Annotated in this window: 55 protein-coding genes (2 of these 55 running past the window's edge); 30 read left to right on the top strand and 25 right to left on the bottom strand. The window is 67.1% G+C overall.

Translation table 11 applies throughout. The features are described 5' to 3' along the window. Positions 1-976, top strand: partial view of an LPS export ABC transporter permease LptF gene (lptF, locus tag TBU01S_RS02145; protein ID WP_068634994.1) — the 3' portion only. 110 nt of this gene lie to the left of the window's left edge; 976 of the gene's 1,086 nt are visible here — the last part of the coding sequence; the start codon falls outside the window, past its left edge; its stop codon occupies positions 974-976. Next, positions 973-2,046 (top strand): LPS export ABC transporter permease LptG, encoded by a 1,074-nt coding sequence (lptG, locus tag TBU01S_RS02140; RefSeq protein WP_068634993.1) that lies wholly within the window; start codon positions 973-975, stop codon positions 2,044-2,046. Before lptF ends, lptG begins: the two co-directional genes overlap by 4 nt. A gap of 105 nt (positions 2,047-2,151) precedes the next feature. Here the strand turns inward: lptG and rplS are convergent, their stop codons facing one another. The 4 genes from rplS to rpsP form a co-directional block, all read right to left on the bottom strand. Further along, positions 2,152-2,574: a 50S ribosomal protein L19 gene (gene rplS, locus TBU01S_RS02135; RefSeq protein ID WP_068634992.1), complete on the bottom strand. Its 423-nt coding sequence runs from the start codon at positions 2,572-2,574 to the stop codon at positions 2,152-2,154. 96 nt (positions 2,575-2,670) lie between these two features. After that, entirely contained in the window at positions 2,671-3,465 is a 795-nt protein-coding gene (gene trmD, locus TBU01S_RS02130) for a tRNA (guanosine(37)-N1)-methyltransferase TrmD (protein ID WP_281178396.1), read from the bottom strand. Positions 3,466-3,512: 47 nt separating this feature from the next. Continuing rightward, complete coding sequence (rimM, locus tag TBU01S_RS02125; RefSeq protein ID WP_068634990.1) at positions 3,513-4,028, bottom strand: ribosome maturation factor RimM; 516 nt, start codon at positions 4,026-4,028, stop codon at positions 3,513-3,515. Between the two features lie 43 nt (positions 4,029-4,071). Beyond that, positions 4,072-4,323, bottom strand: a complete 252-nt coding sequence (gene rpsP / locus TBU01S_RS02120; protein WP_068634989.1) for a 30S ribosomal protein S16 — start codon at positions 4,321-4,323, stop codon at positions 4,072-4,074. Between the two features lie 222 nt (positions 4,324-4,545). Between rpsP and TBU01S_RS02115 the strand changes: the two genes are divergently transcribed. The 3 genes from TBU01S_RS02115 (at position 4,546) to TBU01S_RS02105 (ending at position 7,136) form a co-directional block, all read left to right on the top strand. Further along, the gene (locus TBU01S_RS02115; protein ID WP_068634988.1) at positions 4,546-6,033 is read left to right on the top strand and encodes a cyclic-di-GMP receptor FimW-related protein; all 1,488 of its coding nucleotides are present in this window, start codon (positions 4,546-4,548) and stop codon (positions 6,031-6,033) included. Between the two features lie 150 nt (positions 6,034-6,183). After that, positions 6,184-6,783, top strand: coding sequence for an NAD(P)H:quinone oxidoreductase (gene wrbA / locus TBU01S_RS02110; protein WP_068634987.1), 600 nt, complete (start codon positions 6,184-6,186; stop codon positions 6,781-6,783). Then, positions 6,780-7,136 carry a DUF2069 domain-containing protein gene (locus TBU01S_RS02105; RefSeq protein ID WP_068634986.1) on the top strand — a complete coding sequence of 119 codons (357 nt, stop codon included), beginning with the start codon at positions 6,780-6,782 and terminating at the stop codon, positions 7,134-7,136. Before wrbA ends, TBU01S_RS02105 begins: the two co-directional genes overlap by 4 nt. Before the next feature lie 141 nt (positions 7,137-7,277). Here TBU01S_RS02105 and TBU01S_RS02100 read toward each other — a convergent pair whose 3' ends face one another. From TBU01S_RS02100 to TBU01S_RS02085, 4 genes are all read right to left on the bottom strand, one after another. Next, a complete protein-coding gene (locus tag TBU01S_RS02100) occupies positions 7,278-8,813 on the bottom strand; it encodes a 2-isopropylmalate synthase (protein ID WP_068634985.1) in 1,536 nt (511 codons plus the stop codon). 2 nt (positions 8,814-8,815) lie between these two features. After that, on the bottom strand, positions 8,816-9,658 hold the full coding sequence (gene pssA, locus TBU01S_RS02095) for a CDP-diacylglycerol--serine O-phosphatidyltransferase (protein ID WP_068634984.1): 843 nt from the start codon (positions 9,656-9,658) through the stop codon (positions 8,816-8,818). 82 nt (positions 9,659-9,740) lie between these two features. Then, on the bottom strand, positions 9,741-10,187 hold the full coding sequence (locus TBU01S_RS02090) for an HIT family protein (protein ID WP_068634983.1): 447 nt from the start codon (positions 10,185-10,187) through the stop codon (positions 9,741-9,743). Between the two features lie 128 nt (positions 10,188-10,315). Continuing rightward, positions 10,316-10,918 carry a cysteine hydrolase family protein gene (locus tag TBU01S_RS02085; RefSeq protein WP_068634982.1) on the bottom strand — a complete coding sequence of 201 codons (603 nt, stop codon included), beginning with the start codon at positions 10,916-10,918 and terminating at the stop codon, positions 10,316-10,318. Between the two features lie 210 nt (positions 10,919-11,128). Here TBU01S_RS02085 and TBU01S_RS02080 point away from each other — a divergent pair, with 210 nt between their 5' ends. Next, entirely contained in the window at positions 11,129-11,998 is an 870-nt protein-coding gene (locus tag TBU01S_RS02080) for a LysR family transcriptional regulator (RefSeq protein WP_068634981.1), read from the top strand. A gap of 107 nt (positions 11,999-12,105) precedes the next feature. Next, positions 12,106-13,203, top strand: coding sequence for a bifunctional DNA-binding transcriptional regulator/O6-methylguanine-DNA methyltransferase Ada (gene ada / locus TBU01S_RS02075; protein ID WP_068634980.1), 1,098 nt, complete (start codon positions 12,106-12,108; stop codon positions 13,201-13,203). 65 nt (positions 13,204-13,268) lie between these two features. Here ada and ilvC read toward each other — a convergent pair whose 3' ends face one another. Genes ilvC through TBU01S_RS02060 form a run of 3 tightly spaced genes read right to left on the bottom strand, consistent with a single transcriptional unit; the run spans position 13,269 to position 16,557 of the window. Continuing rightward, complete coding sequence (gene ilvC / locus TBU01S_RS02070) at positions 13,269-14,285, bottom strand: ketol-acid reductoisomerase (RefSeq protein WP_068634979.1); 1,017 nt, start codon at positions 14,283-14,285, stop codon at positions 13,269-13,271. Between the two features lie 31 nt (positions 14,286-14,316). After that, positions 14,317-14,808, bottom strand: coding sequence for an acetolactate synthase small subunit (ilvN, locus tag TBU01S_RS02065; protein WP_068634978.1), 492 nt, complete (start codon positions 14,806-14,808; stop codon positions 14,317-14,319). An 18-nt stretch (positions 14,809-14,826) separates the two neighbouring features. Further along, positions 14,827-16,557, bottom strand: coding sequence for an acetolactate synthase 3 catalytic subunit (locus TBU01S_RS02060; protein ID WP_083953411.1), 1,731 nt, complete (start codon positions 16,555-16,557; stop codon positions 14,827-14,829). A gap of 119 nt (positions 16,558-16,676) precedes the next feature. Here TBU01S_RS02060 and TBU01S_RS02055 point away from each other — a divergent pair, with 119 nt between their 5' ends. From TBU01S_RS02055 to pepN, 5 genes are all read left to right on the top strand, one after another. Beyond that, positions 16,677-17,183, top strand: coding sequence for an RDD family protein (locus tag TBU01S_RS02055; protein ID WP_083953410.1), 507 nt, complete (start codon positions 16,677-16,679; stop codon positions 17,181-17,183). Positions 17,184-17,316: 133 nt separating this feature from the next. Next, positions 17,317-20,043 carry a cation-transporting P-type ATPase gene (locus tag TBU01S_RS02050; RefSeq protein WP_068634976.1) on the top strand — a complete coding sequence of 909 codons (2,727 nt, stop codon included), beginning with the start codon at positions 17,317-17,319 and terminating at the stop codon, positions 20,041-20,043. Positions 20,044-20,419: 376 nt separating this feature from the next. Further along, positions 20,420-21,307: a 4a-hydroxytetrahydrobiopterin dehydratase gene (locus TBU01S_RS02045; RefSeq protein ID WP_068634975.1), complete on the top strand. Its 888-nt coding sequence runs from the start codon at positions 20,420-20,422 to the stop codon at positions 21,305-21,307. A 29-nt stretch (positions 21,308-21,336) separates the two neighbouring features. Beyond that, entirely contained in the window at positions 21,337-21,630 is a 294-nt protein-coding gene (locus TBU01S_RS02040) for a BrnA antitoxin family protein (RefSeq protein WP_217999536.1), read from the top strand. An 86-nt stretch (positions 21,631-21,716) separates the two neighbouring features. Continuing rightward, complete coding sequence (gene pepN / locus TBU01S_RS02035) at positions 21,717-24,395, top strand: aminopeptidase N (RefSeq protein ID WP_068634974.1); 2,679 nt, start codon at positions 21,717-21,719, stop codon at positions 24,393-24,395. A 76-nt stretch (positions 24,396-24,471) separates the two neighbouring features. On the opposite strand, the gene TBU01S_RS02030 is transcribed toward pepN, so the two are convergent. The 10 genes from TBU01S_RS02030 to TBU01S_RS01985 form a co-directional block, all read right to left on the bottom strand. Then, a complete protein-coding gene (locus TBU01S_RS02030) occupies positions 24,472-24,918 on the bottom strand; it encodes a CBS domain-containing protein (protein ID WP_068634973.1) in 447 nt (148 codons plus the stop codon). 135 nt (positions 24,919-25,053) lie between these two features. Further along, a complete protein-coding gene (gene panC / locus TBU01S_RS02025; protein ID WP_068634972.1) occupies positions 25,054-25,881 on the bottom strand; it encodes a pantoate--beta-alanine ligase in 828 nt (275 codons plus the stop codon). A 53-nt stretch (positions 25,882-25,934) separates the two neighbouring features. Further along, positions 25,935-26,750, bottom strand: coding sequence for a 3-methyl-2-oxobutanoate hydroxymethyltransferase (gene panB, locus TBU01S_RS02020; RefSeq protein ID WP_068634971.1), 816 nt, complete (start codon positions 26,748-26,750; stop codon positions 25,935-25,937). A gap of 81 nt (positions 26,751-26,831) precedes the next feature. Next, the gene (locus TBU01S_RS02015; protein ID WP_068634970.1) at positions 26,832-27,470 is read right to left on the bottom strand and encodes a deoxynucleoside kinase; all 639 of its coding nucleotides are present in this window, start codon (positions 27,468-27,470) and stop codon (positions 26,832-26,834) included. Between the two features lie 35 nt (positions 27,471-27,505). Beyond that, positions 27,506-27,889, bottom strand: a complete 384-nt coding sequence (locus TBU01S_RS02010) for a DMT family protein (RefSeq protein ID WP_068634969.1) — start codon at positions 27,887-27,889, stop codon at positions 27,506-27,508. Between the two features lie 61 nt (positions 27,890-27,950). Then, entirely contained in the window at positions 27,951-28,436 is a 486-nt protein-coding gene (gene folK / locus TBU01S_RS02005) for a 2-amino-4-hydroxy-6-hydroxymethyldihydropteridine diphosphokinase (protein WP_068634968.1), read from the bottom strand. A gap of 54 nt (positions 28,437-28,490) precedes the next feature. Next, complete coding sequence (gene pcnB / locus TBU01S_RS02000; RefSeq protein WP_068634967.1) at positions 28,491-29,843, bottom strand: polynucleotide adenylyltransferase PcnB; 1,353 nt, start codon at positions 29,841-29,843, stop codon at positions 28,491-28,493. A 70-nt stretch (positions 29,844-29,913) separates the two neighbouring features. Then, positions 29,914-30,576, bottom strand: coding sequence for a histidinol-phosphatase (locus TBU01S_RS01995; RefSeq protein WP_068634966.1), 663 nt, complete (start codon positions 30,574-30,576; stop codon positions 29,914-29,916). A 173-nt stretch (positions 30,577-30,749) separates the two neighbouring features. After that, on the bottom strand, positions 30,750-31,442 hold the full coding sequence (hda, locus tag TBU01S_RS01990; protein WP_068635009.1) for a DnaA regulatory inactivator Hda: 693 nt from the start codon (positions 31,440-31,442) through the stop codon (positions 30,750-30,752). 29 nt (positions 31,443-31,471) lie between these two features. Next, entirely contained in the window at positions 31,472-32,578 is a 1,107-nt protein-coding gene (locus TBU01S_RS01985; RefSeq protein ID WP_068634965.1) for an AI-2E family transporter, read from the bottom strand. 151 nt (positions 32,579-32,729) lie between these two features. Between TBU01S_RS01985 and purM the strand changes: the two genes are divergently transcribed. From purM to TBU01S_RS01930, 12 genes are all read left to right on the top strand, one after another. Then, entirely contained in the window at positions 32,730-33,788 is a 1,059-nt protein-coding gene (purM, locus tag TBU01S_RS01980; RefSeq protein ID WP_068634964.1) for a phosphoribosylformylglycinamidine cyclo-ligase, read from the top strand. A 90-nt stretch (positions 33,789-33,878) separates the two neighbouring features. After that, positions 33,879-33,983, top strand: coding sequence for a DUF2784 family protein (locus TBU01S_RS23695; RefSeq protein WP_245650820.1), 105 nt, complete (start codon positions 33,879-33,881; stop codon positions 33,981-33,983). Between the two features lie 520 nt (positions 33,984-34,503). After that, entirely contained in the window at positions 34,504-36,438 is a 1,935-nt protein-coding gene (locus TBU01S_RS01975; RefSeq protein ID WP_068634963.1) for a bifunctional diguanylate cyclase/phosphodiesterase, read from the top strand. Between the two features lie 36 nt (positions 36,439-36,474). Next, positions 36,475-36,969 (top strand): hypothetical protein, encoded by a 495-nt coding sequence (locus TBU01S_RS01970; RefSeq protein ID WP_068634962.1) that lies wholly within the window; start codon positions 36,475-36,477, stop codon positions 36,967-36,969. Between the two features lie 84 nt (positions 36,970-37,053). After that, a complete protein-coding gene (locus TBU01S_RS01965) occupies positions 37,054-37,440 on the top strand; it encodes a RidA family protein (RefSeq protein WP_068635008.1) in 387 nt (128 codons plus the stop codon). Positions 37,441-37,697: 257 nt separating this feature from the next. Continuing rightward, the gene (locus TBU01S_RS01960; RefSeq protein WP_068634961.1) at positions 37,698-39,008 is read left to right on the top strand and encodes an NAD(P)/FAD-dependent oxidoreductase; all 1,311 of its coding nucleotides are present in this window, start codon (positions 37,698-37,700) and stop codon (positions 39,006-39,008) included. 212 nt (positions 39,009-39,220) lie between these two features. Next, on the top strand, positions 39,221-39,973 hold the full coding sequence (locus tag TBU01S_RS01955) for a phosphate/phosphite/phosphonate ABC transporter substrate-binding protein (protein ID WP_245650819.1): 753 nt from the start codon (positions 39,221-39,223) through the stop codon (positions 39,971-39,973). A gap of 18 nt (positions 39,974-39,991) precedes the next feature. Further along, on the top strand, positions 39,992-40,996 hold the full coding sequence (locus tag TBU01S_RS01950; RefSeq protein WP_068634959.1) for a DUF2157 domain-containing protein: 1,005 nt from the start codon (positions 39,992-39,994) through the stop codon (positions 40,994-40,996). Next, positions 40,993-42,045, top strand: coding sequence for a DUF4401 domain-containing protein (locus TBU01S_RS01945; protein ID WP_068634958.1), 1,053 nt, complete (start codon positions 40,993-40,995; stop codon positions 42,043-42,045). The genes TBU01S_RS01950 and TBU01S_RS01945 overlap by 4 nt, the downstream gene beginning before the upstream one ends. Further along, complete coding sequence (locus tag TBU01S_RS01940) at positions 42,042-42,560, top strand: GDYXXLXY domain-containing protein (RefSeq protein ID WP_245650818.1); 519 nt, start codon at positions 42,042-42,044, stop codon at positions 42,558-42,560. The genes TBU01S_RS01945 and TBU01S_RS01940 overlap by 4 nt, the downstream gene beginning before the upstream one ends. 165 nt (positions 42,561-42,725) lie before the next feature. Continuing rightward, positions 42,726-43,811 carry an efflux RND transporter periplasmic adaptor subunit gene (locus TBU01S_RS01935; protein WP_068634956.1) on the top strand — a complete coding sequence of 362 codons (1,086 nt, stop codon included), beginning with the start codon at positions 42,726-42,728 and terminating at the stop codon, positions 43,809-43,811. An 18-nt stretch (positions 43,812-43,829) separates the two neighbouring features. Further along, positions 43,830-46,907, top strand: coding sequence for an efflux RND transporter permease subunit (locus tag TBU01S_RS01930; RefSeq protein ID WP_068634955.1), 3,078 nt, complete (start codon positions 43,830-43,832; stop codon positions 46,905-46,907). Positions 46,908-47,029: 122 nt separating this feature from the next. On the opposite strand, the gene TBU01S_RS01925 is transcribed toward TBU01S_RS01930, so the two are convergent. The 3 genes from TBU01S_RS01925 to miaA all read right to left on the bottom strand — a co-directional run bounded on the left by TBU01S_RS01925 (position 47,030) and on the right by miaA (position 48,905). Continuing rightward, positions 47,030-47,251 carry an HP1242/YdcH family protein gene (locus TBU01S_RS01925; protein ID WP_068634954.1) on the bottom strand — a complete coding sequence of 74 codons (222 nt, stop codon included), beginning with the start codon at positions 47,249-47,251 and terminating at the stop codon, positions 47,030-47,032. Between the two features lie 114 nt (positions 47,252-47,365). Continuing rightward, positions 47,366-47,911, bottom strand: coding sequence for a DUF1415 domain-containing protein (locus tag TBU01S_RS01920; RefSeq protein WP_068634953.1), 546 nt, complete (start codon positions 47,909-47,911; stop codon positions 47,366-47,368). A gap of 28 nt (positions 47,912-47,939) precedes the next feature. Next, positions 47,940-48,905: a tRNA (adenosine(37)-N6)-dimethylallyltransferase MiaA gene (gene miaA, locus TBU01S_RS01915; RefSeq protein WP_068634952.1), complete on the bottom strand. Its 966-nt coding sequence runs from the start codon at positions 48,903-48,905 to the stop codon at positions 47,940-47,942. A 197-nt stretch (positions 48,906-49,102) separates the two neighbouring features. Here miaA and TBU01S_RS01910 point away from each other — a divergent pair, with 197 nt between their 5' ends. Then, positions 49,103-49,975 carry a DNA ligase gene (locus TBU01S_RS01910; protein WP_068634951.1) on the top strand — a complete coding sequence of 291 codons (873 nt, stop codon included), beginning with the start codon at positions 49,103-49,105 and terminating at the stop codon, positions 49,973-49,975. Positions 49,976-50,208: 233 nt separating this feature from the next. On the opposite strand, the gene mutL is transcribed toward TBU01S_RS01910, so the two are convergent. Continuing rightward, complete coding sequence (mutL, locus tag TBU01S_RS01905) at positions 50,209-52,089, bottom strand: DNA mismatch repair endonuclease MutL (RefSeq protein ID WP_068634950.1); 1,881 nt, start codon at positions 52,087-52,089, stop codon at positions 50,209-50,211. A 121-nt stretch (positions 52,090-52,210) separates the two neighbouring features. Between mutL and TBU01S_RS01900 the strand changes: the two genes are divergently transcribed. The 5 genes in view from TBU01S_RS01900 to TBU01S_RS01880 are tightly spaced (at most 50 nt apart) and all read left to right on the top strand, a layout consistent with a single transcriptional unit that may run on beyond the window. After that, entirely contained in the window at positions 52,211-52,969 is a 759-nt protein-coding gene (locus tag TBU01S_RS01900) for a hypothetical protein (protein WP_083953407.1), read from the top strand. A gap of 50 nt (positions 52,970-53,019) precedes the next feature. Then, positions 53,020-53,682, top strand: a complete 663-nt coding sequence (purN, locus tag TBU01S_RS01895) for a phosphoribosylglycinamide formyltransferase (RefSeq protein ID WP_068634949.1) — start codon at positions 53,020-53,022, stop codon at positions 53,680-53,682. Then, a complete protein-coding gene (locus TBU01S_RS01890) occupies positions 53,679-54,428 on the top strand; it encodes a DUF3108 domain-containing protein (protein WP_068634948.1) in 750 nt (249 codons plus the stop codon). The genes purN and TBU01S_RS01890 overlap by 4 nt, the downstream gene beginning before the upstream one ends. 1 nt (position 54,429) lies before the next feature. After that, on the top strand, positions 54,430-55,794 hold the full coding sequence (locus TBU01S_RS01885; RefSeq protein ID WP_068634947.1) for an RsmB/NOP family class I SAM-dependent RNA methyltransferase: 1,365 nt from the start codon (positions 54,430-54,432) through the stop codon (positions 55,792-55,794). Further along, positions 55,787-56,243: the 5' portion of a phospholipase D family nuclease gene (locus TBU01S_RS01880; protein ID WP_068634946.1), read on the top strand. It continues 146 nt past the right edge of the window; the window shows 457 of its 603 coding nt (coding positions 1-457); the start codon lies at positions 55,787-55,789; its stop codon lies beyond the right edge, outside the window. Before TBU01S_RS01885 ends, TBU01S_RS01880 begins: the two co-directional genes overlap by 8 nt.

Here is a 56,243-nt window from a genome sequence, read left to right as displayed (position 1 = left end):
GGCCGCCGGCGGCCGCGTGCCGGCCGAAGCGGTGCTGGCGCTGATCGGCTACGGTGCGCTGGCGCAGTTGCCGACGGTGCTGACGCTGACCTTGTTCATCGCCATCCTGGTGTCGCTGTCGCGCAGCTACCGCGACTCGGAAATGGTGGTGTGGTTCGCGGCCGGCGTGCCGCTGACGTCCTGGATACGGCCGGTGCTGACGTTCGCGCTGCCGCTGGTGGTCGTGATCGGCGCCGGTTCGCTGTACCTGACGCCGTGGGCGCAGCAGCAGAGCAGCGAATATCGCGACCGTCTCGACAGCCGCGACGATACCCAGCGTGTCGCGCCCGGCGTGTTCCGCGAGTCCTCCGGCGCCCAGCGCGTGTTCTTCGTCGAGATCGGCGCCGGCGAGGATGGCCGGGTGCGCAACGTCTTCGTCAGCGAGGAGACGCGCGATGGCGGCCTGGTCGTGATCGCGTCGGCCGAAGGCTACATGCGCAGCGACGAGGAAGGGCGCCGTTTCGTGGTGCTGGAGAAAGGGCGGCGCTACGACGGCCGGCCGGGTACGCCGGAATACCGCGTGATGGAGTTCGAACGCTACGAAGTTCAGGTGGAGCAGAAGCCGGCCGTCAGCCAGCCGTCGCGCACCCGCGCGCTGCCCACCGCGCTGCTGCTGGCGCAGGGCGACAAGCGCAGCATGGGCGAACTGCTGGGCCGCTTCGGTGCGCCGCTGTCCGCGTTGCTGCTGGCCTTGCTCGCCATTCCGCTGTCCTTCGTCAATCCGCGCGCGGGGCGGGCCAACGGCTTGCTGATCGCGCTGCTGACCTATCTCGTCTATAGCAATGCCATCTCGGTGTTCCAGGGCTGGGTGGCGCAGGGGCGGATGAGCTTCGGCGTCGGGCTGTTCCTGCCGCACCTGATCGTGCTGGCCATGCTGGCGCTGCTGTTCTACAAGCGGCTGGCGGTGTCGCCGTTCTGGCGGGCGAGGTCGTCATGAGCATCCTGTTCCGCTATCTCGCGCGGGAGATCTACTCGGCCACGGCGCTGGTGCTGGTGGCTTTCCTGGGCCTGTTCGCCTTCTTCGACTTCATCAACGAACTGGAAGACGTCGGCAAGGGCGACTACCAGATCGCCGATGCGGCCGTGTATGTGGCGATGATCCTGCCCGGTCGCGTTTATGAACTGTTCCCGGTCGCGGTGCTGATCGGCACCTTGTATGCCCTGGCGACGCTGGCGCGCCATTCCGAAATCACCGTGATGCGCGCCTCCGGGATGTCGAACGGCGCGCTGGCGCGCATGCTGGCGCTGATCGGCAGCGTGCTGGTGGCGCTGACTTTCCTCATCGGCGAATACGTGGGCCCGCCGGCCGAAGCGGCCGCCCAGGAATGGAAACTGACGGCGACCCAGTCCACCGTGTCGCAGCAGTTGCGCTCCGGCCTGTGGGTCAAGGACGGCCGGCTGGTGATCAACGTCCGCACGATGCTGCCCGACCGCACGATGCAGAACGCGCGGGTGTATGAATTCGACGACGACTACGGCCTGCTGTCGATCAGCGAAGCCAGGCGCGGCGTGCACGACGGCAAGGAGCATTGGCGCCTGCTGGAAGTGTCCCGCACCCGCTTCCTCGATGACCGTACCGAAGTCGAACAGGTGCCGGAAATCACCTGGCGCTCGGATCTCTCGCCCGAAGTGCTGGGCGTGCTGATGGTGGGGCCGGAGCACATGCCGGTGGGCAGGCTGTGGACCTACATCCAGCACCTTCGCGACAACCAGCAGAGTTCCGACCGCTTCGAGATCGCGCTGTGGAAGAAGCTGATCTATCCCTTCGCCGTGCTGGTGATGATGGCGCTGGCGCTGCCTTTCGGCTTCATCCATGACCGCATGGGCGGCGCCAGCGCGCGCATCTTCATGGGGGTGATGCTGGGCGTGGGCTTCCATCTGCTGAACGGCTTGTTCTCCAACCTCGGCATGATCAACGCCTGGCCGCCGATCATGGCGGCGCTGACGCCCAGCCTGATCTTCCTGGCAGCTGCGGCAGGCATCCTGCGCTACGTCGAGCGGCGCTGAAGCGCCGGCCTCCTTTGGAGAGGCGGCTGCAGCGCGAAGCCGGCTGAGGCCGGAAACGAAAAACGGACCCGAAGGTCCGTTTTTCGTGCGTCACCGCGAGAGTGATCAGCCTTGCTGCTTTTGCTCTTGCTGTTGTTGCAGGGCAGCCTTCTTGGCAGCGGCGGCCTTGTAGTCCAGCTTTTCCTTGATGCGTGCGGACTTGCCCGAACGCTGGCGCAGGTAGTACAGCTTGGCGCGGCGGACGTCGCCGCGGCGCTTCACTTCGATACCGGCCACCAGCGGCGAGTAGGTCTGGAACGTGCGCTCCACGCCTTCGCCCGAGGAAATCTTGCGGACGATGAAAGCGGAGTTCAGGCCGCGATTGCGCTTCGCGATCACCACGCCTTCGTATGCCTGCAGACGTTCGCGGTTGCCTTCCTTGACCTTGACCTGGACGATCACGGTGTCGCCGGGGGCGAACTCCGGGATGGCCTTGCCTTGGGTCAGGCGGGCGATTTCTTCCTGTTCGAGCTGCTGAATCAGGTTCATTGCGGATACTCCATCGATGTTGTCGGCCTCTGTCTTTGCATCGGCCTGGCAGCAGAGCAGGTCGCCACCTGGTGCGTGCCGTTTATGTACGGGCTTTCAGACGATGCTGCCGTCTTCCGCCCCGGCTTGCTCCTGCCTGAATTCCTCAAGCAGTTTCAATTCGGTCTTGCTCAGTTGCCGCCCGGCCAGCAGATCCGGCCGCCGCAGTGCGGTGCGGCCCAGGGACTGCTTCAGCCGCCAGCGGCGGATTGCTGCATGGTTGCCCGACAGCAGCACCTCGGGCACTTTGTCTTCTCCCAGCACTTCCGGCCGCGTGTAATGCGGGCAGTCGAGCAGGCCATCGACGAAGGAATCCTCCTGCGCCGAATCGGCGGTGTTCAATGCGCCGGGCAGTTGCCGCACGATCGCGTCGAGCAGCACCATCGCCGGCAGTTCGCCGCCGGACAACACGAAGTCGCCGAGCGACACTTCCATGTCGACCGCGCGTTCGATGACGCGCTGGTCGATGCCTTCGTAGCGGCCGCACAGCAGGATCAAGCCCGGCTGCGCCGCCAGTTCCATCACCGCCGCCTGGTCCAGCCGGCGGCCTTGCGGCGACAGGTAGAGCACCGGGCCAGCAGCCCCGATCTCCGTCTGCTGGGCCACGCGCGCCGCTGCGATCGATTGCAGCAGCGGTTCGGCCAGCATCACCATGCCCGGCCCGCCGCCGTAGGGGCGGTCGTCCACCGTGCGGTGCGGATCGTGGGTGAAGTCGCGCGGGTTGTGGAAACCCAGCGCGTACAGCCCGCGATCCTTCGCCCGGCGGGTGATGCCGCTGCCCGTCAGGGCGACGAACATCTCGGGGAAGAGGGTGATGAGGTCGTAGCGGCGCAGGCCGCCCGCGATCGTCACCTCTGCCTCTTCCTGACTGCTCCCGGCTCCGGCGTGATCGCTCACGCCTACCAGTCCTCGCCCCAGGCGACGCGGATGCGCCGTGCGGCGAGATCGACATCCAGCACGTAGGCCGCGACGAAGGGAATCAGCCGCTCGCCGCCGTCCTGTGCCTCGTCCTTCACCTGCAGCACGTCATGGGCGCCGGTGGACAGCAGGCCATCGACCACGCCCAGCCGCGTGCCGGCTTCGTTGAAGACTTCGAGGCCGACGAGGTCGCCCCAGTAGTACTCGTCTTCGGCCGGTTTCGGCAGCGCTTCGCGCGGTGCACCGATGTACCAGCCGTCGATCGCCTCCGCCGCGTTGCGGTCCGGCACTTCGCCGAAGGCGGCGACCAGTCCCTTGCCGTGCGCCCGGCACGCTTTCAGCGTATAGGGCTTCCAGCGCTCGGCGGGAGCGCCGTCCTCGGCGCAGAGCCACCATTGCGGCATCTTGCGCCATTCGACCGGGTCATCGCCGAAGGGATGGATCTTGACCCAGCCCTGAACGCCGAAAGGGGCGACAATGCGCCCCAGTACGATCATGTGCCTGTCCGCCTCTTCAGGCCGTGGCCGGGATCGTCGCTGCTCAGGCAGCGGCCTTGGCGGCCTGCTTGGCCAGGCGGGCAACGGTCGGCGACAGCTGGGCGCCGTTCTGCTGCCAGTAGGCCAGGCGCTCGGCGTTGATCACCAGGCCCTGCGCGGCGCCGGAGGCAACCGGGTTGTAGTAGCCGACGCGCTCGATGAAACGGCCATCACGGCGATTGCGGGAATCGGCGGCGACGATGTTGAAGAACGGGCGCTTTTTGGCGCCACCACGGGCAAGGCGAATGACGACCATCTGATTTTCCTGATCGGTGGATGCGAAAAACGGCGAATTCTAGTGCAAAACGCTGCCGGGATCAAGCTGCGCGTGTTTTGTCGAACAAGAGGAAGCATGGCGGGCGAGCACTTGCGGAATGATGCCTGTTCCGGCACGTTCCGAGTTGCTCGAAGAGAAAAGTCGTGCATTCTCAAATATGACTAAAATGCAATAAATGAACATCTGCAACGTTTTCTGTCCATGATCCAGGCTCCACTTTCTGCTGTTGGCGACGAAGCGGGCGATTTCCTGCGCTGGCTGGAATCCGAACCCGCCGACGAGGTCGTCGACGACCTGGAAGGCTTGCGTACCCGCCTCGGGGAACTGCCGTGCAGCAGCGGGCTGGCGGATGAGGTACTGCGCTGCTGCCTGGAGGGCGGCGCGGCGCGGGGGCTGGACATCAGCAGCCGCATTCGTGCGCAGTTGCAGGAGGCCAGCCTGCCTTTGCCGCCCGTCCTGCATCGAGCGTCGATCGACATTTCCGCCACCCTGGCGGAAATGGCACGGAGGCTGGAAAGCCTGCAGTCCGCGGCTGCGCCGGATTTGCGTGCCTGGAAAGACGGCCGGCGCCTGGGGCTGGTGCTGTGCTGCGAAGCTTTCGTCGTGGCGGCGATGTCCGCTGCCAATGCGCCGCCTGGCTTGTGGGCGCTCGCCAACCGCGTGGCGGCCGAGCTCGAAGGCGATGCGTCCTATTTCACCATGGCGGCGATCGCCGCCGCGTCTCCCGAGAGCCTGACGGCCCGCCAGTTGGCCTGGATCGCCGATTTCCTCGGCAGCGGCCTGCCCGAGCTGCAGTTGCAGGCTGAGGGCGAGTCGCTCGTCGGTGCCTGGTGGATCGTACTGGGGACGGATACGGCGCCGGTATCGGTGGCGCGTGGGCTGGCGCCCGCGGGAGGCGACGTGCGCCACTTCAGCCTCGTACCGCTTGCGCGCGTGCTCGGCGAGCATGTCGAGCACCTGGAAACGGTGATCGCTGCCGCGGAGAACACCGGCGACACGCTCGAAGTGGAGCTGCTGGATGCAGGGGATGAGGAACTGCCGCCGGGCCTGACGCCGGTCGAACTGCTCGCGTTGCTGCGCACCCTGCGCGAACGCTGGGTGAGCTCCCCGCTGCGGATACAGCCCCGGCGGCCCCAGCACTATGCGATCCAGGTTTGTCTGGGTCTGCGCGGGCTGTGGGAGCTCGGGCGAGGGCGCAGCGAGGGCGGACGGGTGCTGGAATGGCAGGTGCTCAACGAAAGCCCGGGCGGCTACGCGATCATGAGCATCACGGAAACCGGGGCGGGTACCGGCCGGCCGGCGGAAATCGTTGCCGGTATCGTGCTCGGAGTCAGACGCCAGGCGGATGAGGCCTGGGCGGTGTGCGTGGTGCGCTGGGTGCGCAGCGAAGCGTCCGGCCGGATCGAACTGGGGCTGCAGATGCTGGCGCCGTCCTATCACGCGGTGCAGGTGGCTTTCCGCGGGGCCACGCTGCGGGGGGTGGTGCCTGCGCTGGCGCTGCCGGCCATGGAGCCGATGCGCCGTCATCCGGCTTTCCTCGCACCCGCCGGAACCTATGCTTCGCGCCGTTTCGTCTTCGTGCGCGAAGGCGCGCGCGTGTATGTGGCGCAGGGGCGCGCCCTGGGACTGGACATGCAGACTGCCAGCGTCGAACTGTTCCGCTACGAGATCGATCCCTACCCGATCTGATGGCAGGCCGGGCCGCGTGGATCGGGCCGCGCTGGCACGGATCGGCGTGATGCAGGTTGGCGTGCCTCGACTTGGGCGGCAAGGCCTGCGTGGCGCGGCCGGCGCGGCCCCAATGGTATGATCCGCGCCTCCCGATTCTCGCGCGCAGCCATGCAGGAAATACTCGTCCTTTACTACAGCCATCGCGGTTCGGTCCGCGCGCTGGCCGAGCAGATCGCCATCGGCATCCATCAGGTGCCCGGCGCCGTGGCACGGGTACGGACCGTGCCACGGGTGTCGACCGTGTGCGAGGCAGTGGAAGACGAGATACCCGCCGACGGCCCGGCCTACGTCGAGCCGCGCGACCTGGTCGAATGCGCCGGCCTGGCGCTGGGCAGCCCGACCCGCTTCGGCAACATGGCGGCGCCGATGAAGTATTTCCTCGACGGGCTGGCGGGAGAATGGGCCAATGGCGCGCTGATCGGCAAGCCCGCCTGCGTGTTCTCGTCATCCGCCAGCCAGCATGGCGGGCAGGAGAGCACGCTGCTGACGATGATGGTGCCGCTGCTGCACCACGGCATGATGCTGCTCGGCATTCCCTATTCCGAAACACGGCTCAACACCACGCGCAGCGGCGGCTCGCCCTATGGTGCGACCCACGTCGCCGGCATGGACGGCCTGCCGGTGCTGACGGCCGACGAGATCGAACTGGCGCGCGCCCAGGGGCGCCGCCTGGCCGAAGTGACGCTGCGGCTGGCGGGTGAGCGATGAGTCCGCGCCTGCTCAACCTCGTTGCCAGCATCAGCCTGCTGGCGCTGATCGCGCTGTGCGTGCTGTGGGAAGGCTGGCTCGCGCCGCTGCGCCCCGGCGGCTCGTGGATGATGCTGAAGGCGGTGCCGCTGCTGCCGGCGGTGTTCGGCATCCTGCGCGGCAAGCGCTACACCCATCAATGGGTGTCGATGCTGTCGCTGCTGTACTTCACCGAAGGCGTGCTGCGCGCCAGTGATCCGGGTTTGACCGGGGTGCTGGCGGGCGTGGAGATCGCGCTGTCGGTGCTGCTGTTCCTCGGCACGATGTACTATGCGCGCAACACCGCGCCGTCGCGGCTGGTGCCCGGGAAATAAGAGGAGGAGGCCGGGCCGCTGCTGGCCGGGAACACCACCGCCCTCGTAGGAGCGGCTTCAGCCGCGATGGGGCGGATGCCCCCATGCGCTGCTTTCGCGGCTGAAGCCGCTCCTACGGAAGACTGGGCCGGCCATGCGGCTTCAAACCTGCGGATTCAGCCGCGGGGCAGTGCTCTGCAGTTTGTTCAGCGCGTTCAGATAGGCCTTGGCCGAGGCGACGATGATGTCGGTGTCTGCGCCCTGGCCGTCCATCACGCGGCCTTCCTTGGCCAGGCGCACGGTGACTTCGCCCTGGGCATCGGTGCCGGTGGTGATGGCATTGACCGAATACAGCAGCAGCTGACTGCCGCTGTTGGCAACGCCCTCGATGGCCTTGAAGGCGGCATCGACCGGTCCCGAACCCTCGGACTGGGTGCGGTGCTCGGTGTTGCCGATGACCAGCGTCAGCTCGGCCAGCGGCGTTTCTCCCGTCTCGGAATGGAAGCGGCTCGACACCAGGCGGTAATGCTCGGCCTCGGGCGTGATCGCTTCGTCGCGCATCAGCGCGTGCAGGTCTTCGTCGAAGATCTCGTGCTTCTTGTCGGCCAGTTCCTTGAAGCGTGAGAAAGCATGGTTCAGGTGCTCCTCGCCGGTGATCTCGATGCCCAGCTCCTGCAGCCGCGCGCGGAAGGCGTTGCGGCCGGAATGCTTGCCCAGCACCAGCTTGTTGGCGCCCCAGCCGACATCCTCGGCGCGCATGATCTCGTAGGTTTCGCGGTGCTTCAGCACGCCGTCCTGGTGGATGCCGGACTCATGGGCGAAGGCGTTGGCGCCGACGATGGCCTTGTTGGGCTGCACCGGGTAGCCGGTGACCTGCGACACCAGCTTGGACGCCGGCACGATCTGGGTGGTGTCGATGCGGGTCTCGACCGGGAACACGTCGCCGCGGGTGCGCACCGCCATGACGATTTCTTCCAGCGAGGCGTTGCCGGCGCGCTCGCCCAGGCCATTGATGGTGCATTCGACCTGGCGCGCGCCGGCGTGCACGGCGGCGAGCGAGTTCGCCACCGCCATGCCGAGGTCGTTGTGACAGTGCACCGACCAGATCACCTTGTCGGAGTTGGGCACGCGCTCGATCAGCGTGCGGATGGTGCCGGCGTACTGCTCCGGCACGTTGTAGCCGACGGTGTCGGGCACGTTGATGGTCTTCGCGCCGGCCTGGATCACGGCCTCGAAGATGCGTACCAGGAAGTCGATGTCGGAGCGGCCGGCGTCCTCGGCCGAGAACTCGACGTCGTCGGTGAATTGACGCGCCAGCGCGACCGACTTCACAGCCTGCTCGACGACCTGGTCGGGCGTCATGCGCAGCTTCTTCTCCATGTGGATCGGGCTGGTGGCGATGAAGGTATGGATGCGGCCGCGGGCGGCCGGCGCGATGGCCTCGGCGGAGCGGCGGATGTCGTTTTCGTTGGCGCGCGCCAGCGAACAGACGGTGGATTCCTTGACCGCTTCGGCGATCGAGCGCACCGATTCGAAGTCGCCGTTGGAGGCGGCGGCGAAGCCCGCCTCGATGACATCGACCCGCATGCGTTCGAGCAGGCGGGCGATGCGCAGCTTTTCCTCGCGCGTCATCGATGCGCCCGGGCTTTGCTCGCCGTCGCGCAGGGTGGTGTCGAAAATGATCAGTTGGTCTTTCATGTTCAGCTCCTCGGGGAGGCGTCGTCATCGGCCGCGGCGGGAGGTTCCGTGCCGTCGGCCTGGGGGGCAGGTGCGGCCGGGGCCATTGCGCTGGCCCGCTTGTCCTTGCGCCGCTTCCAGCGCAGCACCCACATCACGTAGCCGGAAGCGGCATAGGCCAGGAACAGGCCGAACAGGATGCCCGGCGGATAGCTGGAAATCAGCGCGAAGACCAGTACGAAGGCGATCAGCACGATGAAGGGCACGCTCTTGCGCAGATTGATGCTCTTGCCGCTCCAGAACAGCACGTTGCTGACCATCGACACGCCGGCGAAGATCGTCAGCACGCAGGCGTAGCCGCTCAGCTCGTCGCCGGTGAAGCCGTTGTCGATGCCGACCCACACCAGGCCTGCGGTCAGCGCCGCGGCGGCGGGACTGGGCAGGCCCTGGAAGTAGCGCTTGTCGACGACGCTGATGTTGGTGTTGAAGCGTGCCAGCCGCAGCGCGGCGCCGGCGCAGTAGATGAAGGCCGCGATCCAGCCGAGCTTGCCGAGGTCGCGCAGCGCCCACTCGTACATCACCAGGGCCGGCGCCGCGCCGAAGGACACCATGTCGGCCAGCGAATCGTATTCGGCGCCGAACTCGCTCTGAGTGTGCGTCAGGCGCGCGATACGCCCATCCAGGCCGTCGAGCACCATGGCGACGAAGATTGCCACTGCCGCGATCTCGAAGCGCTGGTCCATCGCCTGCACGATCGCGTAGAAGCCGGCGAACAAGGCGGCGGTGGTGAACAGGTTCGGCAGGATGTAGATGCCGCGGCGGCGCTTGTCGGGCGTGATCAGGGGCATGCGGTCGGGATCGTCCATGTGGACACTAATGGTTCTGCAGGAATTCGATTCTAGCAGTCCGCCGCCCGCGCTGCGCCGAATCGCTGCTGGGCGCTGCCGATCAGCTCCTGGCGAGGGCGTCGCGCAACTGCGCAGCGTAGCCCTGCAGCACGTCGGCCGGCGGATCCTTGCGCGGCCATGACAGCGCGATGCCGTCGTCACTGTGGCGCGGCACCACGTGCATGTGGAAATGGAACACCGTCTGATCGCCTTCGCGGCCGTTGGCCTGCAGCAGGGTCAGGCCGGGCGGGTCGAAGGTGTCGCGTACCGCGTGGGCGACACGCTTCACCGTCCGTGCCACCGCGGCGGCTTCGTCCGGCGTGATGTCGAACAGCGTGGCGGCATGGCGCCTGGTGGCCACCAGGACGTGGCCGGGATTGACCTGGCCGATGTCCATGAAGGCGATGGTGAGTTCGTCCTCGAAGACGCGGGCCGAAGGAATCTCGCCTGCGACCAGGCGGCAGAAGATGCACTGGCCGGGCGGCGAGGTGTCGATGAACATGGGCATGAAGAAAACCTCCTTGGGCGTGAAAACCGGCCGCGTGCGAAAAGCTGCAGCCGGTTGCAGGGAGGCAGTTTAGCCGTGCCGCCGGCGGCGGGGAAACCGGCGCCGGCCGAGGGGGGCTTCAGTCGGCCTCAGTCGACAATGGCCGCTTCGTCCGGTACCACCACCGCGAACAGGTCGCCCAATGCCGCCAGTGCGGCCGCCTGCAGGCTTTCGGCGCTGACCACCGAGCCGTCCGGTGCGGCCAGCGGCCGGGTCGCGGTGGCGGCGGCCGGCACCGTCACGGCGTAGCCGAGGTTGAAGGCGCCGCGGGCGGTGGAGTTGATGCACATGTGGGTCATGAAGCCCGTCACCACCAGGTTCTTGACGCCGGCGGCTTTCAGACGCTCGTCCAGGTCGGTACCGATGAAGGAGTTCGGATAATTCTTGACCACCACCGCCTCGCCGTCTGCGGGCGCGACCTTGTCGGCGATGGCGCCGATTTCGGCACGCACGTCGTAGGGGGTGCCGGGGCCGGCGTCGTGCTGGATGTGCAGCACCGGAATCTTCAGTGCCCGCGCGCGGGCCAGCAGCGTCGCGCACTGATCGAGCGCCGGCTCGACGCCGGTCAGTTGCATGATGCCTTCGCGATAGGTGTTCTGGGCATCGACGATGATCAGCGCCGATTCGGACAGGGGGGCAGGGGTGTCGGGCTGGCCGGTCAACTGGCGCAGGGTGGTGGATGCGGTGCTCATGTGTCGTCTCCTGATGATGTCGGCGTCGCCTGGCGCTGCAGATGCGACGGTGATGGGAGGCTATACTTTGCCGCTGCCTGCGTGAATAGGCATTTCTGCCGGAAATCCATGCAGATTTGCAGGGCGAGAGGGCTTCCGAACAAGGGCGTGCCGAGTCGCCTGATGCGAGCCGATGCGGATCAGGAGGCCGGAAAAGGGGTTGCCGTGGCGATGAACTGGGATGATCTGCGTTTTGCCGTGATGCTGGGCCGGGAGGGCACGCTGGCAGCGGCGGCGCGCCGGCTCGGTGTCGACCAGACCACCGTCGCCCGCCGCCTGAAAGCGCTGGAAACCGCGCTGGGCGCAAGCCTGTTCGAGCGTGGCGACGGCCACTGGCAGCCCACGGCGGTCGGCCTGCGCGTGCTGGAACGGGCCGGCCGCATCGAGGAGGACATGGCCGGCGTGGTGCGCGTCGCCGAGGCTGGCGCGGGCAAGGTGGGCGGCGTGGTGCGCATCACCGCGGTGGCTGCCATCGTCGGCGAATGGCTGGTGCCGCGACTGCGGGATCTGTGCGCCCGCCATCCCGAGCTGTGCGTCGACGTCATCGCCAGCAACGACAACCTCAACGTCGCCCGGCGCGAGGCCGACATCGCGATCCGCCTCGCACGGCCGGCCAGCGGCGACTTCCTGATCCGCAAGCTGGCGGACGTCGGCTTCGCCGTCTATGGCGCTGCACGGGGCGATTTGCCGGTACGGACCGGAGACTGGGTGGCCTACAACGAGGATCTCGCCCACACGCCGGAAATGCGCTATCTGCAATCCATGCTCGGCAGCGGCCGCATCCGCCTGCGCTCGAACAGTCTGAGGGGGCTGGCGCGCGCGGTGGCCGATGGCGTGGGCCACGGCGTGCTGCCGTGCTTCCTCGCCGATGCCGTGCCCGGCCTGGTTCGTCTGACCGGCGCCCGGCCGGTGCTGAGCCGGGAGCTGTGGATGCTGATCCACCCGGATGCGCGCTCGCAGGCGCGGGTCGCGGCGACGGCGGACTGGCTGGTGGAACGTTTCCAGGCCGAGGCGGCGGGTTTTGCGGGGATCCTTGCGTAAATGGTGCGTCTCTGCGGCGGAGGAAAATTCGACCGCAAGATTCGGAGTGCCCGTAGTCGGATGGCAGCCTAAGCTGGCACCATGATCAAGTGTCGCAGGACAAAGCCATGAACGCGAATCTCCAGACTCCATCGCCTTATGCAAGCGAAGCCTCGCGCTGGCAGGCGGTGCAGGCGCGTGACCCGGAGGCCGACGGCCATTTCGTCTACGCCGTGCGCACCACGGGCGTGTATTGCCGGCCGAGCTCCGCGGCCCGGCTGCCGCGGCGCGAGAACGTCGAGTTCTTCGATTCGGCCGAAGCCGCCGAGGCTGCCGGCTACCGCCCCAGCCGCCGCGCGCATGGCGACAGGACGACCGCTGCGGCCGAACGGGCTGCGCTGGTGGCGCAGGCCTGCCGCCGGATCGAGGAAAGCGAACCGCCGCCCGGACTCGATGCGCTGGCCGCCGAGGCCGGCATGAGCCCCTGGCATTTCCACCGCATTTTCAAGGCCGAGACGGGGGTGACGCCCAAAGCCTATGCTTCCGCCCGGCGGGCCGCCCGGTTGCGCGAGGAACTGGGCGAGCCGGCGGCCTCGGTGACGGATGCGATCTATGGCGCCGGCTTCAGTACCAGCAGCCGCTTCTACGAGACTTCGAACCAGCGCCTCGGCATGCGCGCGCGGGACTACCAGGCCGGCGGCACCGGAACCGAGATCCGCTTCGCCGTCGGCCAATGCACGCTGGGTGCCATCCTGGTCGCACAGAGCCGGCGCGGTATCTGCGCCATCCTGCTGGGCGACGATCCCGATGCCCTGGTGCGCGACCTGCAGGACCGCTTTCCCATGGCCGAACTGGTTGGTGGCGATGCCGATTTCGAACGCCTGGTGGCGCAGGTCGTCGGCTTCGTCGAGATGCCTGTCATCGGCCTGAACCTGCCGCTGGACGTGCGCGGCACGGCTTTCCAGGAACGCGTGTGGCAGGCCTTGCGCGCGATTCCGGCCGGCGCCACGGCCACCTATGCCGAGATCGCCGAGCGCATCGGCGCGCCGCGTGCAGCAAGGGCCGTCGGTGCGGCCTGCGGCGCCAACCCCATCGCCGTCGCCATTCCCTGCCATCGTGTCGTGCGCCGCGACGGCGATCTGTCGGGTTATCGCTGGGGCGTGGAGCGCAAGCGGGAATTGCTGCGGCGGGAGGCCGAGCCCGCGGCGGTAGTGGAAGCAGGCTGAAAAGAAAAAGGCCGGAGCCGCATGATGCGGTTCCGGCCTCTGTACGCCGCAAGGGCGCGCGAAGATCAGTTCTTCGACTTGTCGACCAGGGCCTTGGCCTTGATCCAGGGCATCATGTCGCGCAGCTGGGCGCCGACCTTCTCGATCGGGTGCTCGGCGTTCAGGCGGCGGCGAGCGGTCATGCTCGGGTAGTTGCTGCGGCCTTCCTGGATGAACATCTTGGCGTATTCACCGGTCTGGATGCGCTTCAGGGCGTTGCGCATGGCGGCGCGCGACTGCTCGTTGATGACTTCCGGGCCGGTCACGTACTCGCCGTACTCGGCGTTGTTCGAGATCGAGTAGTTCATCGTGGCGATGCCGCCTTCGTACATCAGGTCGACGATCAGCTTCAGCTCGTGCAGGCACTCGAAGTAGGCCATTTCGGGCGCGTAGCCGGCTTCGGTCAGGGTTTCGAAGCCCATCTTGACCAGCTCGACGGCACCGCCGCACAGCACGGCCTGTTCGCCGAACAGGTCGGTTTCGGTCTCTTCCTTGAAGTCGGTCTCGATCACGCCGCCCTTGGTGCCGCCGTTGGCCGCAGCGTAGGACAGGGCGATGTCGCGGGCCTTGCCGGACTTGTCCTGGTACACCGCGATCAGCGAGGGCACGCCGCCGCCGCGCAGGTATTCGGAGCGGACGGTGTGGCCGGGGCCCTTCGGCGCGACCATGATCACGTCGAGGTCTTCACGCGGCACGACCTGGTTGTAGTGCACGTTGAAGCCGTGGGCGAAGGCCAGCGCGGCGCCTTGCTTGATGTTCGGCTCGACGTCGTTCTTGTAGACCTCGGGGATGTTCTCGTCCGGCAGCAGGATCATGACGACGTCGGCGTCGGCGACGGCTTCCGCCACTTCCTTGACCTGCAGGCCGGCACCTTCGGCCTTGGACCACGAGGCGCCGCCCTTGCGCAGGCCGACGGTGACCTTGACGCCCGAGTCGGACAGGTTCTGGGCGTGGGCGTGGCCCTGCGAGCCGTAGCCGACGATGGTGACCTTCTTGCCCTTGATGAGGGAGAGGTCGGCGTCCTTGTCGTAATAAACCTTCATGTTCGTCCTTTCGTTTGCGGTGTGGGGTGGGTCAGAGCTTGAGCACGCGGTCGCCGCGGCCGATGCCGCAAACGCCCGAGCGCACGGTTTCGAGGATCAGGGCGGGCTCGATGGCGCCGAGGAAGGCGTCGAGCTTGCCCTGGTTGCCGGTCAGCTCGACGACGTAGGAGGCGTCGGTGACGTCGATGATGCGGGCGCGGAAGATGTCGACGGTGCGCTTGATCTCCTCGCGATCCTTGCCGGTGGCGCGGATCTTGACCAGCATCAGCTCGCGTTCGATGTGCGCCGCCTCGGAGATGTCGACCACCTTGACCACCTCGACCAGCTTGTTCAGCTGCTTGGTGATCTGCTCGATGATGTCGTCCGAGCCGGTGGTGACGATGGTCATGCGCGACATCGAGGCGTCTTCGGTCGGTGCCACGGTCAGCGACTCGATGTTGTAGCCGCGCGCCGAGAACAGGCCCGAGACGCGCGACAGCGCGCCGGATTCGTTTTCGATCAGAAGGGAAATGACGTGACGCATGGTGTGTTCGGTCCTGGATTAGAGGTCTTCGGCGGACAGGATCATCTCGGTGAGGCCCTTGCCGCCCTGCACCATCGGGTAGACGTTCTCGGTCGGGTCGACCTGGAAGTCGAGGAACACGAGCTCGTTCTTGTGCGTGGTGAAGGCCTCGCGCAACGCACCTTCGACATCCGAGGGCTTGTCGACGCGGATGCCGACGTGGCCGTAGGATTCGGCCAGCTTGGCGAAGTCGGGCAGCGAATCCATGTAGGACTCGGAGTAGCGGCCGCCGTGGAACAGCTGCTGCCACTGGCGCACCATGCCCAGGTAGCGGTTGTTCAGGTTGCAGATCTTGATCGGCAGGCGGAACTGCTTGCAGGTCGAAAGCTCCTGGATGTTCATCTGGATCGAGGCTTCGCCGGTGATGCAGGCGACCTGCATGTCCGGGTGGGCGAGCTGCGCACCCATCGCGTAGGGCATGCCGACGCCCATCGTGCCCAGGCCGCCGGAGTTGAGCCAGCGGCGCGGCTTGGTGAAGGGGTAGTACTGCGCGGCCCACATCTGGTGCTGGCCGACGTCGGAGGTGACGATGGCTTCGCCGCCGGTCACTTCCCACAGCTTCTGCACGACGAACTGCGGCTTGATGATCTCGTCCGAGTTCTTGTAGACCATGCAGTTGCGGCCGCGCCATTCCTCGACCTGCTTCCACCAGGCGGCGAGCGCCTCGGGGTTGGGGCGGGCCTCGCCGCTTTCGAGCTGGCGGATCATCTCCTCCAGCACTTCCTTGACGTCGCCGACGATGGGCACGTCGACCTTGACGCGCTTCGAGATCGACGACGGATCGATGTCGATGTGGATGATCTTGCGCGGCTCTTCGGCGAAGTGCGAGGGCAGGCCGATGACGCGGTCGTCGAAGCGGGCGCCGACGGCCAGCAGCACGTCGGAGTAGTGCATCGCCATGTTGGCTTCGTAGGTGCCGTGCATGCCCGGCATGCCGAGATACTGGCGGTCGCCGGCGGGGTAGCCGCCCAGGCCCATCAGGGTGTTGGTGACGGGGTAGCCGAGCAGGCGGGTGAGCTTGGTGAGCTGTTCGGCCGCGTTCGACAGCACCACGCCGCCGCCGGTGTAGATCATCGGCCGCTTGGCGCCGAGCAGCAGCTGCACGGCCTTCTTGATCTGGCCCGAGTGGCCCTTGACCACCGGGTTGTACGAGCGCATCGAGATTTCCTTCGGATACTCGTACTCGCACTGGTGCATCGACACGTCCTTGGGAATGTCGACCAGCACCGGGCCGGGGCGGCCGGTCTTCGCCAGGTAGAAGGCTTTCTTGATCGTCGACGCGATCTCGCGCACGTCCTTGACCAGGAAGTTGTGCTTGACGCAGGGCCGGGTGATGCCGACGGTGTCGACTTCCTGGAAGGCGTCCTGGCCGATGGCGGCGGTGGGCACCTGGCCGGAGATGATCACCAGCGGAATGGAGTCACAGAAGGCGGTGGCGATACCGGTGACGGCATTGGTCGCGCCCGGACCGGAAGTCACCAGCGCGACGCCGACCTGCTCGGTGCTGCGCGCATAGCCGTCGGCGGCGTGCACCGCGGCCTGCTCGTGGCGCACCAGCACGTGGCGCACGGATTCCTGCTGGAACAGCGCGTCGTAGATATACAGTACTGCACCGCCGGGATAGCCGAAGACGTACTCGACCTTTTCTTCCTGAAGGCACCTGATTACAATTTCGGCTCCGGTAAGCACCATCGCAAACTCACTCGACAAATCGTTTGAAGAAACGCGCAACGTTACCGGCCATGGCGGGTTTGGTCAAGGCGGACAAGGGCTTGTTCCGGCGCCCGTACCGCTTCGCACATCGATCGACCCTCCGGACTTCTTTCTCCATGAAGCGCAATCCCGAACGTCCTGCCGCCGCCGCCAAGGCCTCGACCGCGTCTGCCGGTGCCGTCGAGCGCCCGCGCGTCGAACTGGCGGGTCTGCGCAGGCGGCTGGCGAGCATGCTGTACGAATCGATGCTGCTGCTCGGCGTGCTGGCGCTGACCTTTCTCGTCCCTTACCTGATGCTGGGGGTCGGCTTGCAGATCGCGCCGCCGGGCTGGTTCGCCTGGCTGCACATCTTCGCCGTGCTGGGCGCCTATTTCGTCTGGTACTGGCGCCGCCACGGCCAGACCCTGGCGATGCAGACCTGGCGCCTGAAGCTGGTCGATGCCGCCGATGGCCGCAGCCTGCCGCTGGGCCGCTGTTGGCTGCGCTATGCGCTGTGCTGGCCGTCGGTGCTGCTGTTCGGCGTCGGCCTGCTGTGGGCGCTGATCGACCGCGACCGCCAGTTTCTGCACGACCGCCTGGCGGGCTCGTGCATCGTGCTGCTGCCGCCCGCCGCCAAAGGCTGAGCGGGCCGAAGACGGCATCCAGCATCGCGCCGGCGGAACTTTTGCCACGCTGGCGGAGTAGCATGGCGCATGCGATCCACTTCGTGGCGCTGGATGTCCGCTGGACAAGCGGGTATTCCCGCCCTGGCAAACCATGTCATCTGCACTTCCTTCCGCAGCACCCGTTCCACTCGTGTCCGACTCCCACGCCTGCGCCGCGGACGACTGCCTGGCTGAGCTCGGCGTCGACCGCGATGAAGGGCTGGATGCCGCCGAGGCGGCGGCGCGGCTGGCGCGGTACGGCGCCAACACGCTGCCCGAGCCGCCCCGCAACGGCCCGCTGAAGCGTTTCCTGCTGCAATTCCACAACGTACTCATCTATGTATTGCTGGTGGCCGGCGTCGTCACGCTGCTGCTCGGCCACCACGTCGATTCGGGCGTCATCTTCGGCGTCGTCCTGATCAATGCCTTCATCGGCTTCCTGCAGGAAGGCAAGGCCGAGCGCGCGCTCGACGCCATCCGCGACATGCTCTCGCCCCATGCCCAGATCCTGCGCGATGGCCGGCGGCAGGAGGTGGATGCCGGCGAACTGGTGCCGGGCGACATCGTCTTTCTCGCCTCGGGCGACAAGGTGCCCGCCGACCTGCGCCTGATCGACGCGCGCAGCCTGCGCATCGACGAAGCGGTGCTCACCGGCGAAGCGCAGCCGGTGGAGAAATCGCCCGACGCGGTCGCCGCCGATGCCAGCCTTGGCGATCGCTGCTCGATGGCCTATTCCGGCACGCTCGTCACCTATGGCCAGGGCTGCGGCGTGGTGGTCGCCACCGGTGCCGGCAGCGAGATCGGCCGCATCAGCGCGATGCTCGACGAAGTCGAATCGCTGACCACGCCGCTGCTGCGGCAGATGGCGGGTTTCAGCGCGATGCTGACCTGGGTGATCCTCGCCGTGGCGCTCGGCGCCTTCGCCTTCGGCACGCTGCTGCGCGGCTATGCACCGGGCGAGATGTTCCTGGCCGCGGTGAGCCTGGCGGTGGCGGCGATCCCTGAAGGGCTGCCGGCGATCATGACGATCACGCTCGCCATCGGTGTGCAGCGCATGGCGCGGCGGCGCGCCATCATCCGCCGCCTGCCGGCGGTCGAGGCGCTCGGCTCGGTCACCGTGATCTGCTCCGACAAGACCGGTACGCTGACCCGCAACGAAATGACCGTGCAGCGCGTGATCACCGCCGACGGCAATCTGGACGTCAGCGGTGCCGGCTATGCACCGCAGGGCGGCTTCGAACGTGACGGACGCGAACTGCCGCCTGACGACGCACCCCTGCTGCGCCGGATCGGCCGCGCCGCGTTGCTGTGCAACGACGCCGAACTGAGCCTGGACGGTGATACCTGGCACATGGTCGGCGACCCCACCGAAGGCGCGCTGGCGACGCTGGCGCTCAAGGCCGGCATCGACCCTCGACTGCAGCGCGAAGAACTGCCACGCGACGATCTCATCCCCTTCGAATCCGAGCACCGCTTCATGGCCACGCTGCATCACGACCAGCGCGGCGAAGCCCGGATCATGCTGAAGGGCGCGCCGGAGCGCGTGCTGTCGCTGTGCGCCACCTGCACCGGCCTCGACGGCCAGCCGCTGCCGCTGGACGCCGACGTCTGGCAGCAGCGGATGGACGAGGCCGCCGCCCGCGGCATGCGCCTGCTGGCCGTGGCCGAACGGCAGGCGCCGGGCCGGCTGGACGGCTTGTGCTTAGACGACGTGGAGCAGGGCGGCTTCGTGCTGCTGGCCGTGCTCGGCATCACCGATCCGCCGCGCGACGAAGCCGTGTGTGCGGTACAGGCCTGCCTGGGCGCGGGCATTCGGGTCAAGATGATCACCGGCGACCACGCCGCCACCGCGCGCGCCATCGGCCAGCAACTCGGCCTGGCGCAGGAAGTGCGCGCCGTCACCGGCGCCGAGATCGAGCGCATGGACGACGCCACGCTGCAGCGCGTCGTGCTGGAAACCGAAATCTTTGCCCGCGCCAGCCCCGAACACAAACTGCGCCTGGTCAAGGCGCTGCAGGCCGGCGGCGAAGTGGTGGCGATGACCGGTGACGGCGTCAACGACGCGCCCGCGCTCAAGCGCGCCGACGTCGGCGTCGCGATGGGCCGGAAAGGCACCGAAGCCGCCAAGGAAGCGGCGGAAATGGTGCTGGCCGACGACAACTTCGCCTCGGTCGCGGCCGCCGTCGAAGAAGGGCGCACCGTCTACGACAACCTGAAGAAAGCCGTCGCCTACATCCTGCCCACCAACATCGGCCAGGCCGGTATCGTGTTCTTCGCCGTGCTGTTCGGGCTGACCATGCCGATCACCCCGGCGCAGATCCTGTGGGTCAACATGATCACCGCAGTCACGCTGGCGCTGGCGCTTGCCTTTGAAAAGGCCGAGCCCGACATCATGCAGCGCCGCCCGCGCGACCCGCGCGAACCCCTGCTGACGCGCTTCCTGCTGTGGCGCATCGTCTTCGTCGGCCTGCTGCTGGTGGCGGGCGGCATGGGCCTGTTCCTGTGGGAACTGGAACAGGGTGCCAGCCTGGCCGCCGCGCGCACCGCGGCGGTCAACGCGGTGCTGGCCGGCGAAGTGTTCTATCTCTTCAACATGCGCAGCCTGACCGGTCCGGTACTGAATCGTGCGGGCCTCCTCGGCAATCGCTACGTGCTGTGGGCAATCGGCCTGCTGCTGGCCTGCCAGATCCCATTCACCTACCTGCCGGTGATGCAGGCGCTGTTCGGTACCGAAGGGCTGGCGCCGGATGCATGGCTGCGGATTCTCGGCTTCGGTGTGGCGGTGCTGCTGCTGGTGGAAGCGGAGAAAGCGGTCGTGCGGGCGCGCGGGGCTGCGTAGTTTCCGCCTGTCGAGAATGCCGTAGCTGTCTTGCTGTGGCTGCCCGAGCGCGGGTTGCGCCGGTCCGCATTCGCCTGAGCGGTTCTGCAGGCGACCTCGTCCTCGTCGTGGTCATGCCGAAAGGCTTATGTGCTGGGCATTGTTGATGCGGGTATACCTATATCCGATTCATCTTGCCATTCGATTTTCAATATCTATTGTGAAGCTGAATGTGTTTCCGAGTTTGGCTCGGTGTTTCAGGATGGCATCGCCTTGCGGAGTGGCTTCATCCAGGTTTGTAAGTGCAAGCACTGGTATGCAGCCTCGTGGGGGGCTGTGTAATGATGATTTCCTGGAAAAAACATCAAACCATCAAGGTTTCTCCAGGGGGGATTCAGTGCAGCCATTTACTTTTTTCATAAGCTACCGGCGCCAGGATACCGCTCCAATCGCCCTCTTGCTGAAGAGCGAGATCGAGAAGCGGTTGCAGTTCGTTCGTGTGTCGGTCGATGTCGATGAGATGAAGCCGGGCGACAGATTTCCTGACCGCCTTCGCGCTTTGATCGACGGAGCTCATGCGACGATCGTCCTGATTGGGAAGAACTGGATGCCGAGGCAAGAGGCATCTCAGGAAATTCCGGCCACTCCGGACTGGATCGTCGAAGAATTGCTCTATTCGCGAACGGCAGAGATCAAGTTGCCCGAGCCGGACCGTTTTGGCCTTGCGGGTCGTGCGATCATTCCGCTTTTTGCCGATTGTGCAAGAGATTTTCGGCAGTTTTGCCTACGGCCGGAGCTTGCCTTTCTGGCCGAAATGCATTCCGAACACATCGATTATGCCGGCTGGCCCTCCGCAATAGGCCCGCTCCTGGATAGGCTTGCGGTCAGGCTTTCGCTGAAGAAGCGGCCGGATGCCGATGAGTACCCGAAACCTGATCTTGCGAAAGCGCGCACTCAGCCGCTGCCTGATGCCGAACTCGGCCAGATTCTTCGCTACGACGATTTCGACGGGTGGTACATCGACAATTTTGGCAATGCAGAGGTCAGGTATTTGGTCAAGACGTTCAAGTTTCCTCACTTCAACCAGGCCGCCGAATTCATGGCGCTGGTTTCCGAGCACTGCAAGGTCCTGGATCATCATCCCGAATGGCGCAACGTTTTCAATCACGTCATGGTATCCCTCACGACTTGGGATGCTCAACGGCGCGTGACGATCTACGATTTGAATCTGGCGCTCTATATGAACATGGCCGCAAAGACCATAGTAAAGAAGCGTCCCCTGTGATCGGCGTATCTTGAGTCTCACCAATCCCCGTGACCGCAAAATCCAGGGTTCCAATTATCTGCTCCCTGCCGACCAAGACCATCCCTGGATTCGCCAGCGAAACCGAAGAGCGGGATTTCTGGGAAACACACGATTCGACGCAATACCTCGACTGGTCTCAAGCGCAGCGTGCGGTGCTGCCAAATCTCAAGCCGAGCACCCGCACCATTTCGCTACGTCTGCCTCAGCATCTGCTGGACAACATCAAGGCTGCCGCCAATGCGCGCGACGTGCCTTATCAGTCGCTCATCAAGATATGGCTGCAAGAGAAGCTGCATCACTGACTCGGTAGCTTCCACGCTGTCCTCCGGCCTCCGCACAGCGTAAACTTCCGCCTTTCCGCGCCTCTCGCGCGGAAGCTGGAGAAACCATGAAAACAGAACACGCCCCAACGATCCGGCGCGCCGACTATCGGCCGCTGTCCTGGACGGTCGAGACCGTCGAGCTGCACTTTTCCCTCGATCCCGAAGCCACCGTCGTTACCAACCGCATGTTGTGCGTGCGCAACCCGGATGCGGACGAGGGGCCGATCCGGCTATGGGGCGAGGACCTCGAACGCCTGTCGCTGACCGTCGATGGCCAGGCGCCGCAGGCGCTGCGCGAGAGCGGCGCGCTGATCGAGATCGATGCCGACGGCGATCGCGCAATGGTCGAGGTGCGCACCCGCATCGACCCCAAGGCCAATACCACGCTGTCGGGGCTCTACCTGTCCAACGGCGGCTTCTTCACCCAGTGCGAGGCGGAAGGCTTCCGCCGCATCACCTGCTTCCCCGATCGCCCGGACGTGATGGCGCGCTTCACCGTCACGCTGGAGGCCGAGCGCGCGAGCTGTCCGGTGCTGCTGTCCAACGGCAACCTGATCGAGCAGGGCGAACTGCCGGACGGCCGCCACTACGCGCGCTGGGAAGACCCGTTCCCGAAGCCGTCCTACCTGTTCGCGCTGGTCGCCGCCGATCTGGTGGCGCTGGAGCGCACGGTGCGGACGATGTCGGGCCGCGAGGTGCTGCTGCAGGTGTGGGTGGAGGCGGGCAATCTCGACCGCTGCGGGCATGCGATGGATTCGCTGGTGCATTCGATGCGCTGGGACGAAGAGACCTTCGGCCTGGAGCTGGATCTCGACCGCTTCATGATCGTCGCCGTGGCCGATTTCAACATGGGGGCGATGGAGAACAAGGGCCTCAACATCTTCAACACCAAGTTCGTGCTGGCCAAACCCGACACTGCCACCGACGTCGATTACGAGAACGTCGAGAGCGTGGTGGCGCACGAGTACTTCCACAACTGGACCGGCAATCGCGTCACCTGCCGCGACTGGTTCCAGCTCACGCTGAAGGAAGGGCTGACGGTGTTCCGCGACCAGCAGTTCTCCGCCGACATGCTGGCGCGCGCGGCCGGTGCGGAGGGCGCGGCCTCGGCGCGCGCGGTCAAGCGCATCGACGACGTGCGCGTGCTGCGCGCCGCGCAGTTCCCCGAGGATGCGGGGCCGATGGCGCACCCCATCCGCCCGGACAGCTACCAGGAGATCAACAACTTCTACACTGCCACGGTGTACGAGAAGGGTGCCGAGGTCATCCGCATGCTGCACACCCTGCTGGGGCAGGAGGGTTTCCGCAACGGCATGGATTTGTACTTCAGCTACCACGACGGCCAGGCGGTGACCTGCGACGATTTCGTCGAAGTGATGTCCGAGGCCAACAACGGCTTCGACCTCGACCAGTTCATGCGCTGGTACAGCCAGGCCGGCACGCCGCGGGTGAAGGCGAGCGGCGAGTGGAATGCCGCCGACGGCAGCTACACGCTGACGCTGGCTCAGCACACGCCGGCGACGCCGGGCCAGCACGCCAAGCTGCCGCTGGTGATTCCGGTGGCGGTCGGCCTGATCGGCGCGGACGGGCGCGACTGCCCGCTGCGGCTCGAAGGCGAGGCGCAGGCCGGCGCGGCCACGCGCGTGCTGCAATTGACCGAGGCCGAGCAGCGCTTCCGCTTCGTCGGCCTCGCCGCCGAGCCGGTGCCTTCGCTGCTGCGCGGCTTTTCGGCGCCGGTGGTGCTCGAACTGGATGAGGACGATGCGCGCCTGGCCTTCCGCATGGCGCACGACGCCGACCCCTGCAACCGCTGGGACGCGGCGCAGCGCTACGCCGAGCGCGTCGTGCTGGCGATGGCGGCCGATGCCGCCACGCCGGTGCCCGATGCCTTCGTCGCCGCCTTCCGCGCACTGCTCGGCGACGGTGCGCTCGACCCCGCCTTCCGCGCCCAGGCGCTGGCGTTGCCGGGTGAAGCCTATCTGCTCGAACGCATGGCGCCCGCCGATCCGCTGGCGCTGCGGGCCGCCCTGGCGCGCCTGACGCGCACGCTGGGCGAGCGCCTGGCCGCCGACTGGCTGGCCCTGTTCGACGCCATGCAAGTGCAGGGTGAATACCGCTACCACCCCGCCGACGCGGGCCGGCGCGCGCTGGCAAATCTGGCGCTGCGCTACCTGGCCGCCGCCGGCCATGCCGAAGGGCTGGCTAGGGCACAGGCGCGCTTCGAGGCCGCGACCAACATGACCGAGCGCTTCGGCGCCCTGGCCGCGCTGGTGCAGAGCACCGATCCCGCTCGCGAGGCCGCGCTGGAGGCCTTCCACACCCGCTACCGCGACGATGCGCTGGTGCTCGACAAGTGGTTCGCGCTGCAGGCCGGCGCTTGGCGCTGGGATGATGCGGCTGCACCGACGCTGGATCGCGTGCGCGCGCTGCTGTCCGACCCGGCCTTCAGCCTGTCGAACCCCAATAAGGTGTATGCGTTGCTGGGCACCTATTTCCGCGCCAATCCCGGCGAATTCCACGCCGCCGACGGCAGCGGCCACGCCTTCTGGGCCGAGCAGGTGATCGCATTGAACGCGAGGAATCCGCAGGTCGCGGCGCGCATGGCGCGTGCGCTGGAAAGCTGGCGCCGCTTCACGCCGGCGCTGCAGGCCAGCATCCGCGTCCAGCTCGAACGGGTTCTGGCCAGTGAGGGCCTGTCGCCGGACGTGGCGGAAGTGGTCGGCAAGGCGCTGGGCGGCGACTGAAGCGTCCTGCGCTGGCCGGAAAAGAGAAACGCCGGGTTTGCCCCGGCGTTTCTCATGTGCTTCGGCGGGCGCCGGCTCACTCGGCGGCGAGGTCGCCGGCGATGTAGCTTTCGAGCTGGCGGATCGTCGCCTGCTGCTGCTGGACGACCGACTTGACCATGTCGCCGATGGTGACGACGCCCATGATCTTGCCCTGATAGACCACCGGCAGGTGGCGGAAGCGGTTTTCGGTCATCGTGTGCATGACTTCGTCGACCGTATTGGTGGGTGTGACGGTGCAGGGGTTGGGCGTCATCAGGTCGCCGACACGGATGTCGCGCGATACCAGGCCCTTCAACACGACTTTTCGTGCGTAGTCACGTTCGGTGAAGATGCCCACCAGGCGCTCGCCCTCGGTGACCAGTACACAGCCGATGTCGAACTGCGCCATCAACGACAGGGCGTCGAACACCGAGTCGGCCGGACTCACCGCATGGAAAGCGCTGCCTTTCTGCTCAAGAATCTGCTTTACGGTCGTCGCCATCGTTTCTCTCCCTCCTTAAGTTGTGCATTGTCTGTCACGCGCCACAAGGCCGCCGACTGCGGCTGGTTTATGAGTATAGGGTGGTTCGGGCCGCAGTGAAGCGCAAGCGGGGGCGAACCCTGATGCGCACCGGCTTCAGATCTCCAGATTGTCGATCAACCGGGTGCGGCCCAGCCTGGCTGCCGCCAGCACGACGAGCGGGTCGTCCATGTGGACCGGCGGCTGCAGGTCGGCGCGGCGGCGCACCGCCACGTAGTCGGGTTGCCAGCCGGCGGCGGCCAGTTCGTCCATGGCGTCGGTCTCGAGCTTGAGCAGGTCGTGGTTGCCGGCGCGCACGGCGTCGCGGATGCGGCACAGCAGGCGGTACAGCAGCGTCGCGCGGGCACGCTCGTCGTCGCTCAGGTAGCCGTTGCGCGAGGACAGTGCCAGGCCGTCGTCGGCGCGTACGGTGTCGCCCGGCAGCACTTCGACCGGCAGCGCCAGCTCGCGCACCATGTTGCTCAACACCATCAACTGCTGGTAATCCTTCTTGCCGAACAGGGCGATGTCGGGCTGCACGATGTTGAGCAGCTTGAGCACCACGGTGGCGACGCCGCGGAAATGCCCGGGGCGGAATTCGCCTTCGAGGATCGAGACCTGGGCCGGCGCCGGCTCGACGTGATAGCGCTGCGGCTGCGGGTACATCTCGGCCTCGTCCGGCGCGAACACGTGCTTGACGCCGACCGCGGCGAGCTTCTCGCAGTCGGCGGCGAGGGTGCGGGGGTAGCGGTCGAAATCTTCCCCGGCGCCGAACTGCAGGCGATTCACGAAGATGCTGGCGATCACGCAGTCGGCCTTTTCGGCGGCCTGGCGCATCAGCGCGATGTGACCCTCGTGCAGGTTGCCCATGGTGGGGACGAGGGCGACCTTGCCGGCGCTGGCGCGGGCGGCGCGCAGGTCGGCGATGGTGTGATGGATCTGCATGCTGAAACCTGGAGTGGGTGGCAACTGCTGGTTGGCAACGACGCGCCGGGCGTTCAGTAGCAGTGTTCGGCAGCCGGGAAGCTGCCGTCGCGCACTGCGGCCACATAGCGCGCGACCGCATCCTCGATGCTGGCTGCGCCTTCCATGAAGTTGCGCACGAAGCGGGCGGTCTTGCCCGGGAAGATGCCGAGCATGTCGTGCAGCACCAGCACCTGGCCGTCGCAGGAAGGTCCGGCGCCGATACCGATGGTGGCCATCGTGCGCAGGCTGGCGGTGATGTCGGCGGCGAGCGTGGCCGGCACCATTTCGATGACGACCAGCGATGCGCCGGCCTGTTCCAGCGCCAGCGCATCGGCCTTCATGCGGGCGGCGCCTTCGTCGCCGCGGCCCTGCACGCGGTAGCCGCCGAGCTGGTGCACCGATTGCGGCGTCAGGCCGATGTGGGCGCACACCGGCACGCCGCGCTCGACCAGGAAGCGCACGGTTTCGGCCATGTATTCGCCGCCTTCGATCTTGACCATCTGCGCGCCTGCGGCCATCAGGCGCGCGGCGTTGCGCATCGCCTGTGCCGGGCTTTCGTGACAGGTGCCGAAGGGCATGTCGGTGACCACCAGCGGCCGCGCGCCGGCGCGCGCCACGCATTCGGTGTGATAGGCCATCTGCTCGAGGGTGACCGGCAGCGTGGATTTCTGGCCCTGCAGCACGTTGCCGAGCGAGTCGCCGATCAGCACGACGTCGACGCCGGCACGGCCGAGCAGCGCGGCGAAACTGGCGTCGTAGCCGGTGAGCATGACGATCTTGCGGCCTTCGGCACGCATCTTGCCAAGTTCGAACAGGGTGACGGGCTTCTGGTCCTGAAGATAGCTCATTCATCGCTCCTGATGGGAGGGCGGAGTTTTCACCAAACTGGTGCGTTGCACAAGTTGATTGCCCCGAATATGAGTAGGGGTTTACCCGGCGTAACCGAAGAATTCGCGGTAACCGCGCATGTCGCGCAGGCGGGTGAGCAGCAGTTCGAAGTCGTCGTCGTGGTCGACCGGATTCAGTTTGCCGGCATCGACGATGAACAGCGGCGCCGCGTCGTACTGGTAGAAATAGCGCGTGTAGCGGTCGGCGACCTGCTGCAGGTAGGCTTCGGTGATGCGCCGTTCGGCTTCGAGTCCGCGCTTGTGGACGCGCTCCATCAGCGTGTCGGCGCTGGCCTGCAGGTAGATCACGAGATCGGGCCGGGGCGTCACCGCGGGCTTGACGCTGTCGTGGATGCGCTGGTGCAGCGCCAGTTCCTCGGGGCTGAGGTTCTGCTCGGCGAACAGTCTGTCCTTGTCCAGGATGAAGTCCGATACCACGCGCCGTTCTTCCGAGATCGGGCCGAGCGCGGCGAGCTGATCGATACGCTGGAACAGGAAGGACAACTGCGTCGCCATCGCCCAGCGCTCGGGCTGCTGGTAGAAGCGCGCCAGGAAAGGATTGAGCTCGGCCTGCTCGAACAGGGTGTCGGCCTGCAGCCGCTCGGCCAGGCGCTTTGCCAGCGAGGTCTTGCCGGCACCGATCGGGCCTTCGACGACGATGTAGTGTGCTTTGTCGAGCATGCGTTTGCCGGCCTGGCCTTGTATCAGTGGTGGAATCAGCTGCGGAAGATGAAATAAACCGCGCCAAGCATACACAAGGCAGCCCAGAGATAGTCAAGCTTGAGCGGCTGCTTCATGTACAGCACGACGAAGGGGACGAATACCAGCAGGGTGATCACTTCCTGCATGATCTTGAGCTGGGCCAGGTTCAGCGCCGTGGCGCCGATGCGGTTGGCCGGCACCTGCAGCAGGTATTCGAACAGGGCGATGCTCCAGCTCACCAGCGCCGCCAGGTACCAGGCCTTGCCCTGCATGTTCTTCAGGTGGCCGTACCAGGCGAAGGTCATGAACACGTTGGAGGCGGCGAGCAGCAGCGCGGTCTGCAGCCAGACGGGGTTGGCGGTGAAGGCCGTGGCGGCGGGTTGGAGCCAGGTGGGCATGGTGGGCTCGCGGGTGGAGAGGGGGTGATGGAAAAGGCATGGGCTGGAGACCGCCCTGGCATCAGGTGCGCGCGATGGATTGGCCGGCGACGCCCGGCAGCAGTGCGGCTGCAGGGCCGTGGCCGGGGATGCGGACATCGGGGGCGATCTCGGCCAGCGGCACCAGCGTGAAGGCGCGCAAGTGCATGCGCGGGTGCGGCACCTGCAGGCCGGGTTCGTCGATGACCGCGTCGCCGTGCAGCAGCAGGTCGAGATCCATGGTGCGTGGCGCCATGTGGCCATCACGCCGGCGGCCGCCCTCGTGCTCGATCGTCAGCAGGGCGTCGAGCAGCGGGCGTGCGGCGAGCGTGGTCGACAGCTCGATCACCGCGTTGATGTAGTCGGGCTGGCCTTCGACGCCGACCGGCGCGCTGCGGTACAGCGACGAATGCGCCGCCACCCGGGTGCCGGGCAGTTCGGCCAGGCGCTGCAGTGCCAGTGCGAAGGCCGCGGCGGGGTCGCCGAGGTTGGCGCCGAAGGCGACGAAGGCGCGCAGGGGGAGCGTCATGGGGCGGGGAGTTTGCGCGTCGAGTCTGTGCGTGGCCAGTGCGTGCGAGTCCGCTCAGGCGGCGTCGGCGGCCTGCGATTCTCCCGCCGGCTTGCGGCGCTTGCGGCGGCGCTTCTTGGCCGCGGGGGCGGCGTCGGCCGGTGCCTGGCGGATCAGCGCTTCGCGGGCGTCGTGGCCGGCGTGGGCGAAGCGGTCCCACCAGTCGACGATCTCCATCGGGATTTCGCCCGCCTGCGCGCGCAGGCGCAGGAAGTCCCAGCCGGCGCGGTAGCGCGGCTGCTCGATGAGGCGGTAGGGCGTCTTGCCGGCGCGCTTGTCGAAGCGCGGCTGCAGCGCCCAGATGTCCTTGATGTCGCCGGCGATGCGGCGGGTGATGGCGAGCTTGCCGGCCTGGGCGTCGAGCACCTCGTCCATGGCCTCGAACAGCGCGGGCTGTGAATGTTCGCCGGCGGCTTTCTTCTTTTCCCACGCGGCCAGCACCTCGTGCCACAGCAGCGTGGCGAACAGGAAGCCGGGCGACACCGACTTGTCCTGGCGCACGCGTTCGTCGGTGTTCTCCAGCGACAGCCAGACGAAGCGTTCGCCCATCGGCTGTTCGAGGATGACGTCGAGCAGCGGCAGCAGGCCGTGGTGCAGGCCTTCCTCGCGCAACTGCTTCAGGCATTTGACCGCGTGGCCCGAGAACAGCAGCTTCAGCATCTCGTCGAACAGGCGCGCGGCGGGGACGTTTTCCAGCAGCACCGCCATGTCGCGGATCGGGTGGCGCGCGGCGGGGTCGATCGTCAGTCCCAGCTTGGCGCCCAGGCGCACCGCGCGCAGCATCCGCACCGGGTCTTCGCGGTAGCGGGTGCGCGGATCGCCGATCATGCGCAGCGTCTTCTGCTGGATGTCGGCGACGCCGTGGTGGTAGTCGACGATGGTCTCGCTGGCCGGGTCGTAGTACAGCGCGTTGACGGTGAAGTCGCGCCGGGTGGCGTCCTCTTCCTGGTTGCCGTAGACGTTGTCGCGCAGCACGCGGCCGTGCTCGTCGGTCTCGGCCGATTCGGCGTCCTGGCTGGCGCGGAAGGTGGAGACCTCGATGGTTTCCGGGCCGCTCATCACATGCACGATCTTGAAGCGGCGGCCGATGATGCGCGAACGGCGGAAGGCTGCCCGCACTTCCTCGGGCGTGGCGCTGGTGGCGATGTCGTAGTCCTTGGGCGGCTGGCCGATCAGCAGGTCGCGCACCGCGCCGCCGACGACGAAGGCCTTGTAGCCTTTTTCCTGCAGCACGGCGCAGACCTTGCGTGCTGCGGGGGAGAGTTGTTCGCGCCGAATGCCGTGGCGTTCGATCGGGATCAGCGCGGGTTCGTGGCGGGCGGATTGCGCCGGGCGCTTGAAAACCTTGCGCAGCAGCTTGCGGATCATCGGGAAAGGCGTCGTTCTTGCATGAGCCGGCAATGATAACCGATCGCCCGCGGCGAGCGCGGTTCGTCCATCAGCGCAGCGAAAGCACCGGCCAGCCCTGCTGTTCGGCGTGGGCGTGCAAGGTGTCGTCGGGGTCGACCGCGACCGGGTCGGACACGTGTTTCAGCAGCGGCAGGTCGTTGTGCGAGTCGCTGTAGAACCAGCTGCGCTCGAAGCCGCCGATGTGCAGGCCGAGCGATTCCAGCCAGGCATCGACGCGGACGATCTTGCCGGCCTGGAAAGCCGGCGTGCCGCGTGCCTTGCCGGTGAAGGCGCCGTTTTCCTGCGCCGGGATGGTGGCGACCAGGTGGGGGATGCCGAATTCGCGCACGATCGGGCCGGTGACGAAGGCATTGGTGGCGGTGACGACGGCGACCAGCGCACCTTCGTCCAGGTGTTGCCGGACCAGCGCGCGCGCCTTGGCGGTGATCATCGGCTTCACCGATTGCTCCATGAACTCCCGGTGCCAGGCGTCGAGTTCGGCGCGCGGATGGCGGGCCAGCGGGGCGAGCTGGAAGTCGAGGAAGGCATCGATGTCGAGCGTGCCGGCCTTGTAGTGCTCGTAGAACTCGATGTTCTTCGCTTCCTGCACTTCGCGGTCGAGCACGCCCTTCTCGATCAGGAACTGTGCCCAGGCGAAGTCGGAGTCGCCGGCGAGCAGGGTGTTGTCGAGGTCGAAGAGGGCGAGGTTCACGTTGATGCTCCGGAGGATGGTTGAATCGGATCAGGGGGTGATGGGTTTCGCTTCGCTCTACCCATCCTACGACCCTGCTTGTAGGAGCGGCTTCAGCCGCGATCGGGCGCCTACAAAGCCAGCCGTGTTCGCGGCTGAAGTTCCTGCGGTGAAAGAGGGGTTCGGGCTGCCCATCAAATCTCCAGTCCTTGCTGCATCATCTCGCGCAGCAGGGGCAGGGTGATCGGGCGCTTGCGTTCGAGCGAGGCGGCGTCGAGGGCGTCGAGGACGGCGAGCAGGCTGGGCAGTTCGCGGCGGCCGTGGCGCAGCAGGAAGTCGACCACCTCGTCGGCCAGCCGCAGGCCGCGGCGCTCGGCCAGGGTGGCGAGGATGGTGGCGCGCGAGGCGTCGTCGAGCGGCTGAACTTCGTAGATCAGGCTCTGGCCGATGCGGGTGCGCAGATCTTCGCGCAGGCTCAGTCCGAGCGCTGCGGCCGGGCCGGCCATCAGCAGCGACTGGCCGTTGCCACGGCTGCGGTTGAAGGCGTTGAACAGCGCGATCTGGGCGTCGGGGGCCAGCCGGTCGATGTCGTCCACCGCGACCAGCGCATCGGCGGTTTCGGGCAAGGCATCGTCCACGTCCTCGGCGGCGAGGATGTGGGTCGGGCGGCCGGCTTCCCGCGCCAGCGCCACGCTGGCGCGCAGCAGATGGCTGCGGCCGCTGCCCGGCGCGCCCCAGACATAGACGTGGCGTGCCGGCAGTTGCCGCGCGGTCGCTACCGAGGCCAGCAGGGACACCGCCGCCACCAGTTCGGCGTTGGCGCCGGCAACGAAGTTTTCCAGCGTCGGCGGGGCGTCGGCGCGGATGTCGAGGACGAGTTGCTTCATGGCCTGGCGGTCAATGTCGATCGGACCGCTCATTTGCGGTCCACGTCCTGCGTGATCACCGGCTGTGTCTGCGTGCCGAGATAGACCGGGCTGGCGAACCAGGCATTGCGCACTTCGCGCAGGCCGACCAGCAGCGCCGCGCTGACCGGCAGCGCCACCAGCACGCCGACGAAGCCGAACAACTGGCCGAAAGCCATCAGCGCGAAGATCACCGCCAGCGGATGCAGGCCGATGCGCTCGCCGACCAGGTAAGGCGTCAGCACGAAGCTTTCGATCACCTGGCCCAGCCCATACACGATGCCGACGCCGATCAGCAGCGGCCAGCCTTCGGCCTGCAACAGCGCGGCGAGGATGGCGAGGATCAGGCCGCCGCCGTAGCCGACGTAGGGAATGAACACCAGCAGGCCGGTCAGCACGCCCACCGGCAGCCAGAAGTTCAGCCCGGCGAGCCACAGCCCGATGCTGTAGAACACCGCCAGCAGCAGCATCACCGACAACTGGCCGCGCAGGAATTCCGACATCACCGAATCGATGTCGTTGATGATCGCCATCGTCCGCTCCAGCCACGGCCGCGGCACGATGCGCTGCAGTTCGGCCAGCAGGCGCGGCCATTCCTGCAGCAAATAGAACATCACCAGCGGGATCAGGAACAGATTGGCGACGAAGGCGATCACCGCCATGCCGCCGGTCTTCAGGTGGCCGAGCACGATCGGCACCAGGTCCTGTGCGTTGCTCCAGTTGTCGGCGATCAGTTGGCGCAGCTGGGCGGCGTCGAGCTGCAGGTCGATGCCCAGCCGCGCCTGCAGCAGCGGCGACACCTGGGCGTTGAACATCTCGACCAGGTCGGGCAGGCGGCTCATCAGTTGAACCCCCTCGCGATACACCATCGGCACCAGGATCAGCGCCAGCGCCACCATCACCAGGCCCAGCGCGATGATCACCAGCAGCACCGCCAGTGCGCGCGGCACGCGGCGCGCCACCATCCAGTTGACCGCGGGGTCGCAGATGTAGGCGAACACCGCGCCGATCACGAAGGGCGTGAGAATGGGACCCAGCAGCCAGAACAAACCGGCCAGCGCAATGCCGATGGCGGTCCAGACGAGGGTTTGCAGGCGGTAGGCGCGGGGAGGGTTCATTTCGAGTAAAATCGCGGGCTTGGCGCGGGCGCATGCCACCCGCGAAACACGTAAATGTAGCCACTTGGCGTTGCAGCCTCAAGCACGGGCCGCGGCCAGGGGCGCCGGCCGGGCTCGGCCCCGGCATTTCCGCCAGTCCAGAGGAACGATCTTGAGCGCACCCACCTCCTCCAACCAAGCCTCCCTCTCCTACCGCGATGCCGGCGTGGACATCGAAGCGGGCGACGCCCTGGTCGACCGCATCAAGCCGCTGGCCAGGCGCACCATGCGCCCCGAGGTGATGGGCGGCATCGGCGGCTTCGGCGCGCTGTTCGAGCTGTCGAAAAAGTACAGGGAGCCGGTGCTGGTGTCCGGCACCGACGGCGTCGGCACCAAGCTCAAGCTCGCCTTCCAGTTGGACAAGCACGACACCGTCGGCCAGGATCTGGTGGCGATGAGCGTCAACGACATCCTGGTGCAGGGCGCCGAGCCGCTGTTCTTCCTCGACTACTTCGCCTGCGGCAAGCTCGACGTCGACACCGCTGCCGACGTCGTCAAGGGCATCGCCCAGGGCTGCGAACTGGCCGGCTGCGCGCTGATCGGCGGCGAAACCGCCGAGATGCCCGGCATGTACCCGGCGGGCGAGTACGACCTCGCCGGCTTCGCCGTCGGCGCGGTGGAAAAGGCCGACATCATCGACGGCAGCCGCATCGTGCCGGGCGACGTGGTGCTGGGCCTGGCCTCCAGCGGCGCCCACTCCAACGGCTACTCGCTGATCCGCAAGATCATCGAAGTCGCCAAACCCGACCTCGACGCCGACTTCCACGGCCGCAAGCTGCGCGACGTGGTCATGGAGCCCACCCGCATCTACGTCAAGCCGCTGCTGGCGCTGATGCAGGCCAAGCCCGGCGTGGTCAAGGGCATGGCCCACATCACCGGCGGCGGCATCACCGAGAACGTGCCGCGCATTCTGCGCGACGAACTCACTGCCCGCATCGATGCCGCCAGCTGGACGCTGCCGCCGCTGTTCCAGTGGCTGCAGAAGGAAGGCAACGTCGACATGCAGGAGATGTACCGCGTGTTCAACTGCGGCATCGGCATGGCGGTGGTGGTGTCGGCGGCCGACGCCGACGCAGCCGAGGCTGCGCTGAAGGCGGCGGGTGAAACGGTCTACCGCATCGGCCGCATCGACGCCCGCCAGGAAGGCGAGGCGCAGACCATCGTCGGCTGAGTCCGGCCGTCCGCATTCCGTCCGCCCGTCCCACGGCGGACGCCGAAACCCGGCGGCGAGCCGGGTTTCGTTTTCACCGGGGGCGCGCGCATGCTCCATCGCCTCGCCGCCGACGCCGTCCTGCTGTTGCATCTCGCCTTCATCCTGTTCGCCCCCTTCGGCGGCCTGCCCGCGCTGCGCTGGCGCTGGTCGTGAACCTGGCGGTCTATGCGCTGGTGGCATGGCGTGCCGCCAGCCGACGGCGCTAGCCAGCCCGCATGGTCCGGGCGAAGGCTGCGTCGCGAGCGGGAGCGGCGGCCGGACGCCGGCGGGTCGCGCCGGGGCCTGATGTCTTGAAATGAATGCCCGTTTCGGGGAATGCAGCGAAGATGGCGTTCCGGCCATGGCGGCTGCCGGTACGCCCCACGGCGGCGCGAGTGCCGATGCGCCGCGAAGTTTGTGGTGTCGGAATGTGACCGGTGTAGGCTAACATGGAAAAAGAAAATCACGGGCGCATTCGATGCCGGCTTCTTCTCCGACGGGGTGATGCAGGGGTTTCTTCGACCGCGATCATGACAAGCTAGGACATCCTGGAGCGGTTCGCGAGCGGTTTTCCACGGTGGAGGCAGTGCGGGCCATCTTCGAGGACTGTCGTCCTGCGACGGGTTTTGGGTGCTGTGCCGTTCTGCTGGCGGGGAACTGCGGCGAGAGAGCGCCGTGACGACGGGATATCTCTATGACTCTGGAAGCGTTCGCGAGCCAGCTTGCCGCCTCGACGGCGGAGTTGCCGCTACTGTTCCTGCAGGCGGCTGGCATTGTCGGCATGGTTTCCGTTCTCATCCTGGTGCGGCGCGACATCCCGTTCAGCGACGAGCGCTACAAGCTTTACTATGGACTGGTGTTCGGCGGCGCCGGCTTCCTGCTCGCGGTGCTGGTGTCGGAATTCATCCAGGCTCCGTCCAAGCCCTATCTCCGCGCCGATCTGCTGTTTCTCGCCGGCCTGCTGGGCGGCTGGGTAGGCGGATTCATCAGCTTCGCCTTCATCGGGCTCGCCCGCGTCCTGATCGGCGGCGCGGCCAATCTTGGGCCCGGGATGCTGGACATCGCGATCGTCGCTGCAGCGGGCAGCCTCATGCATGGCTGGTTCCGGCGCCGCTCGCTGCGCACACTCGGCGTGGGTGACGTCTTGTTCGTCTATGCGGTGCGGCTCGCCGTCTCGCTCATGACCGTGGTCGTTTTTTTCCACCTGGGAAACATCGATCTGCACAGCTACCAGACCAACATGGGCCGGCGCATCGTCGGGTCCATCGTCACACTGCCGATGCTGGCCTGTCTGTTCTTCATCCTGCGCAGGGAAGATGGCGTGCGGGAAGAAGAAAGGAAGCGCGAGCAAGCGGTTCGCACCGATCCGCTGACCGGCCTGCCGAACCGGCGCGCGCTGAACGAGTACGTCGAGGCGCTGGCGCCGTCCGAGCGCGGCAGGCCGGCGACGGTCGTGCTCGTCGAGACGGTCAACATCGTCGATCTCTGTTCCGTCCATGGCGACGACTGGGGCGACCGCTTCTGGCCGCGCCTGGCGGACGAGATCGGCCACGGCGAGGTCGGCGCCGCGCTGAAGGCCTACCGGCCGCGCATCTTCCTGTTCGGCGACGCGACGCTGGCGATCGTGCTGCATGGCGCGTCGGTCCCGGAGATCGAAGGCGCGGGCCTGATGGAGGACCTGCACGCCGGCATGACCGCCTCGTTCCAGAGTACCGAGCGGGGGTTGATTCCGCAATTGCGGATCGGCGCCGCCAGCCTGGACACCGACCTGCGGCGGTCGGTGGCATCGACGCTGCGCCGGGCGAGCCTCGCGCTGCGCGGCAGCGACAGCCTGGTGCAGGTCTTCCCGCGCTCGTTCGCCGAGCGCGCGCATGCGGACGAGAGCGTGCGGATGATGCTGGTGGACTGGATCAAGCACGGCACGCCGCCGATGATGTACCAGCCGCAGTTCGAATTGCGCTCGCGGCGCATGGTGGGCGCGGAGGCCCTGCTGCGGGCCACGGATGCCGCCGGCAAGCCGCTGTCGCCGCTCTACGTACTGGAGGTCGCCGAGCGCCACCGCATGCTGGTCGAGCTGGAATGGGCCACGGTCCGCGCGGTGGTCCGCGATCTGACGAGGCTCGACGGCGTGGATCTCGCCGTCAACATCTCCGCCGCGTCCTTTGCCACCGCCCGCTTCGGCGAGCGTGTGGTGACGCTGTTGCGCGACATGGGCGTCGAGCCGCACCGCTTGGCCGTTGAGGTGACCGAAACCAGCAAGATGCCGACCATAGGCATCGTCGAGCAGAACGTCGAGACCTTGGGCCAGGCCGGCATCAAGCTGTCGCTGGACGACTTCGGCACCGGCTATGCCGCACTCACCCTGCTGGCCCGCTTCCCGTTCGCGGAGGTCAAGGTCGACCACTGGATGATCGCCCGGCTGGAGCAGGAGCGGATTCGCGAGGCGGTGGCGCTGGCCTTCGAGAGCGCGCGGCGCTATGGCGCCAAGCTGGTGACCGAAGGCATCGAGACGGAGGAGCAACGGCAGCAGTTGATGCAGATGGGCATCGAGATCGGCCAGGGCTATCTCTATTCGGCTGCGGTGCCCACGCAGCGGCTGGCTGAACTCCTGGCCGCCGAGCAGCGCTGACCCGCCGGCGTGCAACTGCCGTATCCGCATTCCCGCATGCGCGCAGTCCGCGCCAGTGGCCTGCTGGCCCTGGTGCTGTGTGGGCTCACGGCCTGGCTCGTCGCGCCGCTGGAGCCCGGCGTGCTGACCTTGCAGTTCGCCTGGACGCCGCGCGGCTTCGGCGAGATCATGCATGTGTGGCCACCCGAGCACCTCGCCCGCTACCGCGCCCATCTGCCACTCGATGGCATGCTGCTGCTGGCCTATGGTATTTTCGGCTGGCTGCTGGCCACCCGTACCCGGCTGTTTGCCCCCTTGCCCCGCGTAGCGCGTGTCGTCATGCCCTTCGTGCTGCCGCTGGCAGCCGCTTTCGACGCGGTGGAAAACGGCCTGCACTGGTGGCTCACCGAAGTGCCGCGCTTCGGCGTACCTTCGATCTATCTGATCAGCACGACTTGCTCCGTGCTGAAGTGGCTGCTGCTGATCCTGTTCGGCATGCTGGTGCTGTGGGCGCTGGCCTTCAAGGACGGGCGGGAACAGGGCGGCGCTTGAACGCAAACGGGCATCGTTTGGCTGCCTCGGCCCGCAAGGTGCTGAATGTCCGGCTGCTTCTTTCCCTTTCATCCTGAGACCAACATGCCCAGATCGCTCGTCCAGACTTCGCTTTTCCCACCCATCGGTCCGTACAGCCACGCGGTCGTGGCCGGTGGTCAGGTGTTCATTTCGGGCACGCCCGGCGTCGATCCCGCGACCGGCCAGTTGGCCGGGGATGACGCCTACCGGCAATCGAAGCAGATCCTGAAGAACTTCCAGGCCATGCTCGAATCGGCCGGCGGCACGCTCGACGACATCGTCAATGTCCAGGTCAACCTGGTGAATGTGGACGATTTCCACGAGATGAACCGCGCCTACGCCGAATTCTTTGCCGAGCCCTATCCCGCCCGCGCGGTGCTTGCGATCGCCGCGTTGCCGAAGCCGGGCGCGCTGATGACGATGAGCGCGATCGCGGTGCTGAAGGGCTGAGCGCCGCTCGGTCATCCCGGTACCGGGGTTCCTGGTTCAGACGGCGAAGCGCAGACGGGCGTGGTCTTGCTGGCGAGGGGAATGCGTACTTCCTCCCGAAACCCGGCGCGCAGTCTGCGCGGAAAGGCCATCGACCTGGCTGGATTGGCGGTTTTTTTGATTGCATAAGGGTAGAGACGGGCTCGGCCGGCCGTGTTGGCAGGCAAGGACGAGAGTGGTTATCCTGCCTTTCCAACCCAACAGAGCTCGAGGAAAAAATGGAGAATGCCCGGAGTGGCAGCATTGTCGTCATCGGCGGCGGCGCAGGCGGGCTGGAGCTGGTTTGCAAGCTTGGCAGAAAGCTCGGCCGCGACAAGGTGGTTCTCGTGGAGCGGAGTCTGACCCACATATGGAAGCCCACGCTTCACGAAGTTGCCGCCGGCACATTGGACATGAACCAGGAAGGCCTGTCGTATCCGATGCTCGCGTACCAGAACAACTTCACTTTCGTATATGGGGCGTTCTCCGGCATCGATCTCGCGGCGAATGAAATCGTCGTGTCGGCATCGGGAGGCGAAGATGGCGGGCTCGTATATCCCGAGCGCAGGATCAAGTTCTCCAGGCTCTGCATTTCCGTTGGCAGCACGTCGAATTACTACAACACGCCCGGAGCGGACGAGAACACCATCTCGTTGAACAGCCCCCGGGATGCGGATCGCTTCAGGGCCGAAATGATGGCGCAGATGATTCGTGCGGAAAATGAAAAGGCCAAAGGCAATTCGGGCGCCATCGACGTGGTGATCATCGGCGGTGGTGCCACCGGCGTCGAGCTTGCGGCCGAGCTGCGTGAAGCGGGTGGAATCTATGCGAACTACGGCTTCACCCATCTGGAGCCCAATACCGACGTGAGGATCACCTTGCTCGAAGGCTCCGGCCGCATTCTGGCGCCGCTGAGCGAGCGGGTTTCCAATGGGGCGGCCCGTCTCCTGGCCAAGAGAAACATTCAAGTGGTGACGAATTGTCGCGTCAGCCGGATAGAGAAGGACCATCTGCTCGACGCGAGCGGGAAAAGGTACGATTTCGACATGTGCGTCTGGGCCGCGGGGATCAAGGCACCGGACTTTCTTGCTTCACTGGGATTTCCGACGAACAGGATCGGGCAGCTCGAAGTGACGGACAGCTTGAACGTCAAGGGCCATGAGCATATCCATGCCCTCGGCGATTGTGCATCGTGCATGCAGGCCGATGGCAAGCCCGTTCCGCCAAGGGCGCAGGCCGCGCATCAGCAGGCGGATTACGTCTTCAAGGCAATCATGAGCGCCGTCGAGGGGCGCGAGCCCGTGAAGCAGCCCTATTGCTACAAGGATCATGGCTCCCTGGTTTCCTTGGGTACGCAGACCAGCGTGGGCAGCCTGATGGGCTCATTGACCGGCGGGACGCTGTTCGTCGATGGCATCTTCGCAAGGTGGCTCTACATCAGCCTGCACCTGATGCACCACAAGGCCATTCTCGGTTTTGGCCGCACGGCGGTGCTGGCCATTGCCAGAGTGCTCGTCAAGAGAAGTACGGCATTGGTCAAGCTGCACTGATCTGCTTGCTTCTCGCCATCCTGCAGCCGCGTGACGGAATGCACATTCCGTCCGCGGCCATGGCTGCGATCATGGGCAATCCGCTCCAGGTCAATGATTCCCACTCCAGGTACCGGCCGCGTATGAAAACTCCTTCGTTTCGCCATCTCGTCCCGTCGCTCGCAATCCTTGCGGCACTCTCCCTGAGCCCCCTGCCGGCCGTGGCGCAGGAGGTGAAGCCGATTGCACTGGCCGTCAGCGAAGGCACCTCGGGCGGTATCGATGCAGCGGCAGGCCGCAAGAAATACGCGCCGATGGCGGAGCGCCTGTCGGCTGCGCTCGGCAGCAAGGTCGAAGTCGTTTTCGTGCGCGAATTCGCCGAGCTGGAAAAAGGCATGAAGGACGGCCGTTTCGATTTCGTCGTTGCCCGTCCGTCCGACTATCCGGCGCGCGGCCTGCGCGACTACGGCTACCAGTACGTCGCCAATGCCGAGCCCGAGGGCCATTGCATGCTGGCCGTGCCAACCGGTTCGCCGATCCGGACGCTCGCGCAACTGCGCGGCAAGACCTTCGTGCTGCCGGAGGAAGTCGCCTACATGACGCGCTTCTGCCGTGCCGAGTTGCGCGACAAGGGCATCGACCTGGCGAGGGAGAAGGTTTTCTACGTGCGAGAACAGGGCGCGATCCCGTTCGGTCTGGAAAACGGCATCGTCGATGTCGGCGGCATGGCGTCCTACTCCGGGGCGATCCGCCAATGGCGGGAAAAGGGGCACCGCGTGTTGCACGAATCGGTCGGTCAACCCTACATGCCCGTCGTCGCCGGCCCCCGGGTATCGGCCGAGGCGCTGGACCTGGCGCGTTTGACGCTGCTCGGGTTGTCTGCGGACGAACAGGGCAGGGCTTTCCTGCGCCAGCTCGGGATCGACGGCTTCACTGCAGACGGTGAAGAGCGCCTGCGTGCCTTGCTGGAATGGCTGGGGGTTTGAGTCGGGCTTTTCTTTTTCATGAACTGGTCTTTCGTACAACGCGCGCAGATATTCCGCCTTGCCGAGGCGGGTGGGCTGGCGCCGGCACAGCTTGCGCGGGCGGCGGCTTGCGGACCCTTGCAGCCTGCGCCCGACGAGTGGCGGCGGATGCTCGACCGTTTGCTGGCTTTCGGCGGCGCCTTGCTGTTGGGCGCCGGCGTGGTGTTCTTCTTCGCCTGGAACTGGGATGCACTGCATCGCTTCGCCAAGTTCGGCCTGGCGGCTGCGGCCTTGCTTGCTTGCGGAGTCACGGCCTTGTGGGCGACGCCGCGCGGGATCGCATTCCGCGCGGCGCTGTTCGGCGCCTGCATTGCCACCGGCGCGCTGCTGGCGTTGATCGGCCAGACTTACCAGACCGGCGCGGACGTGTGGGAGCTGTTCGCGGCCTGGGCGGCGCTGATGCTGCCTTTCGTGCTGCTGTCGCGTTCGGCGGCCAGCTGGACGCTGTGGCTGGCGGTGGCGAACATGGCCTTGCTGCGCGCCCTCTCGCAGGCTGGGGCGATGGGCCTCTGGGGCTACCTCGACGGTTTGTTCGGCCTGTATTCGCTGTTGCTGGTGGCGGGATTGAACTTGGTGGTGTTGCTGGCCTTCGAGTGCCTGGGGCGCTGGCTGCTGGTCGATGCGCAGCGCTGGATGGCGCGGCTGGCGGCGCTGGGGGTGGTGGCACCCTTGTGCGTGGCGGCGGTGTCGGGCTGGTTCGAGGCCGATTTCCGGCCGGGGCTGATGGTGTTCGTGCTGGCGGTGCTTGCGGGCAGCGCAGTGTATGGACCGTGGCGGCGGGATGTTGCGATCCTCGCCTTGCTGGTCTATGCGGCGATCGCGGTGCTGACCGCAGGGCTGCTGCGCGTGCTCGATAGCTTCGATTTTCTGGCCTTGAACGTCCTGGGGCTGTTCGTGATCCTCGCTTCCAGTGCCGCAGGCTGGGGGCTGATGCGGCTTCATCGTGAGAGCGGTGAAGCGGGCGGTCGCAGGAGCGGATCATGAGTGCGTGCGAACCGCCGGGCGGCGGCAGCCTCGCCGATCTGCTGCGCGAGCGCGGCATCGTCGATGAAGCGGAACGGCAGGCGCTGCTGGCGCGGCGGCCCGGGCCATGGTGGCTGATGCTGCTGCAGGCGCTGGCGGCGTGGTTCGCCTCGCTGCTGATCGTGTCGGCGCTGGTGCTGCCTGCGGCCGGCCTTGGTACGGCAGGGGCCGGCGTGGTGGGCGTCGTGTTGTGCATTGCTGCGATCGCGTCGTTCCGGCGCGGCGGCCTGTTCACCGACCAGATGGGCTTGGCCCTGTCGCTGACGGGCCAGGGTTTGCTGATGTGGACGGCGGCCGAATGGTTCGAGCCCGATGCCTGGCGCCAGATGGCGGGCGTGGGCGTGCTGGTGAGCGGCGCGATGTCGTTGCCGCGGGCAAGCCGGCTGCACCGGGTGGTGTGTGGATTGCTGCTGAGTGTGGCGCTTGGCGTGCTGATCGGTTCCGGGTTCGCTGGCGAGGCCTTCGGTATTGTCCTGATGGCGGTGGCGGTGCTGGCCTGCATCACCCGCGAGCGCTGGGCGGCGCAGCCATGGGGCGGCGTGGCCGGGGCGCTGATGCTGGCTTTTGGCCTGGCTGCGCTGGTGCTGCCGCCGATGCTGATGTGGGCCCGGACAGCGTTCCTGTTCGAGGGGGTGGATCACCGCAGCCCGATGATCTGGCTTGCCGCTGGTGCTGCGCTGGTCTTGATCGTCCTGCTTGCGCATCTGTTACGGACGGCTCCTCCTGCGTCACGCCTGGCGGCGTGCGGCGTCGCGCTGCTGTGGGCGCTGGTGTTCCACGCCGCGCCGGGCCTGATCGTGGCCGTCGGCGTATTCATTGCCGCCTTCCAGGCCAGCCAGCGTACGCTGGCGGGTTTTGCGCTGCTGGCGGCGGTGCTGTACGTGGGCGAGTTCTACTATCTGCTCGACGTGAGCCTGTTGCACAAGTCCGGCCTGCTGGTGCTGGGCGGCGCGGTCTTGCTGGCCTTGCGCGCCTGGGTGCTGCGCATCGGCGCGGGAGTGCGGACGTGAGCCGCCGGAGCTGGTTGCGCATTGCCGTCGTTGCTTCGATGGCGCTGGTGCTGGGCGTGTCGCTGAAGGCGATCCTCGATCGCGAACGCACGCTGGCGCAGGGCCGCGTCGTGCTGCTGGAGCTGGCGCCGGTCGATCCGCGCTCGCTGATGCAGGGCGACTACATGGCGCTGCGCTTCGCCATCGATCGCGGCCTGGCGGGCCAGCGGGACGGGAGGGAGGCGCGCGACGCTCCGCCTGCGACCTACGCCTTGCTGGCGCTGGATGCCGACGGTCGCGCCCGGCTGGCGGGCGTTGCGGATGCGCTGCCGGCTGGCGACACGGTGGCGATGCGCATCCACTGGCGCGACGGCGGCCCCACGGTCGGGCCGAACGCCTTCTTCTTCCAGGAAGGCACGGCCGAAACCTACGAAGCGGCGCGCTGGGGAGAGTTCCGTGTGGCGCCGGACGGCAGCGCGCTGCTGACGCATCTGCGCGACGAAGCGCTGACGCGGCTGGGCGAACAGCGGCGCTGAGCCTGCCCAAGCCGAATGCCGTCCGCGCTGGCCGGTGTGGCGGAGGTCACGGGCGGATGAACTCGGGTGGAGTCCGCGCTGTCTGCTTTGAGCAGCGCGGCATCTGCCTGTGGGACAATCGCGGCGCTCTGTTTCATCCTCAGTCTCGTTTTCCGCCGGATTGCCATGTCGTCTCGCCGCCCCGTCATCGTCGCCCTGTGCGCCATCGGCCTTGCCGGCCTGGCGGCTTACGCATGGTATGCCAACCAGCCTCGCAGCACGCCGGCGGACACTCAGGCGGCGGTGGAGGCGCCGGTGGTGGTCGAGGTGGCGAGAGTGGAAAGACGCGCGATGGCCGACGACGTCACCGCCGTCGGCTCGCTGGTGTCCAATGAATCGGTGGTGCTGCGGCCGGAAGTGGCGGGGCGCATTTCGCGCATCGCCTTCCGCGACGGCGAGGCGGTCAGGCGCGGCGACGTGCTGGTCGAATTGGATGCGGCGGTGCAGCGTGCCGAACTGCAACAGGCGCAGGCCAACCTGACGCTGGCCGAAGCCAATTTCCGCCGTAGCGAAGACCTGTTCGCACGCAAGTTCGTCAGCCAGAGCAGCCGCGACAATGCCCGCGCCGAACTCGAAGTGGCGCGTGCCGGTGTCGCGCTGGCGCGGGCGCGGCTGGCGCGCATGCAGCTCCGCGCGCCTTTCGACGGCGTGGTCGGCATCCGCAGCGTCAGTCCGGGCGATTACGTCAAGGACGGCGACGCGCTGATCAACCTGGAAGACATCGCCCGGCTGAAGGTGGATTTCCGCCTGCCCGAGCTGTATCTCGACCGTGTGAAGCCCGGCCAGACGCTGGAACTGCTCAGCGACGTACTGCCCGGCGCCAGCTTCGCCGCACGGGTGGATGCGATCGACCCGCTGGTCGATGCCCAGGGCCGCGCGGTGCGCCTGCGTGCCAGCCTGGCCAACCCCGAAGGCCGCTTGCGTCCCGGTGTGTTCGTACGTGTGCGGCTGATCCTGGCCGAACGGCCCCAGGTGCTGGTGGTACCGGAAACGGCGCTGGTACCGGCGCCGGGCAACGTGCAGTTCGTCTACCGGGTGCTGGACGGCAAGGCGCAGCGGGTGGATGTGCGCACCGGCATGCGGCGCGAGACGATGGTGGAGATCGTCGACGGGCTGGATGCGGGGGCGGAGGTGGTCACCGCCGGCCAGCTCAAGCTGCGCGACGGTGCGCCGGTGAGCGTGCTGCAGGCTGCCGTGGCCGGCGCGGCCTGAGCGACGGGAGCCGCGACGATGGTCATTTCCGATATCTGCATCAAGCGCCCGGTGTTCGCCACCGTGCTGTCGCTGCTGGTGCTGCTGGTGGGGCTGATGTCGTACTCGCGGCTGACGGTGCGCGAGTACCCGAACATCGACGAGCCGGTGGTGACGGTCGATACCACCTATCGCGGCGCGAGCGCGGCGATCGTCGAATCCCAGGTGACGAAGCCGCTGGAAGATTCGCTGGCCGGCATCGAGGGCGTGGACGTGCTGTCGTCGATCAGCCGCCAGGAGCGCAGCCAGATCACCGTGCGCTTTCGCATCGAGCGCAATGCCGACAGCGCCGCCGCCGACGTGCGCGACCGCGTGTCGCGCGTGCGCCGCCGCCTGCCCGACGACGTCGACGAGCCGGTGATCGCCAAGGTCGAGGCCGACGCCAACCCGATCATCTGGGTGGCGTTTTCGTCCGACCGCCATTCCCCGCTGGAAATGAGCGACTTCGCCAACCGCGTCGTCAAACCCCGCCTGCAGACCCTGCCGGGCGCGGCGGATGCGCGCATGTTCGGCGAGCGGCGCTATTCGATGCGGATCTGGCTGGACCGCGAGCGTCTGGCCGCTTTCGGCCTGACCGTACAGGAGGTGGAGAACGCCATCCGCGGCCAGAACGTGGAACTGCCCGCCGGGCGCATCGAAAGCAGCCAGCGCGAGTTCACCGTGGTGGCACGCACCGACCTGGCGCAGATCGACGAGTTCGAGGCGGTGGTGGTGCGCCAGCCGGCCAATGCGGCCGACTACCCGGTACGCATCCGCGACATCGGCCGCGTCGAAGTGGCGCCGGAGAACGAACGTTCGTCGGTGCGCTTCATGGGCCGGCCGTCGATCTCGCTCGGGCTGATCAAGCAGGCCACCGCCAACCCGCTCGATCTCAAGCGCGGGCTGGAAGAGATGCTGCCGCGGCTGGAGCACGAGCTGCCCGAAGGCATGTCGATGACGATCGCCAACGACACCACGGTGTTCATCGAGCGTTCGATCGACGCGGTGTTCTCAACGATCTGGGAAGCCGTGCTGCTGGTGGCGGCGGTGTGCCTGTTCTTCCTGCGCAACTGGCGTGCGATGCTGGTGCCCCTGGTGACGATTCCGGTGTCGCTGGTGGGCGTGTTCACGCTGATGTTCGCGCTGGGCTTTTCGATCAATACGCTGACGCTGCTCGCGCTGGTGCTGGCGATCGGCCTGGTGGTGGACGACGCCATCGTGGTGCTGGAGAACATCTACCGCCACATCGAGGAAGGCATGGCGCCGGTGGCGGCGGCCTTCAAGGGCGCGAAGGAGATCGGCTTCGCGGTGGTGGCGATGACGATCACGCTGGCGGCGGTGTATGCGCCGGTGGCTTTCATGACCGGGCGCACCGGCAAGCTGTTCACCGAGTTCGCGCTGACGCTGGCCGGTGCGGTGATCGTGTCCGGCTTCGTCGCGCTGACGCTGTCGCCGATGATGTGTTCCAGGCTGCTGCGCCACGAACGCAGCCATGGTCCGATCTACAATGCCGTCGAAGGCTTCCTGAACTGGCTCACCGAAGGCTACCGCAGCCTGCTGGCGGCGTCGCTGAAAGTGCGCTGGCTGGTGATGCTGGCGTTCGCGCTGGTGGCGGGGACCTCGGTGCTGCTGCTGGGGCAACTGAAGAACGAACTGGCACCGCTGGAGGACCGCGGCCGGGTGGTCGGCATGTTCAACGGCCCGGAAGGTTCGACCATCGACTACATGTCGCGCTATGCGCTGGAGATCGAGCGCATCTATGCCAGTCTGCCGGAAGTCGACCGCTATCTGGTCATCACCGGCAACCCCACGGTGTCGCAGGGCATTTCCTTCGTCGGCTTCACCGACTGGAGCGAGCGCGAACGCGGCGCGGCGAAGATCGCCGAAGAGCTGGGACCCAGGCTGAAGGCGATTCCGGGCGTGAATGCCTTTCCGGTGATGCCGGCTTCCTTCGGCCAGAGCCCGCGTTCGCGGCCGCTCAGCTTCGTGGTGTCGACGTCCGAATCCTATGACGAACTCGCCCGCCATGCCGAGGCGATCCTGGGCGAGATGCGCGGCAACCCGGGCCTCGTCTCGCCCGACACCGACCTCAAGCTGACGCTGCCGGAACTGTCGGTCGAGGTCGACCGCGACCGCGCCGCGGACCTGGGGGTGCCGGTCGACGTCATCGGCCGCACGCTGGAAACCATGCTCGGCGGCCGCCAGGTGACGCGCTACAAGAAGGATGCGGAACAGTACGACGTGATCGTGCAGGTCGGCGCCGCCAGCCGCGCCGATCCCCACGACATCAGCGACATCTTCGTGCGCGCCCGCAATGGCGACATGGTGCCGCTGGCCAACGTGGTGAAAGTCAGCGAGGCGGTGGCGCCGCGCGAACTGAACCACTTCGGCCAGCGCCGCTCGGTGACGATCTCGGCCAGCCTCGCGCCCGACTACGCGCTGGGCGAGGCCTTGCAATGGATGGAGCAGACCGCCGCGCGCCTGCTGCCGCCGGGCTACGCCACCGACTACGACGGCCAGTCGCGCGAATTCAAGACCAGCTCGGCCAGCCTGGTGCTGGTGTTCATGCTGGCGCTGGCCTTCATCTACCTGGTGCTGGCGGCGCAGTTCGAGAGCTTCCGCGACCCCTTCATCATCATGCTGACCGTGCCGCTGTCGATGACCGGCGCGCTCGGCGCGCTGTGGCTGACCGGCGGCACGCTCAACGTCTATAGCCAGATCGGGCTGGTGACGCTGGTGGGCCTGATCACCAAGCACGGCATCCTGATCGTGGAGTTCGCCAACCAGCTGCGCGGGCAGGGCCGCGATCTGCTGGAGGCGGTGATCGACGCCGCCGTGCTGCGCCTGCGGCCCATCCTGATGACCACCGGCGCGATGGTGCTGGGCTCGGTGCCGCTCGCGCTGGCGACCGGCGCCGGCGCCGAAAGCCGTCAGCAGATCGGCTGGGTCATCGTCGGCGGCTTGCTGCTCGGCACCTTCTTCACCCTGTTCGTGGTGCCGACGGTGTATTCGCTGCTGGCGCGCAAGCAGCGCGGGGCGGTGGAGCATGGTACGGAGGCGGCCGAGGTACGGGCTTGATCTTTGTTGTTGTTCACAGTCCGGGATGTCGAGCGATCAGAAACTTGACGGACACCACCGCCAAAAGAAAACTCCCTGGCGCGGCTGCGCACAGGGAGTGCATCGGTTGTACTACTTGCCCGTCAGGCCGTGGATTCGGCCTTCTGCAGGATCGCGTACATCTGGTCCTTCAGCAGCAGCTTCTGCTTCTTCAGGACTTCCACCTCTTCGTGCGTTGCGTGCTCGATGTGCGATTCGATGTTCTTGATCTGCTGATCGAGCGTGTTGTGCTTGTCGAACAGGTTCAGGAAGTGGCGGTCGGTGGTCTTGAGTTGGGTGATCAGGTCGCGGTATTCAGGAAACATAGGCTCACTCCGGTGATAGAGGGGAAAGTAAACCGGATCCGTTGACCTCAACTCTACTCCTCGCTAGACGGCCAGCCAAGCACTGCGGCCGGGCGGGCCTCCCGGTTCGGGCACTCAGCCAAACAGATAGGGGAACAGCCGCTGCTTTTCCTCGTCGCTCAGCGCTTCCATGCGCGCGATGTTGCGTGCCGGGATGCCGTCGACGTCGGGATGGTGTTCGATCGCCTTCTCCAGGCTTTCCTCGCGGATGATGTGCAGCAGCGGCCAGGGCGAGCGGTTGGTCAGGTTGCTGGTGTCATCGGGCTCGGTGTCGGCGAACTGGTACTGCGGGTGGAAGCTCGCCACCTGCAGTTCGCCTTCCCAGCCGAACTGCTCCACCCACAGGTCGACCGCGTCGAGGAAGTCGTTGTAGTCGCCGAAATCCTCGAGCATGTCCGGAATCGCCAGAAGGGTGGTTTCCAGCTCTTCCACCGGGGTATCGGACAGGCGCTCGAGTTCGGCCTGCAGGTCGTTGAGCAGGCTTTCTTCGTCGGTGGCGTGGCTGATGGCGATGCGCACGCGTTTCTCGCGCCGCGGCCGGGCGGCGAAGGGACAGAGGTCGAGGCCGATGACGACTTCGTCGAGCCACTGGTTGATGTCGTCGATGATCTGCTGGTCCATGAGGGTTTTCCGTGTGTGAAAGAGGCGTTCAGGCGGCGATCAGTTGCAGCGCGGTGTAGAGGACGGCGTCGGCGAGATCCGGGCGCAGGCAGTCGAGTTCGACCAGGCCGGGCCAGGTCTCGCGGAACTGGCGCTGCCAGGTGAGCTGGCGCTTGGCGAGCTGGCGGGTGGCGGCGATGCCCTTGAAGCGCAGCTCGTCGTAGCCGATGTCGCCGTCGAGGTATTCCCAGGCCTGGCGGTAGCCGACGCAGCGCATCGAGGGCATCTCCGGGTTCAGCCGGTAGGTCCTGCGCAACCGGCGGACTTCGTCGACGAAGCCGCTGTGCAGCATGGTGTCGAAGCGTTCGGCGATGCGCGCGTGCAGCACGCCGCGGTCCGAGGGCGCGAGCGCCATCGCCAGCAGGCGGCAGGGCAGGGCCTCGTCTTCCTTGCGGGCATAGCTTTCGGCCAGCGGCCGGCCGGTGAGGCGGACGATTTCGAGTGCGCGCTGGATGCGCTGGGCATCGCTGGGCTCCAGCCGCGCGGCGGCGGCAGGGTCGAGGCGGGCGAGTTCGGCGTGCAGCGCCGGCCAGCCATGCGCGGCGGCGGTTTCGTCGATGGCGCGGCGCAGTCCGGCATTCGCCGCCGGCAGGTCGGACAGCCCGTCGCGCAGCGCCTTGAAGTACAGCATGGTGCCGCCGGCCAGCAGCGGGATGCGGCCGCGCGCGTTGATCTCGCGCATCAGGCGGATGGCGTCGGCGCGGAAGCGTGCAGCCGAATAGCTTTCTTCCGGCGACACGATGTCGATCAGGTGGTGGGGACAGGCCGCACGCTCCTCGGCGCTGGGCTTGGCCGTGCCGATGTCCATGTCGCGGTACACCAGCGCGGAGTCGACGCTGATGATCTCGACCGGCAGGCGGCGGGCGATGGCGAGCGCACAGGCGGTCTTGCCGCTGGCGGTGGGGCCGAGCAGCAGCAGGGCGGGCGGGAGCGTGGGGGGCGGCGTGTCGGTCACGGCATGAGAAGGGCGAGGAAGGAATCAAGCACCCGGACGAGGCAACTGATCGAGGCAGTTGGCCGGCATCCGGCTGGGGCGGATTATCCGCTGCTTGGCAGGCCTTGGGCAAAGCGATGGCAAGGGAGTCTGCGCCCTCGGTCATTGATGATGCTGTTCGTATTATGATTGTGGTATTTACATGGACCCTTTATCCCATGCCGCGCGAAGATCCGTTCCGCTGCAGGCGGCGTTTGCTGCGTGCGCTCTGCCTGCTGCCGGCCTGCCTGTTGCCGGGGCGATCGCCTGCCGCCGTGCCGGCGCTGATGCTGGCCGGCCGCTGGCATGACGGACTCGATCCTTCGGCCTATTGGGTGAGCGAGAAGCTGGATGGCGTCAGGGCTTATTGGGATGGACAACAACTGTACTTTCGCAGCGGGCGGCCGATTGCTGCGCCGGCGTGGTTCGTCGCCGGCCTGCCGGCGGTGCCGCTCGACGGCGAGCTGTGGCTCGGCCGGGGGCGCTTCGAGCAGCTGTCGGGGCTGGTACGTCGCGAGGCGGCGGCCGAACAGGGTTGGCGCCGGGTGCGTTACATGGTGTTCGATCTGCCGGGCCGGCCGGGGCCGTTCGACGAACGCCTGCGGGCGCTGCAGGCGCTGGTCGAGACGGCCGGCATTGCGCACCTGCAGGCCGTGCCGCAGTTCCGCGTGGAAAGCCGCGCAGCGCTGGCAGCCACGCTCGCCCGCGTCGTCGCCGCGGGAGGCGAGGGCCTGATGCTGCATCGTGCCGACGCCTGGCGGCAGCCGGGCCGCGGCGATGCGATCCTGAAGCTGACGCCCTTCCTCGATGCCGAAGCCCGGGTCGTCGGATACCTGCCGGGCAAGGGCAGGCACAACGGCGTGCTGGGCGCGCTGGAAGTGGAATCGGCCGATGGACGACGTTTTCGTCTCGGCACAGGGTTCAGCGATGCCGAGCGGCGCGATCCGCCGGCGATCGGCAGCGTGGTGACTTACCGCTATCGTGAGCTGACTGCGCAGGGTGTACCGCGCTTTCCGGTGTTCCTGCGTGTTCGCGATGGCGGGACGGACTGAACCGGCTTCATTCTGACTGAATGACTATCGTCTTGCCCATCGGGGTGGACGGGATGGCCGGGCCGTGTGGACGGGGCCGCAGGCGAAATCCATCGATTCAGGTCGCCTCATTTTTGGGCAGTGTCGCCGAAGGCCGTGCCATCAGGCAGTTGCGGCACTTATCCACAGCTTGTCCAGACGCCTGTTCACGGCGGCTGGGGAAAAGTGCGGGCGCGGGGGATAAAAAGCCCGCCTCATTGGCCGCGCATGAAGAAACGGTCGAGGTCGCCCATCGTCAGCTGTGTCCAGGTGGGCCGGCCATGGTTGCACTGGTCGGCGCGTTCGGTGGCTTCCATGTCGCGCAGCAGCGCGTTCATCTCGGGAATGCTCAGTTGGCGGTTGGCGCGCACCGCGCCGTGGCAGGCCATGGTGGCGAGCAACTCGTTGCGGCGCGCGGTGACGACGTCGGAAGCGGGGAATTCGCGCAGCTCTTCGAGCAGGTTGCGCATCAGCTCCGCCACCGGCGCATTGGCGAGCAGGGCCGGCACGCTGCGCACCGCCAGTTCCTGCGGACCGGCGGCGCCGACGTCGAAGCCCATCGCAGCGAGGACTTCGCTGCATTCCTCGGCGGCGGCCATGTCCTTGGCGCCGACCGAGAACACCGCGGGAATCAGCAGGCGCTGCACCGAAGGGCGGCCGTCGAGCACGGTCTTGAGCTTTTCGTAGAGGATGCGTTCGTGCGCGGCGTGCATGTCCACCAGCACCAGGCCGGCGCGGTTCTGCGCCAGGATGTAGACGCCGTGCAACTGGGCCAGGGCGAAGCCGAGCGGCGGCGCGCCGTCGCTGTCGTCCGGCAGGGATTGCGAAGCCGGTGGCGGCATGCCGGCAGAGGCCGTGCCGGTGGTGGGGGCACGGGCGCTGGCGGCGAAGTCGAGATAGGCGCGGCTGGCCGAATCCATCGCCAGTTGCCCCTGCCTGGGCATGGCTGGAGGAGCGGACGAAGACCAGGGGCGGGTACTGTCGTGGCCGGCGCTGTGGCCGGTTGAGGCAGCGTCCGCCGGGCGCTCCGCCGAAGCATAGCGCAAGGTGTTGGCGGCGCCGCCGAAGCCCGTGCCCGGCGCGGATGGCGCGGCCGCCTGCGTATCGACCCGCCCCGCACCGGATTCGGCCAGCACGCGCTTGAGCGCGTGATAGACGAACTGGTGCACCGCGCGCGATTCACGGAAGCGCACTTCGATCTTGGCCGGATGCACGTTGACGTCCACGCCGGCCGGGTCCAGTTCCAGGAACAGCACGTAGGCCGGATGGCGGCTGCCGTGCAGGATGTCGGTGTAGGCCTCGCGCACCGCGTGCGTCAGCAGCTTGTCGCGGACGAAGCGGCCATTGACGAAGAAGAACTGCGCGTCGCGGCTGGCGCGCGAGTAGGCCGGCAGCGAGGCGAAACCGGTCAGGCGCAGCAGGCCGCCTTCGGCCGACACTTCGCGCGCGTGCTGCAGGAAGTCGTCGCCCATCAGCGCGCCGATGCGCGCCGCCGGCGTGCCCGGCGGCAGGCGATGGACGACGCGGCCGTTGTGCGACAACTGCATGCCGACGTCCGGCCGCGCCAGCGCGACGCGGCGGAACATGTCGTCGCAGTGGGCGTACTCGGTGCCTTCGGTCTTCAGGAACTTGCGCCGCGCCGGGGTGTTGTAATACAGGTCGGCGACGTCCACCACGGTGCCCTGGTTGAGCGCGGCGGGCGCCAGGCTGCGGTCGCCGCCGTCGATGCGCCAGGCGTGGCTGGCGCCGGTGGCGCGGCTGGTGATCGAGGTGCGCGCCACCGCGGCGATGGCGGCCAGCGCCTCGCCGCGAAAGCCCATGGTGCCGACCTGCTCGAGATCGTCGAGGGTGGCGATCTTGCTGGTGGCATGGCGTTCGAGCGCCAGCGCGAGGTCGTCGCGGTCGATGCCGCAGCCGTCGTCGGCAACGCGGATGCGGCGCACGCCGCCCTGTTCCAGTTGCACTTCGATCGCGTGCGCGCCGGCATCGACGGCGTTTTCCAGCACTTCCTTGAGGACCGAGGCCGGCCGTTCGACGACCTCGCCGGCGGCGATCTGGTTGACCAGCAGGTCGGACAGGCGGTGGATGACGGACATGGCCGGGCCCGGTTGGATGGGGAAGGGCGGAATTATACGGCGTGGCCCGTCGCCGCTGCGGGCGGTGGCGGGCCGTGCTTCCGGTATGATGCCGGGCCGAGATCCCCTGGACATGACGCGCATGAGCAAGCCCCCGCCAGCCCCGAAGGCCGCCCGCCAGGCATTGCGCCGGCGCATGGCGCTGGCCGCGGTGCTCGGACTGGCGCTGGCGGGCTGCTCTACGCCGGGTACCGCGCCCGGCGCGGCGAGGGAGCGCGGCTTCTATCCGGGCCAACTGTTCAAGACCGATCTCAACCGCGTGGCCGAGACGCACCAGCAGCACATCTTTGCCAGCCTGCGTCGCCTCACCGACAAGCTGTACAAGCGCAATCCGCGCGAATGGCGCAAATCCGACGCGCCGAGCGCCGAGGCGGCCATCTCGCGCATCTTCGACGAGCGCCACCGCTGGCGCTTCGCCTCGCTCGGCAACCGGCGCGACCTGGATGCGCTGCACGTCGCGCTGCATCCCGAATACCGCGGCGACCGGGTGCAGGCCCTGGTGGTGGGACTGGCCAGCATGGTGCAGTCGGCCTTCGGCGACCGCGAAGGTTTCTACCTGCTGGATGATCTGGAGCCGCAGCACCTCTACAATGCAGCCCGCAACGTCGAGATCGCGGTGTGGAAGCTGTCGACCGCGCGCGACGGCAACGGCGAGCTGCTGCTGCTGACGAACGCGCTGGGCGAGTCGGGCGAGTTGCCCAACCTCAGCTTCGAGCGCGAGTTCGGCCGCATCATCGGCCTGCTCGACGCCTTGTCCGACGTGATCGAGGAAGAGACCGAACGCACGGTGACGCGCGTGGTCCAGAACCTGACCACGGCGGTCTTCCTGCCGGTGTATTGAGGCGCTGCCCAGGCGACTCGATCCGGCCCCGCCAACCCATCGTTTTCAAAATGAAGTCCATCGTCATTCTCGTTTCCGGCCGCGGCAGCAACATGCAGGCCATCGTCGATGCCGCCATTCCCGGTGCGCGCATCGCTGCCGTCGTCAGCAACCGCCCGGACGCCGGTGGCCTGGTTTTCGCGGCCGAACACGGCATCGCCACCGCCGTGGTGGATCACAAGGCCTACCCGGATCGCACCGCGTTCGACGGCGCGCTGGCCGAGTGCATCGATCGCCACGCGCCCGACCTGATCGTGCTGGCCGGTTTCATGCGCGTGCTGACCGACGATTTCGTGAGCCGCTACGAAGGCCGGCTGATCAACATCCATCCTTCGCTGCTGCCGTCCTTTCCGGGATTGCACACGCACCGGCGCGCGCTCGAGGCCGGCGTGCGCGTGCATGGCGCGACGGTGCATTTCGTCACGCCCACGCTGGACTGTGGCCCGATCATCGTCCAGGCGGTGGTGCCGGTGCTGCCCGGCGACGACGAAGCCAGCCTGTCGGCGCGCGTGCTGGTACAGGAGCACCGGATCTATCCGCAGGCGGTGCGCTGGTTCGTCGAGGGCCGGCTGAGCGTGGATGAGGCGGGGCACGTGTTCTTGCGCGACGCCGGGATCGAAGCCGAAAGCGGGTATGTCGTGCCCGCCATCGAAGATGTGGGAGCCGAACGATGAACATGAAACGGCGTGATGTGCTGCGAGCCTTGCCGGTGCTGCTGGGCGGGGCGTTCCTGCCTTTCGAATGGGCTGTGGCCGCCGTGCCGGCTTCGGCCGGCAGCATCCGTTTCGACGTGCATTACGGGTCGCAGGGCTTCAAGGTCGGCGAGGCGCGGCATGAATGGAAGATCGAACAGGATCGTTACGAATTGCGCCTGAATCTTGCCGCAAGCGGCCTGGCAGGCCTGTTCGGCCTGCAGTACGAGCAGCGCAGCGAGGGCGAGGTCGGACCGGAAGGCATGCGCCCCGAGTCCTTCGTCGTCGACCAGCGCGGACGCAAGCGCGACAGCGCGCACTTCGACTGGCCGGCGGCCCGCGTCAGCCTGCGGCGCGACGGCAAGGAGCGGCGCCACGGCACGATCGAGCCAGGCGACCAGGATCTGCTCAGCCTGTGGCACCAGGCGCGACGCCATGCGCGGGCGGACAAGCCGGTCGCCCTGAACGTCATCACCGGCAAGAGCATCAAGCAGGCGAAGCTGGAACCGATGGGGCCGGAGAAGCTGAAACTGCCGGCCGGCGAACTGGAAACCCTGAAGATGCGGGCGACGGCCGAAGGCGGCGAGCTCGACATCGACATCTGGCTGTCCGTCCAGCATGAGCTGCTGCCGGTCCGCATCCGCATCACCGACGACGATGGCGGCGTGCTGGACCAGCGTGCCGCGGCGATCGAAGTCGGCACGCCTGCAAACACCAAGAAGAACTGACATGAACAAGAGCAACGACAAGAGCAGGAACAAGGCCCGCGGCGTATCCGGCGGTGCAGCCAAAAAGGCTGCGGTGAAAAGTGCCCCGGCAGCAGCCGAAGGTGCCGTTTCGCGCGCGCTGTTCATCCAGACCACGCAGGTTCTCGGTGCCGTGCTGGCGTTCGAGTTTCCGGCCGACGCGGTGCTGTCGCGCCATTTCCGCGACAACCGCGAGCTTGGCCACCGCGACCGCGGCTTCATCGCCGAGACGGTCTATGGCGTGCTGCGCCGGCTGCGCTGGCTGCGCCGGCTGGCAGGCGACAAGGCGACGCCGCGCGAGCTGCTGCTGGCCTGGTTCGCCCGCGGCGAAGGCTGGCCGATGCGAAATTTCGAAGGTCTCGCCTCGGCCACCGAGCGCGACTGGGTGGCGGCGGTGAAGGCGGCGGAACTGGGCGAAGCCAGCCTGGCCGAGCGCGCCGATCTGCCCGACTGGCTGGCCGAGCGCCTGCTGCGCAGCTTCGACGAGGCCGGCGTGCTGGCGCTGGCGCAGGGCCTGAACCGGCCGGCGCCGCTCGACCTGCGCGCCAACCTGCTGAAGACCGACCGCGACAGCCTGCTCGCGCGCCTGCGTGAGGACGGCATCACCGCCGAGCCGGGCAGCCTGTCGCCGCAGGCGGTGCGCTTGTCGGGCAAGCCGGCGCTGCAGAAGCATCCGCTGTTCCTGGACGGCAGCTTCGAGGTGCAGGACGAGGGCAGCCAGTTGCTCGGCCTGCTGGTGCAGCCCCGGCGCGGCGAACTGGTGGTCGATTTCTGCGCCGGCGCGGGCGGCAAGACGCTGCAGCTCGGCGCGATGATGCGTTCGACGGGGCGGCTGTATGCCTTCGACGTGGCGGAAAAACGCCTCGCCAAGCTCAAGCCGCGCATGGCGCGCGCCGGCCTGTCGAACGTGCATCCGATGCTGATCGCGCACGAGAACGACGCCAAGCTCAAGCGCATGGCCGGCAAGGCCGACCGCGTGCTGGTCGACGCGCCCTGCACCGGCCTGGGTACGCTGCGCCGCAACCCCGACCTGAAGTGGCGCCAGTCGCCGGCCGCGGTTGACGAGATGGTGGCCAAGCAGGGCGCGATCCTGGCCGCGGCGGCGCGCCTGGTGCGTCCGGGCGGGCGCCTGGTCTATGCCACCTGCAGCCTGCTGGCCGAGGAGAACGATGCGGTGGTCGATGCCTTCCTGGCGGCGCATCTGCAGTTCCGCCCGGTGGTGGCGCAGGAGGTGCTGGACAAGCAGGGCGTGAAACTGGAAACCGGCGAGCGCCTGCGCCTGTTGCCGCATGTGCACGATACCGACGGCTTCTTCGCCGCGGTGATGGAGCGGGTGGCGGATGCCTGAAGCCGGCAGGCAGGGCCTGCCGGCCCGGTTGCTGTGGGTGCTGCCGGCTATGGCGCTGGCTTTGGCGGCGGTACTGCCGCCGGCGGCATCGGCGTCGCAGCGCTTTGCCGCCAAGGGGGAGATCGAGCTCGCCTTCACGCCGCGCGATGATGCCGAATCGCTGCTGGTCGGCGTCATCGAGCGTGCGCGCCGGAGCCTGCACGTGCAGGCCTACGCCTTCACCAGCAAGCGGATCGCCAACGCGATGGTGGCGGCCCATCGGCGCGGCGTGAAGGTGCAGGTGCTGGCCGATGCCCACATGAACCGAAATCCCAAGGGCAATGCCCTGCCGATCCTGCTGGCGGGCGGGGTGCCGGTGGCGGTCGAGACCGAATACAACGCCGCGCACAACAAGGTGTTGATCGCCGATGCCGACGGCCCCGGCTGCGCGGTGCTTACAGGTTCGTACA

Origin of the sequence: Thauera butanivorans NBRC 103042 (genome assembly GCF_001591165.1) — a bacterium.
Lineage (GTDB): Bacteria > Pseudomonadota > Gammaproteobacteria > Burkholderiales > Rhodocyclaceae > Thauera > Thauera butanivorans.
The sequence above is the reverse complement of the archived record's forward strand: the minus strand, read 5'-3'. Positions and strand labels throughout refer to the sequence as shown.

Coding starts and splice junctions, on each gene's coding strand:
- TBU01S_RS01965 (WP_068635008.1), top strand. CDS start 37,054: ATGCCCAGATCGCTCGTCCAGACTTCGCTTTTCCCACCCATCGGTCCG.
- panB (WP_068634971.1), bottom strand. CDS start 26,750: ATGAGCTATCTTCAGGACCAGAAGCCCGTCACCCTGTTCGAACTTGGC.
- TBU01S_RS01925 (WP_068634954.1), bottom strand. CDS start 47,251: ATGTTTCCTGAATACCGCGACCTGATCACCCAACTCAAGACCACCGAC.
- TBU01S_RS01890 (WP_068634948.1), top strand. CDS start 53,679: ATGAACATGAAACGGCGTGATGTGCTGCGAGCCTTGCCGGTGCTGCTG.
- rplS (WP_068634992.1), bottom strand. CDS start 2,574: ATGAACCTGATTCAGCAGCTCGAACAGGAAGAAATCGCCCGCCTGACC.
- pepN (WP_068634974.1), top strand. CDS start 21,717: ATGAAAACAGAACACGCCCCAACGATCCGGCGCGCCGACTATCGGCCG.
- TBU01S_RS01920 (WP_068634953.1), bottom strand. CDS start 47,911: ATGGACCAGCAGATCATCGACGACATCAACCAGTGGCTCGACGAAGTC.
- ilvN (WP_068634978.1), bottom strand. CDS start 14,808: ATGCGTCACGTCATTTCCCTTCTGATCGAAAACGAATCCGGCGCGCTG.
- pssA (WP_068634984.1), bottom strand. CDS start 9,658: ATGGACGATCCCGACCGCATGCCCCTGATCACGCCCGACAAGCGCCGC.
- pcnB (WP_068634967.1), bottom strand. CDS start 29,843: ATGATCCGCAAGCTGCTGCGCAAGGTTTTCAAGCGCCCGGCGCAATCC.
- TBU01S_RS02010 (WP_068634969.1), bottom strand. CDS start 27,889: ATGCCCACCTGGCTCCAACCCGCCGCCACGGCCTTCACCGCCAACCCC.
- TBU01S_RS02105 (WP_068634986.1), top strand. CDS start 6,780: ATGAGTCCGCGCCTGCTCAACCTCGTTGCCAGCATCAGCCTGCTGGCG.
- mutL (WP_068634950.1), bottom strand. CDS start 52,089: ATGTCCGTCATCCACCGCCTGTCCGACCTGCTGGTCAACCAGATCGCC.
- TBU01S_RS01930 (WP_068634955.1), top strand. CDS start 43,830: ATGGTCATTTCCGATATCTGCATCAAGCGCCCGGTGTTCGCCACCGTG.
- TBU01S_RS02030 (WP_068634973.1), bottom strand. CDS start 24,918: ATGGCGACGACCGTAAAGCAGATTCTTGAGCAGAAAGGCAGCGCTTTC.
- TBU01S_RS01985 (WP_068634965.1), bottom strand. CDS start 32,578: ATGAACCCTCCCCGCGCCTACCGCCTGCAAACCCTCGTCTGGACCGCC.
- TBU01S_RS02050 (WP_068634976.1), top strand. CDS start 17,317: ATGTCATCTGCACTTCCTTCCGCAGCACCCGTTCCACTCGTGTCCGAC.
- rpsP (WP_068634989.1), bottom strand. CDS start 4,323: ATGGTCGTCATTCGCCTTGCCCGTGGTGGCGCCAAAAAGCGCCCGTTC.
- TBU01S_RS02015 (WP_068634970.1), bottom strand. CDS start 27,470: ATGCTCGACAAAGCACACTACATCGTCGTCGAAGGCCCGATCGGTGCC.
- TBU01S_RS01885 (WP_068634947.1), top strand. CDS start 54,430: ATGAACAAGAGCAACGACAAGAGCAGGAACAAGGCCCGCGGCGTATCC.
- TBU01S_RS01945 (WP_068634958.1), top strand. CDS start 40,993: ATGAGTGCGTGCGAACCGCCGGGCGGCGGCAGCCTCGCCGATCTGCTG.
- TBU01S_RS02080 (WP_068634981.1), top strand. CDS start 11,129: ATGAACTGGGATGATCTGCGTTTTGCCGTGATGCTGGGCCGGGAGGGC.
- TBU01S_RS23695 (WP_245650820.1), top strand. CDS start 33,879: ATGCTCCATCGCCTCGCCGCCGACGCCGTCCTGCTGTTGCATCTCGCC.
- rimM (WP_068634990.1), bottom strand. CDS start 4,028: ATGATCGTACTGGGGCGCATTGTCGCCCCTTTCGGCGTTCAGGGCTGG.
- ilvC (WP_068634979.1), bottom strand. CDS start 14,285: ATGAAGGTTTATTACGACAAGGACGCCGACCTCTCCCTCATCAAGGGC.
- wrbA (WP_068634987.1), top strand. CDS start 6,184: ATGCAGGAAATACTCGTCCTTTACTACAGCCATCGCGGTTCGGTCCGC.
- TBU01S_RS02085 (WP_068634982.1), bottom strand. CDS start 10,918: ATGAGCACCGCATCCACCACCCTGCGCCAGTTGACCGGCCAGCCCGAC.
- TBU01S_RS01910 (WP_068634951.1), top strand. CDS start 49,103: ATGCCGCGCGAAGATCCGTTCCGCTGCAGGCGGCGTTTGCTGCGTGCG.
- folK (WP_068634968.1), bottom strand. CDS start 28,436: ATGACGCTCCCCCTGCGCGCCTTCGTCGCCTTCGGCGCCAACCTCGGC.
- panC (WP_068634972.1), bottom strand. CDS start 25,881: ATGCAGATCCATCACACCATCGCCGACCTGCGCGCCGCCCGCGCCAGC.
- lptG (WP_068634993.1), top strand. CDS start 973: ATGAGCATCCTGTTCCGCTATCTCGCGCGGGAGATCTACTCGGCCACG.
- TBU01S_RS02115 (WP_068634988.1), top strand. CDS start 4,546: ATGATCCAGGCTCCACTTTCTGCTGTTGGCGACGAAGCGGGCGATTTC.
- TBU01S_RS01975 (WP_068634963.1), top strand. CDS start 34,504: ATGACTCTGGAAGCGTTCGCGAGCCAGCTTGCCGCCTCGACGGCGGAG.
- TBU01S_RS02090 (WP_068634983.1), bottom strand. CDS start 10,187: ATGCCCATGTTCATCGACACCTCGCCGCCCGGCCAGTGCATCTTCTGC.
- TBU01S_RS01900 (WP_083953407.1), top strand. CDS start 52,211: ATGAGCAAGCCCCCGCCAGCCCCGAAGGCCGCCCGCCAGGCATTGCGC.
- TBU01S_RS02055 (WP_083953410.1), top strand. CDS start 16,677: ATGAAGCGCAATCCCGAACGTCCTGCCGCCGCCGCCAAGGCCTCGACC.
- ada (WP_068634980.1), top strand. CDS start 12,106: ATGAACGCGAATCTCCAGACTCCATCGCCTTATGCAAGCGAAGCCTCG.
- TBU01S_RS01970 (WP_068634962.1), top strand. CDS start 36,475: ATGCGCGCAGTCCGCGCCAGTGGCCTGCTGGCCCTGGTGCTGTGTGGG.
- hda (WP_068635009.1), bottom strand. CDS start 31,442: ATGAAGCAACTCGTCCTCGACATCCGCGCCGACGCCCCGCCGACGCTG.
- TBU01S_RS02100 (WP_068634985.1), bottom strand. CDS start 8,813: ATGAAAGACCAACTGATCATTTTCGACACCACCCTGCGCGACGGCGAG.
- TBU01S_RS01935 (WP_068634956.1), top strand. CDS start 42,726: ATGTCGTCTCGCCGCCCCGTCATCGTCGCCCTGTGCGCCATCGGCCTT.
- TBU01S_RS01960 (WP_068634961.1), top strand. CDS start 37,698: ATGGAGAATGCCCGGAGTGGCAGCATTGTCGTCATCGGCGGCGGCGCA.
- purN (WP_068634949.1), top strand. CDS start 53,020: ATGAAGTCCATCGTCATTCTCGTTTCCGGCCGCGGCAGCAACATGCAG.
- TBU01S_RS01950 (WP_068634959.1), top strand. CDS start 39,992: ATGAACTGGTCTTTCGTACAACGCGCGCAGATATTCCGCCTTGCCGAG.